This is a genomic window from Cellulosimicrobium composti (genome assembly GCF_009711085.1).
GTDB lineage: Bacteria > Actinomycetota > Actinomycetes > Actinomycetales > Cellulomonadaceae > Cellulosimicrobium > Cellulosimicrobium composti.
The window spans coordinates 56,869-114,149 of the sequence record NZ_WMKA01000001.1; the positions used below are offsets into that span (position 1 = coordinate 56,869).

50 protein-coding genes, 2 tRNA genes and 1 riboswitch (2 of these 53 only partly in view) are annotated in these 57,281 nt (G+C 74.1%); of the genes, 22 read left to right on the forward strand and 30 right to left on the reverse strand.

What is annotated here, in order from left to right:
* Both GJV82_RS00250 and GJV82_RS00255 read right to left on the reverse strand, forming a co-directional pair.
* Positions 1–687, reverse strand: the 5' portion of a protein-coding gene (locus GJV82_RS00250) for a YhgE/Pip domain-containing protein (protein WP_024841236.1). Its footprint begins 1,500 nt before the window's first position; 687 of the gene's 2,187 nt are visible here — the first part of the coding sequence; its start codon is at positions 685–687; its stop codon lies off the left edge, out of view.
* Complete coding sequence (locus GJV82_RS00255; RefSeq protein ID WP_155097836.1) at positions 684–3,272, reverse strand: YhgE/Pip domain-containing protein; 2,589 nt, start codon at positions 3,270–3,272, stop codon at positions 684–686. Before GJV82_RS00255 ends, GJV82_RS00250 begins: the two co-directional genes overlap by 4 nt.
* 854 nt (positions 3,273–4,126) lie before the next feature.
* On the opposite strand from GJV82_RS00255, the gene GJV82_RS00260 reads away from it, so the two are divergent.
* From GJV82_RS00260 to GJV82_RS00270, 3 genes are all read left to right on the forward strand, one after another.
* Complete coding sequence (locus GJV82_RS00260) at positions 4,127–5,974, forward strand: FUSC family protein (RefSeq protein WP_155097837.1); 1,848 nt, start codon at positions 4,127–4,129, stop codon at positions 5,972–5,974.
* A gap of 155 nt (positions 5,975–6,129) precedes the next feature.
* Positions 6,130–6,696 (forward strand): DUF308 domain-containing protein, encoded by a 567-nt coding sequence (locus GJV82_RS00265; RefSeq protein WP_024841239.1) that lies wholly within the window; start codon positions 6,130–6,132, stop codon positions 6,694–6,696.
* Entirely contained in the window at positions 6,693–7,478 is a 786-nt protein-coding gene (locus GJV82_RS00270; RefSeq protein ID WP_196217153.1) for a tyrosine-protein phosphatase, read from the forward strand. Before GJV82_RS00265 ends, GJV82_RS00270 begins: the two co-directional genes overlap by 4 nt.
* 43 nt (positions 7,479–7,521) lie before the next feature.
* Here GJV82_RS00270 and GJV82_RS00275 read toward each other — a convergent pair whose 3' ends face one another.
* From GJV82_RS00275 to GJV82_RS00285, 3 genes are all read right to left on the reverse strand, one after another.
* Entirely contained in the window at positions 7,522–8,247 is a 726-nt protein-coding gene (locus tag GJV82_RS00275; protein WP_155097839.1) for a hypothetical protein, read from the reverse strand.
* A gap of 94 nt (positions 8,248–8,341) precedes the next feature.
* Positions 8,342–9,751: a glutamate decarboxylase gene (locus tag GJV82_RS00280; protein ID WP_024841242.1), complete on the reverse strand. Its 1,410-nt coding sequence runs from the start codon at positions 9,749–9,751 to the stop codon at positions 8,342–8,344.
* A gap of 133 nt (positions 9,752–9,884) precedes the next feature.
* Positions 9,885–11,168, reverse strand: coding sequence for a metal-dependent hydrolase family protein (locus GJV82_RS00285; protein ID WP_225872957.1), 1,284 nt, complete (start codon positions 11,166–11,168; stop codon positions 9,885–9,887).
* 311 nt (positions 11,169–11,479) lie between these two features.
* Here GJV82_RS00285 and GJV82_RS20570 point away from each other — a divergent pair, with 311 nt between their 5' ends.
* Complete coding sequence (locus tag GJV82_RS20570; RefSeq protein ID WP_155097840.1) at positions 11,480–13,039, forward strand: LuxR C-terminal-related transcriptional regulator; 1,560 nt, start codon at positions 11,480–11,482, stop codon at positions 13,037–13,039.
* Positions 13,040–13,151: 112 nt separating this feature from the next.
* Here GJV82_RS20570 and GJV82_RS00295 read toward each other — a convergent pair.
* The 5 genes from GJV82_RS00295 to GJV82_RS00315 all read right to left on the reverse strand — a co-directional run bounded on the left by GJV82_RS00295 (position 13,152) and on the right by GJV82_RS00315 (position 20,191).
* Positions 13,152–13,224 (reverse strand) — tRNA-Ala (locus tag GJV82_RS00295).
* Positions 13,225–13,288: 64 nt separating this feature from the next.
* The gene (locus GJV82_RS00300; RefSeq protein WP_155097841.1) at positions 13,289–14,563 is read right to left on the reverse strand and encodes a hypothetical protein; all 1,275 of its coding nucleotides are present in this window, start codon (positions 14,561–14,563) and stop codon (positions 13,289–13,291) included.
* Between the two features lie 61 nt (positions 14,564–14,624).
* Complete coding sequence (locus tag GJV82_RS00305; RefSeq protein WP_155097842.1) at positions 14,625–15,275, reverse strand: GNAT family N-acetyltransferase; 651 nt, start codon at positions 15,273–15,275, stop codon at positions 14,625–14,627.
* A 133-nt stretch (positions 15,276–15,408) separates the two neighbouring features.
* On the reverse strand, positions 15,409–17,865 hold the full coding sequence (locus tag GJV82_RS00310; protein ID WP_155097843.1) for a GH36-type glycosyl hydrolase domain-containing protein: 2,457 nt from the start codon (positions 17,863–17,865) through the stop codon (positions 15,409–15,411).
* 82 nt (positions 17,866–17,947) lie between these two features.
* Complete coding sequence (locus tag GJV82_RS00315; RefSeq protein ID WP_155097844.1) at positions 17,948–20,191, reverse strand: NTP transferase domain-containing protein; 2,244 nt, start codon at positions 20,189–20,191, stop codon at positions 17,948–17,950.
* Between the two features lie 183 nt (positions 20,192–20,374).
* Here GJV82_RS00315 and GJV82_RS00320 point away from each other — a divergent pair, with 183 nt between their 5' ends.
* Positions 20,375–21,007 (forward strand): 5-formyltetrahydrofolate cyclo-ligase, encoded by a 633-nt coding sequence (locus tag GJV82_RS00320; RefSeq protein ID WP_024841250.1) that lies wholly within the window; start codon positions 20,375–20,377, stop codon positions 21,005–21,007.
* Between the two features lie 18 nt (positions 21,008–21,025).
* On the opposite strand, the gene GJV82_RS00325 is transcribed toward GJV82_RS00320, so the two are convergent.
* The gene (locus tag GJV82_RS00325) at positions 21,026–21,682 is read right to left on the reverse strand and encodes a response regulator transcription factor (RefSeq protein ID WP_318657113.1); all 657 of its coding nucleotides are present in this window, start codon (positions 21,680–21,682) and stop codon (positions 21,026–21,028) included.
* The gene (locus tag GJV82_RS00330) at positions 21,679–22,818 is read right to left on the reverse strand and encodes a sensor histidine kinase (protein WP_318657114.1); all 1,140 of its coding nucleotides are present in this window, start codon (positions 22,816–22,818) and stop codon (positions 21,679–21,681) included. Before GJV82_RS00330 ends, GJV82_RS00325 begins: the two co-directional genes overlap by 4 nt.
* A 163-nt stretch (positions 22,819–22,981) precedes the next feature.
* On the opposite strand from GJV82_RS00330, the gene GJV82_RS00335 reads away from it, so the two are divergent.
* The gene (locus GJV82_RS00335; protein ID WP_155097845.1) at positions 22,982–23,467 is read left to right on the forward strand and encodes a DUF6326 family protein; all 486 of its coding nucleotides are present in this window, start codon (positions 22,982–22,984) and stop codon (positions 23,465–23,467) included.
* A gap of 25 nt (positions 23,468–23,492) precedes the next feature.
* On the opposite strand, the gene GJV82_RS00340 is transcribed toward GJV82_RS00335, so the two are convergent.
* The gene (locus GJV82_RS00340; protein ID WP_318657138.1) at positions 23,493–26,039 is read right to left on the reverse strand and encodes a penicillin acylase family protein; all 2,547 of its coding nucleotides are present in this window, start codon (positions 26,037–26,039) and stop codon (positions 23,493–23,495) included.
* A 281-nt stretch (positions 26,040–26,320) separates the two neighbouring features.
* On the opposite strand from GJV82_RS00340, the gene GJV82_RS00345 reads away from it, so the two are divergent.
* From GJV82_RS00345 to mscL, 3 genes are all read left to right on the forward strand, one after another.
* The gene (locus GJV82_RS00345; protein ID WP_318657115.1) at positions 26,321–26,620 is read left to right on the forward strand and encodes an FmdB family zinc ribbon protein; all 300 of its coding nucleotides are present in this window, start codon (positions 26,321–26,323) and stop codon (positions 26,618–26,620) included.
* A 145-nt stretch (positions 26,621–26,765) separates the two neighbouring features.
* Positions 26,766–27,482 (forward strand): SAF domain-containing protein, encoded by a 717-nt coding sequence (locus tag GJV82_RS00350; protein ID WP_155097846.1) that lies wholly within the window; start codon positions 26,766–26,768, stop codon positions 27,480–27,482.
* A 125-nt stretch (positions 27,483–27,607) separates the two neighbouring features.
* On the forward strand, positions 27,608–28,051 hold the full coding sequence (gene mscL, locus GJV82_RS00355; RefSeq protein WP_155097847.1) for a large conductance mechanosensitive channel protein MscL: 444 nt from the start codon (positions 27,608–27,610) through the stop codon (positions 28,049–28,051).
* Positions 28,052–28,139: 88 nt separating this feature from the next.
* Here the strand turns inward: mscL and GJV82_RS00360 are convergent, their stop codons facing one another.
* Positions 28,140–28,376: a hypothetical protein gene (locus tag GJV82_RS00360; RefSeq protein ID WP_024841258.1), complete on the reverse strand. Its 237-nt coding sequence runs from the start codon at positions 28,374–28,376 to the stop codon at positions 28,140–28,142.
* Positions 28,377–28,428: 52 nt separating this feature from the next.
* Positions 28,429–32,508 carry a hypothetical protein gene (locus tag GJV82_RS00365; RefSeq protein ID WP_318657116.1) on the reverse strand — a complete coding sequence of 1,360 codons (4,080 nt, stop codon included), beginning with the start codon at positions 32,506–32,508 and terminating at the stop codon, positions 28,429–28,431.
* Positions 32,509–33,386: 878 nt separating this feature from the next.
* On the opposite strand from GJV82_RS00365, the gene GJV82_RS00370 reads away from it, so the two are divergent.
* Together GJV82_RS00370 and GJV82_RS00375 are read left to right on the forward strand one after the other, a co-directional pair.
* Positions 33,387–34,436: a hypothetical protein gene (locus GJV82_RS00370; RefSeq protein WP_155097848.1), complete on the forward strand. Its 1,050-nt coding sequence runs from the start codon at positions 33,387–33,389 to the stop codon at positions 34,434–34,436.
* Between the two features lie 46 nt (positions 34,437–34,482).
* The gene (locus GJV82_RS00375) at positions 34,483–34,866 is read left to right on the forward strand and encodes a hypothetical protein (protein ID WP_155097849.1); all 384 of its coding nucleotides are present in this window, start codon (positions 34,483–34,485) and stop codon (positions 34,864–34,866) included.
* A gap of 51 nt (positions 34,867–34,917) precedes the next feature.
* On the opposite strand, the gene GJV82_RS00380 is transcribed toward GJV82_RS00375, so the two are convergent.
* Positions 34,918–35,100, reverse strand: coding sequence for an Rv0909 family putative TA system antitoxin (locus GJV82_RS00380; RefSeq protein ID WP_024841262.1), 183 nt, complete (start codon positions 35,098–35,100; stop codon positions 34,918–34,920).
* Positions 35,101–35,197: 97 nt separating this feature from the next.
* Positions 35,198–35,270 (reverse strand) — tRNA-Arg (locus tag GJV82_RS00385).
* A gap of 99 nt (positions 35,271–35,369) precedes the next feature.
* Here GJV82_RS00385 and uriH point away from each other — a divergent pair.
* Positions 35,370–36,350: a uridine-preferring nucleoside hydrolase UriH gene (gene uriH / locus GJV82_RS00390; RefSeq protein WP_024841263.1), complete on the forward strand. Its 981-nt coding sequence runs from the start codon at positions 35,370–35,372 to the stop codon at positions 36,348–36,350.
* 48 nt (positions 36,351–36,398) lie between these two features.
* On the opposite strand, the gene ehuA is transcribed toward uriH, so the two are convergent.
* The 4 genes from ehuA to GJV82_RS00410 form a co-directional block, all read right to left on the reverse strand.
* The gene (gene ehuA / locus GJV82_RS00395) at positions 36,399–37,166 is read right to left on the reverse strand and encodes an ectoine/hydroxyectoine ABC transporter ATP-binding protein EhuA (RefSeq protein ID WP_318657139.1); all 768 of its coding nucleotides are present in this window, start codon (positions 37,164–37,166) and stop codon (positions 36,399–36,401) included.
* Positions 37,167–37,245: 79 nt separating this feature from the next.
* Positions 37,246–37,887, reverse strand: a complete 642-nt coding sequence (gene ehuD, locus GJV82_RS00400) for an ectoine/hydroxyectoine ABC transporter permease subunit EhuD (RefSeq protein ID WP_024841265.1) — start codon at positions 37,885–37,887, stop codon at positions 37,246–37,248.
* Positions 37,884–38,612, reverse strand: a complete 729-nt coding sequence (gene ehuC / locus GJV82_RS00405; RefSeq protein WP_318657117.1) for an ectoine/hydroxyectoine ABC transporter permease subunit EhuC — start codon at positions 38,610–38,612, stop codon at positions 37,884–37,886. The genes ehuD and ehuC overlap by 4 nt, the downstream gene beginning before the upstream one ends.
* A 9-nt stretch (positions 38,613–38,621) precedes the next feature.
* Positions 38,622–39,575 carry a transporter substrate-binding domain-containing protein gene (locus GJV82_RS00410; RefSeq protein WP_024841267.1) on the reverse strand — a complete coding sequence of 318 codons (954 nt, stop codon included), beginning with the start codon at positions 39,573–39,575 and terminating at the stop codon, positions 38,622–38,624.
* A 239-nt stretch (positions 39,576–39,814) separates the two neighbouring features.
* Here GJV82_RS00410 and GJV82_RS00415 point away from each other — a divergent pair, with 239 nt between their 5' ends.
* Positions 39,815–40,579 carry a GntR family transcriptional regulator gene (locus tag GJV82_RS00415; protein WP_024841268.1) on the forward strand — a complete coding sequence of 255 codons (765 nt, stop codon included), beginning with the start codon at positions 39,815–39,817 and terminating at the stop codon, positions 40,577–40,579.
* Between the two features lie 3 nt (positions 40,580–40,582).
* Here the strand turns inward: GJV82_RS00415 and GJV82_RS00420 are convergent, their stop codons facing one another.
* From GJV82_RS00420 to GJV82_RS00435, 4 genes are all read right to left on the reverse strand, one after another.
* Positions 40,583–41,122: a dihydrofolate reductase gene (locus GJV82_RS00420; RefSeq protein WP_179151496.1), complete on the reverse strand. Its 540-nt coding sequence runs from the start codon at positions 41,120–41,122 to the stop codon at positions 40,583–40,585.
* The gene (locus tag GJV82_RS00425; RefSeq protein ID WP_155097913.1) at positions 41,122–41,961 is read right to left on the reverse strand and encodes a thymidylate synthase; all 840 of its coding nucleotides are present in this window, start codon (positions 41,959–41,961) and stop codon (positions 41,122–41,124) included. The genes GJV82_RS00420 and GJV82_RS00425 overlap by 1 nt, the downstream gene beginning before the upstream one ends.
* A 79-nt stretch (positions 41,962–42,040) precedes the next feature.
* Entirely contained in the window at positions 42,041–43,069 is a 1,029-nt protein-coding gene (locus GJV82_RS00430; protein ID WP_155097852.1) for an aldo/keto reductase, read from the reverse strand.
* On the reverse strand, positions 43,066–43,491 hold the full coding sequence (locus tag GJV82_RS00435) for a MerR family transcriptional regulator (protein ID WP_051471775.1): 426 nt from the start codon (positions 43,489–43,491) through the stop codon (positions 43,066–43,068). The genes GJV82_RS00430 and GJV82_RS00435 overlap by 4 nt, the downstream gene beginning before the upstream one ends.
* Before the next feature lie 145 nt (positions 43,492–43,636).
* Between GJV82_RS00435 and GJV82_RS00440 the strand changes: the two genes are divergently transcribed.
* Entirely contained in the window at positions 43,637–45,091 is a 1,455-nt protein-coding gene (locus GJV82_RS00440; protein WP_155097853.1) for an NAD(P)/FAD-dependent oxidoreductase, read from the forward strand.
* A gap of 49 nt (positions 45,092–45,140) precedes the next feature.
* Here GJV82_RS00440 and GJV82_RS00445 read toward each other — a convergent pair whose 3' ends face one another.
* A complete protein-coding gene (locus GJV82_RS00445) occupies positions 45,141–45,884 on the reverse strand; it encodes an SDR family oxidoreductase (RefSeq protein WP_155097854.1) in 744 nt (247 codons plus the stop codon).
* 122 nt (positions 45,885–46,006) lie between these two features.
* On the opposite strand from GJV82_RS00445, the gene GJV82_RS00450 reads away from it, so the two are divergent.
* The 3 genes from GJV82_RS00450 to GJV82_RS00460 are packed head-to-tail and all read left to right on the forward strand — an operon-like array spanning position 46,007 to position 47,956.
* Positions 46,007–46,501 carry an OsmC family protein gene (locus GJV82_RS00450; protein WP_024841275.1) on the forward strand — a complete coding sequence of 165 codons (495 nt, stop codon included), beginning with the start codon at positions 46,007–46,009 and terminating at the stop codon, positions 46,499–46,501.
* Positions 46,502–46,511: 10 nt separating this feature from the next.
* A complete protein-coding gene (locus tag GJV82_RS00455; protein ID WP_318657118.1) occupies positions 46,512–47,468 on the forward strand; it encodes a hypothetical protein in 957 nt (318 codons plus the stop codon).
* Between the two features lie 11 nt (positions 47,469–47,479).
* Entirely contained in the window at positions 47,480–47,956 is a 477-nt protein-coding gene (locus GJV82_RS00460; protein ID WP_155097855.1) for an SRPBCC family protein, read from the forward strand.
* Positions 47,957–48,064: 108 nt separating this feature from the next.
* Here the strand turns inward: GJV82_RS00460 and GJV82_RS00465 are convergent, their stop codons facing one another.
* Entirely contained in the window at positions 48,065–48,901 is an 837-nt protein-coding gene (locus tag GJV82_RS00465; protein ID WP_155097856.1) for a PadR family transcriptional regulator, read from the reverse strand.
* A 304-nt stretch (positions 48,902–49,205) separates the two neighbouring features.
* On the opposite strand from GJV82_RS00465, the gene ddaH reads away from it, so the two are divergent.
* The 5 genes from ddaH (at position 49,206) to GJV82_RS00490 (ending at position 54,784) form a co-directional block, all read left to right on the forward strand.
* Positions 49,206–50,102, forward strand: coding sequence for a dimethylargininase (ddaH, locus tag GJV82_RS00470; protein WP_155097857.1), 897 nt, complete (start codon positions 49,206–49,208; stop codon positions 50,100–50,102).
* Positions 50,099–51,358 (forward strand): ornithine--oxo-acid transaminase, encoded by a 1,260-nt coding sequence (gene rocD, locus GJV82_RS00475; RefSeq protein WP_318657119.1) that lies wholly within the window; start codon positions 50,099–50,101, stop codon positions 51,356–51,358. Before ddaH ends, rocD begins: the two co-directional genes overlap by 4 nt.
* Before the next feature lie 10 nt (positions 51,359–51,368).
* Positions 51,369–52,652, forward strand: a complete 1,284-nt coding sequence (locus tag GJV82_RS00480; protein ID WP_318657120.1) for an aminotransferase class I/II-fold pyridoxal phosphate-dependent enzyme — start codon at positions 51,369–51,371, stop codon at positions 52,650–52,652.
* Between the two features lie 279 nt (positions 52,653–52,931).
* Positions 52,932–53,933 (forward strand): ATP-binding cassette domain-containing protein, encoded by a 1,002-nt coding sequence (locus GJV82_RS00485; RefSeq protein ID WP_155097858.1) that lies wholly within the window; start codon positions 52,932–52,934, stop codon positions 53,931–53,933.
* Positions 53,933–54,784, forward strand: coding sequence for an ABC transporter permease (locus GJV82_RS00490; RefSeq protein ID WP_155097859.1), 852 nt, complete (start codon positions 53,933–53,935; stop codon positions 54,782–54,784). Before GJV82_RS00485 ends, GJV82_RS00490 begins: the two co-directional genes overlap by 1 nt.
* 74 nt (positions 54,785–54,858) lie before the next feature.
* On the opposite strand, the gene GJV82_RS00495 is transcribed toward GJV82_RS00490, so the two are convergent.
* The 3 genes from GJV82_RS00495 to GJV82_RS00505 form a co-directional block, all read right to left on the reverse strand.
* Positions 54,859–55,806 carry a universal stress protein gene (locus GJV82_RS00495; RefSeq protein WP_024841284.1) on the reverse strand — a complete coding sequence of 316 codons (948 nt, stop codon included), beginning with the start codon at positions 55,804–55,806 and terminating at the stop codon, positions 54,859–54,861.
* A gap of 184 nt (positions 55,807–55,990) precedes the next feature.
* A complete protein-coding gene (locus GJV82_RS00500) occupies positions 55,991–56,797 on the reverse strand; it encodes a C40 family peptidase (RefSeq protein ID WP_318657121.1) in 807 nt (268 codons plus the stop codon).
* A gap of 2 nt (positions 56,798–56,799) precedes the next feature.
* Positions 56,800–56,961: riboswitch (cyclic di-AMP (ydaO/yuaA leader) on the reverse strand.
* A 138-nt stretch (positions 56,962–57,099) separates the two neighbouring features.
* Positions 57,100–57,281 carry the end of a metal-dependent transcriptional regulator gene (locus GJV82_RS00505; RefSeq protein ID WP_115943158.1) on the reverse strand. The gene runs 559 nt beyond the window's last position, so only the last 182 of its 741 coding nucleotides appear in the window; its start codon lies beyond the right edge, outside the window; its stop codon occupies positions 57,100–57,102.

Below are 57,281 nucleotides of genomic sequence, written 5' to 3' on the forward strand. Positions count from 1 at the left end.
CACGAGCGGCTTGCTCGCCGAGACGAGCAGGCCGAGCGCCTGCGCGCTGTCGGCGCCCGCACGGAGCTGGGAGGCGAGCGCCGCGGCGTTCGCCTCCAGCCGGGCGATGGCCGCGCGCGTCTCGGGGTCCTCGAGGTTGTCCGCGAGCGACGCGACGACGCCCAGCCCGACCTCGTTCAACGTCTTCGTGAAGGTCTCGTTGATCTGCACGGAGACGTCGGTCGCCGCCTCGCCCGTGATCTTCGGCGACAGCGCGTTCGTCTTCTCGTTCGTGTAGTAGTCGATCCGGGCCGAGGTGGCGCCCGGCACGAGGAACGTCATCATCTGCCGGCTGAAGTCCGGGGGGAGCACGAGAGCGGCGTAGTACTCCTCCGACTCGGTGCCCCGGACCGCCTGCTCCGGGCTCGTGAACACCCAGTCCAGGTCGGCGTTGGCGCGCAACGCCGACAGGACCTGGTCCCCGATGTTGATCCGCACGGGCAGGAGGCCGCCCTCGTACCCCTCGTCCGCATTGGCCACCGCGACCTTGAGGTCCTTCGTGTTGCCGAACGGGTCCCAGCTCGCGAGCACGTTGAACCACGCGAAGAACGAGGGGATGACGACGACCCCGAAGAGCACGACGAGCGCGATCGTGCTCCGCGTCGCCTGCCGCAGGTCGTGGCGGAAGAGCCGGGAGACGTTGTTCACGACCGCTTCCCGTGGTCCTGGAGCTCTGCCAGAGGCGTGTCCGACCGGGTCGCCCGCTCCTCCCGTGCCAGCGCCTGCCGCAGCGAGCTCTCGGGCATGTCCTCCACCTTCCCCGCGAAGACGATGTTCTGCCGGACGTACTCGATCGTCACGACGGTCCCGATCACGAGGAGGCACACGACGCCCCACAGGCCGAGGACGGTCGCCTTGGCGTCCGGCACGAACCAGGCGACGCCCAGGAGCACCACGCTCACCCCGACACCGATCAGGACCGCCAGGCGGATCACGGTCAGATGGCGCTTCATGAACCACTCGGCCCGGCGCGCCGTCTTCTCACGGAACCGCTGTCGGTCGCTCAGCGCCTGGACGATCTGGCTGAGCCGGCGCCGCGAGCCGAAGATCTGCACGTCCTCGCTGACGAAGAGTCCCGTCTCGGCCAGCTTGACGTTGAACAGCCGAGAGAAGTTGCCGAGCCGCAGCCGCAGGAACACGCCGAGGACGAAGGCCAGCACCGCGTACAGGCCGAGCACCGCGACGTAGCGCCAGTAGTAGCCGTCGTAGAACCCGCCGATGGTCTCGCGCATCGCGTCGATGCCGTACGTGAAGGGGAAGAACGGGAAGAGGGACCGGAAGAAGCCCGGCATCATCTCGATCGGGTAGATGCCGGACGCCCCGGGGATCTGCATGATCACCAGCAGGATCGCCACGCCCTTGCCCACGTAGCCGAGCGACATCGCGAGCGCGTAGATGATCGACACGTACACGAGCCCGGTGAAGACGCTCGTCGCGACGAACGCCGCGGCGCTGGCCGTCTGCACGCCGATCACGACGTCGCCGATGCTCACCAGGAGCGCCTGGAGCACGTTGAGCGACGCGAGGAGCATCCACCTCCCGAGGTAGGCCTGACGCACGGTGAGGCCCGGGACCCCCTCGGTGTCGGCCTCCTGTTTGAGGAGCACGACGAGCATGAACGCGCCGATCCACAGCGCGAGGTTGGTGAACAGCGGCGCCATCGCGGAGCCGTAGGTCGCGACGGGGAACAGGTTGTGCTGCTTCACCTCGACCGGCGACGACATGAACCGCGCGACCTGCTGCGGGTCGAGCTCCGTCACCGCGCTCAGCGTGCGCCAGATCTCCGCACTGCTGAGCGCGCTGAGGTCGGTCCGCAGCGTCTCGAGGTCCTGCTCGACGCCCAGCAGGTTGCCGTCGAGCAGCGTGACCGCGGAACGCGCCTGCTCCATCTGGGCCTCGAGCCCGTCGAGCAGCGTGACCGCCTCCCGCACGAGCTCTCGCTGGGCGTCGAGCGCGGTCGAGAACGCCCCGGCGCTCGCCGACAGCTCGGCCATGGTCCGGTTGATCTCCGGGACGGTGCCCGTCAGCGCGGTCTGGATCGACCCCGCCGAGGTCGCCGAGTCCTGCACGGCGCCGTTGAGCGCGCTCGCCGTCGCCTGGAGCGCGGTGGTCACGTCCGCGACGTCCTGGTTGAGCGTCGCCAGGTCGCCGAGGAGGTGCTGGTCCGACGCGTTGCGCTCCCTCAGCAGGTCCACCGCCTCGCTCAGCTCGCTGTACCCGGGGTCGGCGGGGTCCATGGTCGCGAGCTGCGCCTCCAGCTCGGCGAGCACCTCGGCGCTGGCGTCCGCGATCGCGTCCGCGTCGTCGATCGCGGTGCCGATCGCGAGGTTCGCGTTCTGCACGCCCGCCGACAGCGTGGTGACGGCGACGTTGAGCCGTGCCGACGCCCCGGACAGGAGCGTGGCGCCCGACACGTAGGCGGTCGTCACCGAGTCGGTGAACGAGACGAGGTCCTGCTGGGCGTCGTCCACGAGCGCCTGGGCCTGGGCGATCGACGCCTGGACGTCGCCGATGGTCTCGTCGACCTCGGTGAGCGCGCTCGTGGCCTCGGTGAGCGCGACCCCGGCGTCGGTGAGCGTGACCTGGAGGTCCGCCAGGCCGCCGCGCGCGGCCTCCAGCTCCGCCACGGTGTCGTCGAGCGCGTCGAGCGTCGTCGTCCTCGCGTCGAGCAGGCGTGCCCCCGTGTCGACGCCGGCCTTCTCGAGGTCCTCCGCGACGGTCTCCGCGACGGTCGAGACGAACGTCGCGTTCACCTGGGAGTCGAGGGTCGACGCCCCGACGCCGGTGATCTTCGGGGCGATCGCGTTCGCCTTCTCGTTGACGTAGTAGTCGAGCTCCGGGCGGACGAACCTCCCCGTCGTGATGCTCAGCAGGTCCGCGCTGAAGGTGGGCGGGATGACGATGGCGGCGTAGTAGTCGCCGGACCTCACCCCGCGCAGCGCCGCGTCCTCCCCGACGAACCTCCAGCCCAGCTGGTCGTTCGCCTTGAGCTGGTCGACGATCTTGGCGCCGACGTCGACCTCGCCCGTCATCTCCGTCGACGCACCCTCGTCGAGGTTGACGACCGCGACCTTGACGTGCTCCGTGTCCGAGTACGGGTCCCAGAACGCGAGGATGTTCACCCACGCGTACATGGACGGCATGATGACGAGCCCGATGACGATGGCCCAGACCTTCGGCGCGTGGAGGATCCTCCCGACGTCGCGGCGGAACACCTTCAGGGCGTTGCGCATCGTTCCTCCTCGTCGCCCGCGGTCCGCGGCGCGCATTCGGACGTCGCCTGGTCGCCTCCCGGACATTGGTGTTCCCTGACAACGGACACTGCGTTTCCGTGGTGCACGGGTTCCTTCCTCGGGGCATCAGTGTGTCTCGGTCCTCCCGAAAACTCTCGGCCGACCCGTGACGGCGCACAAAGATCACCCGGCACATCACCCTGGCATCCCCCGCCCGCGCCCGCGTCGTGCCTCAGACAAGGGACGGGTGGTCCGGCTCGGGCGCGCGCGGGTGAACTTCACGCGGTGCACCACGCCCGACAAAGACCGGTGCTACCGTCGCAAGGCGCGGGACATTTTCGACGGCGCGCACCGTCAATACCGACGGTGCTGCGCACCGCACGAGGCGACGACTCGTCAGGTCTTTTGTCCGGGCGACGGAAATGCACCGCGCAATGTGATCCGAGAGCGGAGAATTATTCAGGAGGACGTCATGCGCCCACGGGCCGACCGGCTCGACGCCGACGTGTCCCTGGACGCCGACGCGTCCCGGGCCGAGGCGACGGCGCCGTAGGCCCCCGTGGTCGTCCCGCGGCGTCCGGGCGGATCGCGCCGCCTCGCCCGCACCCCGGCCGCGCGCGATCCCGGACGGACGCGCCTGACCACTGCCGCGGTCGTGTCGGCAGGCGTCCTGTGCAGCGCCGTCCTGGCGCTGGAGGTCGTGCGCCGTCTGCACGCCCACCCCGGCCTCCTGGCCATGGCGGTGTTCCTGTCGGTCCAGGCGAGCACCGTCGTCCAGGACCGCACGCCTCGCGCGCGCCGGCACGGCCCTGCTCCTGGTCCCGACGGTCACCGCGTCGATCGCCGTCGCCGCGGTGCTGTCCCCGCACCGGCCCGCGGTGCTCGCGGGCTTCGTCCTGCTGACCGGCGCCGCGACCTGGGTCCGCCGGTACGGGCCCCGCGCCGCCGCGATCGGCACGCTCGCGTTCATGGGCTACCTCTTCACGCTGTTCGTCCGACCCACCGCGCACGAGCTGCCGGCGTTCTGCCTGATCGCCGTCGGCGCGGTCGCGACCCAGGCCGTCGCGCGCGCCGCCCTGCGGTTCGAGCACCCTCGCCGCACGCTGCTCGCCCTCCTCGCCGACCTGCGCAGCGCCTCCGCGGCCGCGCTCCGCAGCGCCGCCCGTCCGGCCCGCGCGGGCGTGCTGCGCACCCGGCTCGCCCGGATCGACGCGGTCGGCCGCGCCCTCACGGCGTGGCAGCGGGACTACCCCACCGCCGACCACGTCGGCTGCAGCGAGCGGTCGCTCGCCCTGCTCGTGCTCGACGCCCGCGTCTGCACCGAGGAGACCTGCGACGAGCTCGTCCGCGCCGCCGGAGCGGCGAGCACGGGACGCGACGCCCCGGCCGCGCTCGCCCACCTGGAGACCGTGCTCGCCCCGCGCGCGTCGAGCGCCCGCGTCGAGGCCGCGACGGCGTGGGCCACCCGGGCGCTGTCGTCGCAGGGGCGACCCGTCAGGGACGACGTCCTGGAGTACCTCGTCGCGCGGAGCACGCTCGCGCACGCCAAGCTGCGCCGGGCCGAGCAGACGCCCGGCACCAGGACGCTCCCCCACGACGCTCCCGCGTCGTCGACGGCCCGCCCGCGGTCCGACGTCGGCGCACCGCCACGACCCGCGCGCGCGGCGCCCCGCTGGACGCCGTGGCGGCAGTGGGCACCGACCAGTCGGCTCGCGGTGCAGGCGATGGTCGCGGCGACGGCGGCGGTCGCGGTCGGCGAGGCCATCTCCGCGAGCCGGTGGTACTGGGCGGTGACGAGCGCGTTCGTCGTCTTCGCCGGGACGACCACGCGGGGCGGGGTCCTCACGCGCGCGTACCGGCGGGTCGCGGGGACGGCGGGCGGGATCGTCGTCGGCGTCGGGGCCGTCCTCCTGTCCGGCCAGCACACGAGCGTCCTCGTCGGGATCAGCGTCGTCGCCGTGTTCGGCATGCTCTACCTCGGCCCCGTCCGCTACGTCTACACCCCGTTCTTCATGACGGTCGTCGTGGTCGCGGTCTACGCCATGCTCGGCGACCTCCGCCACGACGTCCTCGAGCTCCGCCTCGAGGAGACCCTGGCGGGAGCGGTCATCGGCGTCCTGTGCGCCTACGCGATCCTCTCGGCGAGCTCGCACCCCGACCTCGTGGGGAGGGTGCGCGCCTGCTTCCGCGCGCTCGACGCGCTCCTCCAGGTCGGGGACCGCACGTTCGGCGGGCGCGGCGACGGCCACGAGGCCCTCGCCGCCCTCCACGAGCTCGAGGCGGCGAGGGACGACGTCGAGGCGACCGTCGAGGCGATGTCGGCCGCACTGCTGGGCCGGCACGAGTCGGCGCTGGAGGCGGTCCGCCTCCTGGACGTCGTGACCCGCGCCTGCGGCGTGCTCGCGCAGGCCGTGATGCGGCGCGGGGCGCACGGGGACGGGAGCCCCGCCGACGGCGACCGCGTCGTGCAGGACGCGATCGCCGCCGTCCGGCGCGCCGCGGACGACGCCCGCGACCGGTTCGACCGCGTGGGGGACGGCGGGTCCGCGCGGTCCGCGCCGCTCGTCTCCCGGGTCCACCGGCTGCCGTCGGACGCGACCGGGTCCCAGACGGCGGCGCTCTTCGCCCTGGCACGGGTCGAGTGGGCCCTGCGACGCCTGACGCAGCCCCGGCCCACCCGCGCGCCCGGGCGGAGCGGGTGATCGCCGGGGTGACCGCCGGGGTGATCTTCCCCTGGTTCGCGGGCAGGAGCTCCGCACGTTGGCCATCATCGGTGGCACAGGCGCGCCGACGACCGACGCCGCCGGCACGGTCGCCGGAGCGCGGCCGCGCGTCCGACACCACGAGAGGGACCTTCGTGAGCACCAGTTCCGGAACGATCCGCACGGTCAACGGCATCCGCACCGCCCTCGGGGTGAGCGGGCTCGTCAGCGCGATCCTCGGCGTCCTCATCCTCGTGTGGCCGGGGCGGACCGCCATGGTCGTCACCGCCATCGTCGCGGCCTACGCGGTCATCGCGGGCCTCATCCACCTCGGGATCGGGATCTTCAGCGGCGGCAGGGGCGGGTGGGCGCGCGTCGGCCGGACCCTCCTCGGTGTCGTGTTCGTCGTCGGGGGGATCCTGGCGTTCCTCAACCTCGGCCAGACCACCACCTACCTCGCGGAGTTCCTCGGGATCCTCGTCGGGGTCCTGTGGATCGTCGAGGGCGTCGTGGACCTGACCTCGCTGCGCGACGCCGCCTCGAAGCCGGTCTCGATCCTGTTCGCGGTCCTGTCGATCGTCGCGGGCGTCGTCCTGCTCCTCACGCCGCTCTGGGGCGCCACCATGCTGTGGTGGCTCCTGGGCCTGTCGCTCGTCGTCCTCGGTCTCGTCAACATCGTGCGCGGCTTCCGCTACGGGACCGGGGTCGGGGTCGCCCGGTGAGCACGCTCGACGGCCTCTACAACTTCCGCGACACGGGCGGGCTCCCGCTCCAGGACGGCGGCTACAGCCGCCCGGGCGTGCTGTACCGGTCGGACGCGCTGCGGAACCTCACCGACGAAGGGGTCGCCCAGCTCGCCACCACCGAGATCGGCGTGGTCGCCGACCTCCGCACCCCCGCCGAGCGCGCGGCCGCACCCGACCGGCTCCCGAGCACGCGGACGATCGACACGGTCCGGCCGGCGATCACCCAGGGTGCCCTCGCCGAACAGCTCGGCGCCCTGGTCGACCCGGCCCGTGCGCCGTCGCCCGACGCCGTCCGTGCGGGCCTCGAGGCGCTGCCCGCGCTGGGCGACCTGTACGTCGGGATGCTGCAGGGGTCGGCCGCGGCCTTCGCCGAGGTCGCCCGCGTCGTCGCGGCCTCGCACGACGGCGCCCCGACGGCCGTCGTCGTCCACTGCACCGCGGGCAAGGACCGGACCGGCGTCGCCGTCGCGCTCCTCCTCGACGCCGTGGGGGTCGAGCGCACGGCGATCGTCGACGACTACGCCGTCTCCCAGCGCAACCTCGCGGGCCCGTGGGCGGACGGCATGCTCCACATGATCGAGTCGCTCGGCATCCCCGTGACGCCGCAGCTGCGGACGCTCGCGACGGAGACGCCCCCGTCCGCGATCACGCAGGCGCTCGCGTGGCTCGACGCTGCCGGCGGGAGCGCCCGGTACCTCATGTCGGGCGGCCTCACGCCCCGTGAGCTGAGCACCGTCCGGCGCCGCCTCGCCGGGTAAGGCCTCCTCGTCCGCGCCGCCGGGCTCGGCCGCCGGCCGCGCCTCAGTCGCGGCCCGAGGGCCCCGCGCCCTCGTCCCGCGCCCCGTCGGCAGCGCCCGCGGCGCGGTCGCGGGTCCACCACGGCAGGACGACGAGCGACGCGACGAAGAAGCAGAGCGCGCCCACGAACGTCCCGCCGTTCGCCAGGGAGCTGCTGATCGCCGACCCGTCCGGCAGGATGAACGCCCCGACCGCGGAGGCCCCGAACGCGACGCACCCGAGGTAGTTGACGACGACCGACCACCACCCGATCCGCCCCGGGTCCCACCACGTCGAGGTGGCGCGCGCGTAGGCCACGAACGCGAGGTTGGCGCTCACGAGGAACGCCACGGACCCTGCGGCGTCCGGGTTCCACACGTACTCGGTCTCGGCGGTGCGCGACCGGGCGTACAGCGCGGCCGTCGTGCTCACGTTGAACATGATCGTGCCGAAGGACTGGGTGGCCGCGGTGAGCCACTCGGCCCGCACCATCCGCCCGGGCGCGTAGCTCACGGGGACGCTCACCGCCCCGCTGAGGATGAGCTGGGCGAGACCGGCCGCGGTGAAGAAGATCGCCCCGACGAAGTAGAGGAGGTTCGCGACCGAGGCGCCGGCCCACGACCCGAACCCGGGCGCCGAGCCGATCGCGAACAGCGCCGAGCCGATCATGAAACCCCAGCACTGCTTGGTCAGGGTCGGGACCAGGAACGGCCGTGGTCCGACGGACGCGGTCACGATCGCTTCGCTCATGGCGAGGGCTCCCCTCGGTGGGCCGGCAGACGGGTGGGTCGGGACGACCGCGGGGCGAGGGCGGCGAGACCGCCCTCGCCCCGCGGGTGCCGGCTCAGTGGTGGAAGTGCGAGCCGCTCGACGCCTCGCGCGGGAGCGGCGCGTCGAGCGAGTCGAGGAACTGCACCTCGCCCTTGATGTCGGCCAGGAGCGCCGAGGCCAGGTCGCGGCTGAGCCCGACCTTGACGACGATGCGCTGGAGGACCACGTCGGACATGTCGTCCGCCATCGGGTACGCCGGGACGAGCCAGCCCTTCATGCGGAGCCGGTCGGCGAGGTCGTACAGGGACCACTTGTCCGTGTACCCGTCCTTGAGGATCCAGGCGAACACGGGGATCGTGTCGCCCTTGCTCATGAGCTCGAACGGCCCCATCTCGGCGATCCCGCTCGAGAGATAGGTCGCGACGTCGATCGAGTTCTGCTGGACCTCGCGGTAGCCCTCTCGGCCGAGGCGCAGGAACTGGTAGTACTGCAGCAGGACCTGCGCCCCCGGCCGGGAGAAGTTCAGCGCGAGCGTCGGCATGTCCCCGCCGAGGTAGCTGACGTGGAAGATCATGCTCTCGGGGAGCACCGCGGTGTTGCGCCAGACCACCCACCCGACGCCCGGGTACACCAGCCCGTACTTGTGGCCCGAGGTGCTGATCGAGTTCACGCGGTCGATCTGGAAGTCCCAGACGAGGTCCGGCTGGCAGAACGGCGCCACCATCGCGCCGGACGCCCCGTCGACGTGGATCTTGACGTCGAGCCCCGTCTTCGCCTCGATCTCGTCGAGCTTCTTCGCGATCGCCTCGACGGGGTCGTACAGCCCGGTGAAGGTCTGGCCCAGGATCGCGACCACGCCGATCGTGTTCTCGTCGACGTAGTTCTCGAGGTCGTACCCGTCCAGCACCAGGTGCTCGCGCGAGACGGGGACGTACCGGGGCTCGATGTCCCAGTAGTTGCAGAACTTCTCCCAGACGACCTGCACCGCGGCGGACATGATGAGGTTCGGCCGCTCGGTCGACTTCCCCTCGGCCTTGCGCTTCTCCTGCCAGAGGCGCTTCAGCGCGAGCCCGCCGAGCATGCACGCCTCGGACGAGCCGATCGCGGACGTCCCGATCGTGTCCGTGGGGTCGGGCACGTGCCACAGGTCCGCGAGGATTCGCCAGCAGCGGTCCTCGATCGCAGCCGTCGCCGGGTACTCGTCCTTGTCGATCATGTTCTTGTCGGCCGACTCGCTGTAGAGCTTGAGCGCGTGGTCGTCCATCCACGTGGAGACGAACGTCGCCAGGTTCAGGCGCGAGTTCCCGTCGAGGATCGCCTCGTCGTGCACGATCTGGTACGCCGTCTCGGGAAGGCTCGGGCCGGCAGGCATCGTGAACTTGTCGAACTCCGTCGCCTCTCCCGGCCGCACGAAGACGGGGTTGACGCTCAGCGTCGGGTCGATGTTCGTCGTCTGGCGGGCCTTCGTGGTGTTGGCGGTCATGCTGTCCTCCTGGTGCTTCGTGGGGGGCGGTCGTAGGCCACCGGTCCCGTGGTGCGCCTCCCACCGCGTGTGCCGGGACCTCGGCTCCGCTGCTCTCGGTCGCCTCGCCGTCGACGAGGCACCTGGGCCGCGGTCACAGCGTGTTCTTGACGACCTGCCCTCCCTTGACGATGAGCCTGAAGTTCGTGTCGGGGTCGGCGATCACGGAGAGGTCGGCGAGGGGGTCGCCGTCGACCAGGACCATGTCCGCCCACGCACCCTCGGCGATGACGCCCAGCCGTCCGGCGCGGTAGGTGTTCCGCTCGCCCGCGAGCTCGAACAGCTCCGCGTTGCCCGACGTCAGCATCCGCAGCGCCTCGGCGTTGCTGAAGAACTCGCCCATGCGCGCCGCCATCAGGCTCTGCCGGGCCGCCGACTGCGGCTCGAGCAGCAGGTCGGTGCCCCAGGCGGTCTTCACGCCGTACTTCCTCGCCCACTCGTACACCTGCTCCGTCCCCGTGCAGATCTGCGCGTTCTTCGCGGCGCGCGCCGGGTCCGGGTAGTGGTGGTCCGCCTCCGCGAACGGCTGCATCGAGAGCCACGTCCCGGTCTCCCCGACGAGGCGGATCGTGTCCTCGTCCGCCAGGTGACCGTGCTCGATCGACCGGACGCCGGCGTCGATCGCGCGCCGGATGCCGTCCACGGTGTACACGTGCGTGGCGACGTAGGTCCCGTAGTCGGAGGCGGCCTGCACGGCGGCCTGGATCTCCTCGGGGGTGTACTGCAGCGTGCTCAGCGGGTCGTACATCGAGGCCGCCCCGCCGCCGAGCGTGAGCTTGATCTGGCTCGCGCCCTGCCGTAGCTGCTCGCGCACCGCGGCGAGGACGTGGGGCACGCCGTTGGCGACGCGCGTGAAGTGGAGGTCGTCGGTACGGCTCGGTCGCCCGCCGAACTCCTGGGGCACGTCGTAGACGAACGCGAAGTCCGCGTGCCCGGACGTCTGCGAGATCATCGCCTGGCTCGGGAAGATGCGCGGCCCCTCGAACACGCCACGGTCGACGAGCGCCTTGACGGGCGCCGTGTCGCCGCCCATGTCACGCACCGTCGTGAACCCGCGCAGGAGCATTCGCCGCGCCTCCGCGATGGTGTTGCCGTACAAGGCCCCCGTCGGCCCCTGGAGGAAATCCATCATCGTGTTGGCGTTGCCCATCAAATGCGCGTGGGCGTCGCTCAGGCCCGGCATGAGAAACTTTCCCGCCCCGTCGATCTCGACGACGCCGTCGGACTCGTGACCCCCGACGGGCGACTCCGACACCGCGACGACGTGCTGCCCCTCGACCAGAACGTCCGCATTGTCTAAAGTCTTTTCGCGCACGCCGTCGAAGACTCGGACATTCCGAATGATCATTCGCTGGGACGCCGCCGTTGGAGGGCTCATGCGGCGATGCTAACCAGCACCTCGGGCGCACCGGACGGTGAACCCGCGATTTCCCCCGCTCCCTCACACGGGGCGCCACCCGGCCTTTCACCCGCTCTTTCACCCGGCATTCCCTTTCCTGGACATGCTGACCGGCATTTCCCGTGGTACGACTGAGTTCCGATGACCGACGTGCGGCCGGGAGGGCCGACCTGGAGGTTGTGACGGACGATGTCGAACGACGTTCGTGACGGCGGGCGGCGCTGTCCGCACCGTCGTGCGGGGGCCGGGCCAGCGGGCTCGCCGGCCGCTGGCAGGGGGCGAGGGACGCCGTGAACCTCAACGACCCCGTCGCGGCGCGCGCGGCGCTCGAGCAGGCGATGGCCTCCGGCTCGCCCGAGGCGATCGCGGCGGCCGCGATGACGAACCTCTGGCCGCTCTACAGCTCGCACCACGACCTGCTCATGCGGGCGGTCGAACGACTCCCGTCACCGGTGCTCGACCGGTACCTCGCGCTCCGCATCGTGCATCCGATGACGCCGCTCCTCGCCCTGACCCACCGCCCCTTCAAACCCCTCATCGACCCCGACGAGGCGCGCACCCTGAGCGCGGAGGAGTTCGACTTCCTCGCCGTCGCCCAGATGGTCGCGTTCCGCCTCAGCGGGGACGTGGCGGCAGCAGCGGTCTGCGCCCAACGTCTCCTGGAGCGACTCGCGAGCGTCGACGCCGAGTGGCACCAGCGGACCGACGGGCCGCTGTGGTTCGCGCACCTCCAGGTCGGCTCGACGTACCTGCTCTCCGGCGACTCGCGCCGCGCGCTCCTGGAGTTCGCGAGGGCCCGAGAGCTCGGTCGGCACTCGATCCAGCCGGACGCGGAGCGGTTCGCGCTGAGCCGTCTCGCTCTCGCCCACGCGCTGCGCGGGTCGCTGGACGACGCGCGGGCCGCGCTCGACGAGGCGGCGCGCGAGCCCGACCCGTCCCCGGCGCACGAGCGGTCCGTGCAGGCGACCGAGGCCACCACCGAGGCTCTCATCGCCGTCGACCGGATGAGCGATGACCTGGAGCTGCGGCTCGCACGGCTCGAGCCGTACCACAGCGTGGAGATGACGTGGCCGTTCACGCTCCTCGCCCGGGCGCGCGCCCTCGTCTCCCAGCACCGGCCGAGCGAGGCGATCGAGGTGACCGAGCTCGCTCAGGAGTCGCACCCGCGCCAGCACGGCTCGGTCGCGAACGACATCGTCGCGGCGGTGTCCGTCGAGGCGCTGCTCGCGATGGGCGACGAGGTCACCGCACGCCGCCTGGCGGACGACCGCGCCCGCTGCGGGCCGATGACCCGTCTCGCCTCCGTCCGGGTCGACCTGCACCTGGGCCGTCTCGACGCCGCGACGAGGGACCTGCGGCGACTCGCCGGCGAGTCCCCGCTCGGGCCCCGACTGCACGCCGAGCACGTCATGCTCTCGGCGTGGCTCGAGCTCGCGCGCAACGGGAGGGTCAGCCACCACACGGCGCTGGCCGTCGCTCGCGCGGCGAGCACGGGCCACGTCCGCCGGCTGATCGCGTCGATGCCCCGGCAGCTCCTCGACGCGGTCCGCGAACGCCTCGACGACCAGACCGGGCCCCAGCTCGACCGGTCGGTCGACGGCCTCGAGCTGCGCGACCTGCCGAACCGCTCGACCCTGACGGAGAGCGAGCGGCGCGTGCTCTACGCGCTGCCGCTCCACAGCACCGTTGCCGACCTGGCGAGCCAGTTCCACGTCTCGCCGAACACGATCAAGTCGCAGCTCAAGTCCATCTACCGCAAGCTCGGGTGCTCCACGAGGAACGAGGCGATCGAGCTCAGCGCGCTCTTCCTCACGAACGTGACCGACGACCGCGCCGTCCGGACGTCCTGACGATCCCGTCGGCCCGTGCCGCCCGCGGCCGAGGCACGACGTCTGCGACACGACACAGGCGCCCCAGGAACGACGAAGGCCCCGGACCGTGAGGTCCGGGGCCTTCACCCGGTGGAGCTAGGGGGATTCGAACCCCCGACCTTCTCATTGCGAACGAGACGCGCTACCAACTGCGCCATAGCCCCTCGAGCGGTGTACAGATTAGCACCCCGAGGGCGGGGTCGTGCAAACCGGCCGCCCTCGGGGGGTCTACTGCCCGGCCGCCCGGCGGCGGGCGAGGATCTCGTTGAGGTCGAGGCCCAGCGTCTCGGTCGAGGGCTTGCGCTCGTCGCCCTCGGCAGGGGTCGGCGCGCCGGACGACGCGTCGCCGACGGGCACCGTCGCGACCACGGGGTCGGCGGCGGGACGCGCGGACGAGACGACGTCGTCGTCCGTGAGCGGGGCGGGCTCGCGGCGAGGTGCCGTGGGCTTCATCGTGTACGTCGGCGGCGGCACGGGCACCGGGTCCCAGGCACGGCCCGAGGGCACGTGGTCCTCGGCCGCGGTCCCGGCCTCGGCGGCGTCGACGACGTCGGCGCGGGCGACGGTCGGCGACGGCTCGTGCGCGGCGTCGCGCGCCGGGGCAGCCTCGCCCGCCGGAGCAGGCTCCTCGGAGCCGGAGCCCTCGGCCTCCGGCGCGCTCGGCGCGGTCACCGCCTCGCGCGGCGCGGACGCGGGCCCTGCGGAGCGCGCGGCGTCGGCGGTCGCGGCCGCGTTCGCGCGCGCCAGGTCCTTCGGCGTGACGCGCGGGATCATCTGCGTGCTGACCTGCGAGCCGTGCACGGCGCGACCGGTGACGCGCGGACGCGCACCCCGGGGCGCGGGCGGCGCACCCAGGACGGTCCCGCGCGCGGCCCGCGCGGCCGCACGACGCTCGGCCAGCCACGCGGCGTCGGAACGCTGCGCCGCGAGCACCGCACGACGGCCCAGCACGAGCACGAGCCCGAGGAGCGCCGTCGGGACGGCACCTGCCCACCACGGCACGTACCCGAGCGCGGCGACGACCCACACGGCGACGCTCGCGAGCAGGAGCACGACCGTGAGCGCGAGACGGCGGCGCGCCGCGGCGGCACGCCGCTCGAGGAGGGCGAGGCGGGACTGCTCCGGAGCCGGCTGGCGGCGCGGCGGTGCCCCGCGCGAGGGTGACGCGCTGACGGTGCTCCCCATGGCGTGCGTTCCCTCCTCGTCGTGCGCCCGGCCCGTGGGCCGGTCCTTCGTGCCCGCGCCCTCGAGCAGGGCACGACCCCCGTCGCCCGGCCCGGAGGCGATCGACGCGACGGCGGTCACCCCGTCGAGCCGCGCGTCCCACGGGTCGATCCCCCCGCCGCCCGGGCCGGCGACGGCCAGGACCCGCAGGGAGCCGGAGAAGCGGTCGTCCGTGCGCGCCTCCAGCAGCTGCTGCCGGTGACGCACCCGGTGCGGGACGTAGAAGCCGACCCACAGCAGGACCACCGCGAGCGCGACGATCCCCGAGGCCGATTCCACATCACGACCGTAGGCGAGGCGTGCGGCCGCGGTCCGCACGCTCTCCGGCGTGTCGGGCGGCTCAGATGGTCTCGCGCCGCGACGCCTGCCAGCGCGCGAGGAGCCCGTCGGGCACCTCCTCGCTCGTGATGGCGAAGGTCCGGTGGTCGCGCCAGGCGCCCTGGATGTGCAGGTACCGCTCGCGCACGCCCTCGTCGCGCAGGCCGAGCTTCTCCACGACGCGCAGGCTCGGGCCGTTCTCGGGGCGGATGTTGATCTCGATCCGGTGCAGGCCGAGGACCGCGAAGCAGTAGTCGGTCGCCATGGCGACGGCCGTCGGGATCACCCCGCGGCCCGCGACGTGCTCGCTCACCCAGTAACCGATGCTCGCGCCGCACAGCGAGCCGTAGGTGATGGACGAGACGGTGAGCTGGCCGACGAGCTCGCCGTCCAGCTCGACCGCGAACGGCAGGGACGACCCGGCGCGCGCCTGGGCGGACAGCACGCGGACGTACTCCGCGAACGTCGGCGGCCCGCCCCCGGAGCCCGGGCGGGGCGACGTCCCCTCCCAGCGCTCGAGCCACTCGGCGTTCTGCGCGCGCAGGCGCATCCACGCGGTCGCGTCCCGGCGGCGCAGCGGCCGCAGGACGACGGAGCCGCCCAGCGTGTCGTCCCGCAGCGTCACGGGCCACGGCTTGGCGACGGTCCAGCCGCGCGTGATCTTGTGCGTCATCCGGCGGTGAACCGTCCTCGGGCTGTCGGTCGGCACGGGCGGGCGCCCGTCCCTCGGTGCACAGGGTGACACCACCGGGTGCCCGCGCGCCACCGACCGGTGACGCAGGCACCCGGTGGTGCCGGCCGTGCTGTCAGCCGAGCGTGACGACGACCTTCGCCTCGGTGCCCGCGGGCAGCGCGGGGATCGGCGTCGCCGGGTCGTGCTCGACGCCGTCGACCGTCACGGACCGCACGCCCTTCGACACGTGGTCGGGGTTGCGGACCTCGATGTCGTAGACGGCGCCGCGCCACTCGCGGCGCACCTCGAACCCGTCCCAGTCCCTCGGGATGGACGGGTCGACGACGAGGCCGTCGAGCGCGAGCCGCACACCGAGCACGTACTTGGTCACGGCCGTGTACATCCAGCCGGCCGTGCCGGTGAGCCACGGGTTCTGCGCCTTGCCGAACCACTCGTGGTCGCGGCCGTAGAGGAACTGGACGTACGCGTACGGCTCGGCGCCGCGGACCTCGATGTTGTCGTTCTGGTGGTACGGGAGGATCGCGTCGTAGAACTGGACCGCCTCGTCGCCGCGCCCGAGCAGCGCCTCGGCGATGATCGGCCACGCGTTGGGGTGGGAGAAGATCGCGGCGTTCTCCTTGATGCCCGGGTACACGCGCGTGACGAACCCGACCGTGTCGTCGACCTTCGTGAACGCCGGCCAGTTGAGGTGGTTGCCGTACTCCGAGCCGAGGAGCTCGCGGACCGCGTCCATCGACGCCTCGCCGCGCTCCTGGGTCGTGATGCCCGCGATGACGGGCCACGCCTGGTGCTCGAGGAAGATCTTGCCCTCGTCGTTCTCGGCGGAGCCGATCTTCACGCCGTCGCGCGTGTACCCGCGGATCCACCAGCGACCGTCCCAGAGCTGCGCGTCCGCGACCTTCGCGATGCGCTCGCGCTCCGCTGTGAACCGCACGACGTCCGCCTCGGCGCGCTCGTCGCCCGCCGCGGCGAGCGGCTCGGCCACCTCGAGGAAGGCGCCGATCGCCCACGCGTGGAGGAACGTCACGAGCGACGTCTCGCCGCCGCCCAGGTTGAGGCAGTCGTTCCAGTCGGCGCGCAGTCCCAGCGCCACGCCGTTCTGGCCCACCTGCTGCGCGGAGAACTCGAGCGCGCGCACGAGGTGGTCGTAGACCGTCGCGGGCGTGCCCTCGGCGAACGGGATCTCCAGGTCGAGGAACGCGCGGTCGCCCGTCTCCTTGACGTACTCCACGACCGACGGCACGAGCCACAGGTGGTCGTCCGAGCACGTGTCCTCGAGACCGTGGATGAGGTCCTTCGGGTCGACGGTCGGCACGATCGTCGGCGACGGGACGTCGGGCAGCTTCTCCGCGTCGGGGTCGAAGGCCTTGGGGTCGAACAGGTGCAGGCCGTAGCCGGCCTCCGTCTGGGCCCGCAGGAGCTCGACGATGCGCTGGCGCGTCTTCGTCGGGTTCGAGTGGATGACGCTCATGACGTCCTGCGCCGTGTCGCGGTAGCCGAGCCCCGCACGACCGCCCACCTCGACGAACGACGCGAACCGCGACCACACGACGCACGTCTCCGCCTGGAGCAGCGTCCACGCGTTGATCATCGTGTTCATGCCCTCGTGGGGCGTGCGGATGCGCAGCTTGTCCTGCTTGGCGCGCCAGTAGTCGCGCAGGCGCGCGCGCTCGCGGTCGACGGCCGCGACGTCCGAGTACTTCGCCCGGACCGCGCGCCCGGCCGCGTCGCGCGAGCCGTAGCCGAGCATGAAGACGAGGCGCTTGGTCTCGCCCGGCGCGAGCGTCACCTTGTGCAGCAGCGCGCCGCAGTGGTTCTGCGTCGTCGCGCTCGCGTTCGAGCCCTCGCCCCGCTCGATCGCGACCGGGTTGCTCTCGGTGCGGTACGGGCCGACGAAGCTGTCGCGCAGCGAGTCGTACGACGACGGCGTCTCGCTCGACGCGAAGTAGTGGTACGTCCAGGGCTCGTAGTAGAAGTCGTACTCGATGATCCCGTCCTCGTACGAGGAGCCGGACGCGTAGAGCGACATCTGCAGGTTCTGGTTGTCGATCGTGATCGTGTGGAACGAGAACTCCACGTACGACCCGACGGTGAGCTCGCGCACCTCGTCCGTCGTGTTGGTGACGCGCACGTCCCACAGCTCGACGTCGTCGTCGAGCGGGATGAAGACCGTCTGCTCGGCGTCGATGCCCTTGTACTCGGCGCGGAAGGTCGTGTAGCTCAGGCCGTGGCGCGTGGTCCAGCGCCCCGCGCCGCCGGCCGGGTCGAGCTCCTCGCCCGGCCCGACGAACGGCTTGCCCACGGGCTGCCAGGACACCGACCAGTAGTCGCCGTCCGCGTCGTCGCGCAGGTAGACGTAGTGGCCGGGGCGGTCGAGCGGCACCCCGTTCTGGCGGAAGCGCGTGATCCGCCCGTACTGCGAGCTCTTGTGGTACGAGTACCCGCCGCCGTGGTGGGACAGGACCGTGCACATGTCCCGCGTGCCGAGGTAGTTCGTCCACGAGACGGGGACGTCGGGGCGCTCGACGACGTACTCGTCGTGCGCGGTGTCGAAGTGGCCGTAGCGCATCGTTGCTCTGGTTCCTGTCCTGGGGTGGTCTGGGGGCTGGGTGCAGGAGGGTGCCGGGTGGGTGCCGGGCGGGGCGCCGGCGTCAGACGCCGGCGGTGACGAACCCCTGGAGCCACTCCAGGAGCTCGGCGGCCTTCTCGGGGGTGTCCGCCTCGACGAACATGCGCAGGACGGGCTCGGTGCCGGAGAACCGCAGGAGCGCCCAGTTGTCGTTCTCGAGGAGGATCTTGGTGCCGTCGAGGTGCGAGACGGACACGACGGGGTACGGCCCGACGTGCGTGAGCGGCTGCGCCTCGAGCCGGCGCGGCACCTCGACGCGCATCTCCGGGGTGGCCGGCACGCCCGCCTCGAGCGTGTACAGGCGGCCGGTGATCTCGTAGAGCATCGCGCGCAGCTCGGAGATCCGCTTGCCGGTGCGGGCGAGCATCTCCGCCACGAGGGCGCACGCGAAGATGCCGTCCTTGCCGAGGATCCAGCCGCGGATCGTCAGGCCGCCGGACGACTCGCCGCCGAGCACCGCCCCGATCTCCGCCATGCCCGCCGTGACGTGCTTGAACCCGACCTTGACCTCGCGCGACTCCTCGCCGAAGTGGGCCGCGAGCCGGTCGAGGAGGTGCGTCGTCGCGAGGTTGCGCACGACGCCGCCCTTCTCGCCGCGGACCTCGTGCAGGTACCAGTACAGGAGGAGGAGCAGGTCGTTCGTCGAGATGTACTCGCCCGTCTCGTCGACGATGCCGATGCGGTCGGAGTCGCCGTCGGTCGCCATGCCGAGGTCGTAGCGCCCCCCGCCCTGCCGGATCATCGTCACGAGCGTGCTCAGGCGCTGGAGGTCCGGCGCGGGCGCGACGCCGCCGAAGAGCGGGTTGTGCGTCGCGTGGATGAACTCCGACCGCACGCGCATGTCCGACAGGATCGTGCCGAGCGTGAGCTGGCTCGTGCCGTACATCGGGTCGACGACGACCTGGAGGTCCGAGCCGCGCACCGCCTCGACGTCGATGATCTCCTCGATCGCGTCGACGTACGGGTCGGTGAGGGACCGGTCCACGACCACGCCCGCGCGGCGCGCCACGTCGATGTCGAGCGTGATGACGTCGTCCACGGACAGGGCGTTGGCCTCGTCCTGGTAGCGGTCGGTCTCGTCGTCGAGCGGGAGCGAGCCGTCCTGGCGGAAGACCTTCATGCCGTTCCACTCGGGCGGGTTGTGGCTCGACGTGACGATGATCCCGTAGGCCGCGCCGAGGTAGGGGGCGGCGAACGTGACGAGCGGCGTGGGGACGTCGTCGGGCAGGAGCGTCACCGCGATGTTGTTGCCCGCGAACACCTCGGCCGCGGCCACGGCGGACTCGCGCGAGAGGAAGCGCCGGTCGCCGCCGATCACGACGCCCTTGCCGTCGAGCCCGCGGCGGATCGTCTCGTTCGCGATGGCCTGGCACAGGCGCCGCACGTTGGCGAGCGTGTAGCCCTCGCCGATGACGGCACGCCAGCCGCCCGTGCCGAACACGATCTTGGTGTCCGTGTTCTTCGTCGGCACGAACAGGCGCTTGAGCACGATGTCCGCCGCCTGGGCGAGCTCGTCCGGGGTGTTGATGCCGCGCACCTCGTCGACGTCGACGATCCGGTACGACGCGATGCGCTTGCCCGCGCCGATGACGCGGCGCGCGAGCTCGGTGAGCCGGTGCTCTCCCCCGGTCACCATGCGCTCGAGCTCGCCGAACAGCAGGCTCGGCGCCGCGACGTACGCCCCGACGTTGATCTCGGTGAGCGGCTCCGCGGCGGTGCCGTCGACCTCGGACGACTCGAGGATCGCGGTGATCTCGCCCTCGGCGCGCACGACGCGCCCGTAGCCGTCCGGGTCGTCGACGACGGCGGACAGGAGCGACAGGTCGGCGCGCGTGAGGGTGTGGCGCGTGAGGAGCCCGAGCAGCGACTCCGAGCGCAGCAGCGGGGTGTCCGCGTAGGCGACGAGCACCGGGTCGTCGGCCCCGGGCCCGAGCACCGAGGCGATCGCCTCGCGCGCGGCGAGCACGGCGTCCCCCGTGCCGAGCGGCTCCGCCTGCTCCACGAACACGACGTCCTCGCCGAGGAGCTCACGCACCGTCGGGTCGTCCGGCGACACGACGACGACGATCCGGCTCGCGTCGACCACGCGCCGCACGTTCGCGACGGCGAGCTCGACGACGGTCGCGTCGCCGAGGGGCCGCGTGAGGAGCTCGCGCGACGCGGCGTCGTGCCCGGCGGCCAGCACGACGGCGGCCCGTCCGGTCCGGGGGCGGACGCCCCCGCGCGGGGTGGTGGCGGTGGGCTGGGCAGGCGTCGTCGCGGTCATGGCGTCCTCACTGGTCGGCACTCCGACGGCCTCGCGACGCATTTGTCAGGAGTCCGTACTACTGGCTCGACCCCGATCATAGGCACCGCCGACCCGTCCGCGGAACCCGTCCGGCGCACGACGGGCACAAGGTCACCCCGCGTCGCGTCCACGGGGACCGCCGCTCCGGGTGACAATAGGGACATGAGTGGCCCGGTCCAGCCGTACCCCCTGCACGGAAGCATCGAAGCCGAGGACGCGAAGGAGATCCTCCGCAAGGCCATCCGCACCAACCGCCAGTCGCGGTCCGAGCGGCTCCGCAAGGAAGCGGCCGCCGCCATCGCCGACGTCATCGAGACCATCCCCGAGGTCGCCTCCGCCTCGTGCGTCGCGACCTACGCCGCCCGGCCGACCGAGCCCGGTACGTCGGAGACGCTCGAACGCCTCGCCGCGCGCGGCGTCCGGCTCCTGCTGCCCGTGCTCGGCGCGGGCCTGCAGCGCGACTGGGCGCTCTACGACGGCCCCGCCGACCTCCAGGTCCGCGCGCCGGGCCGACCGCCCGAACCCGGGACCCCGGCGCTCGGCGCGGACGCGATCGCCGAGGCCGACGTCGTCGTCGCACCCGCGCTCGCCGTCGACTCGCGCGGCGTCCGGCTCGGGCAGGGCGGCGGCTGGTACGACCGCGCGCTCGAGCACGTGCGTCCCGGGACCAAGGTCGTGGCCGTCGTGTTCCCCGAGGAGGTCTACGACGCGTCCGACCGCCCGCTGCCGCTCGAGCCGCACGACAAGCTCGTCGACGCCGTCGCGACCCCGCTCGGGTGGCGCTGGCTCCCGTAGCCGGCTCCGCGGTCCGCGCTAGTCGGCCCGCACGCGCCGGGTGTCGTACGCCCACAGCGCGACCTCGACGCGGTTGCGGGCACCGAGCTTGGTCATCAGCGACGCCACGTGGGACTTGACCGTGCTCAGGCCGACGAACAGCTCGGCCGCGATCTCGGCGTTCGTGCGGCCGCGTGCCACCAGCGCGAGCACCTCCTCCTCCCGCTCGGTGAGCGGGCTGACGGGCTGGACCGGGACCACCGGCGCCCGGTCGGCGAAGGTCGCGAGCAGCCGGCGCGTGACGTTCGGGGCGATCAGCGCGTCCCCGGCGGCCGCCGCGTGGACGGCCTGCACGAGGAGCTGCGGCCCGGCGTCCTTGAGCAGGAAGCCGCGCGCGCCCGCGCGGAGCGCGCCGAGGACGTACTCGTCGAGGTCGAAGGTCGTGATCACGACGACCGCCGTCGTGCCCGGGGCGCCCGGCCCGGCCAGGCGCCGCGTCACCTCGATGCCGTCGAGCCCGGGCATCCGGATGTCGACGAGCAGGACGTCGGGACGCAGCCGCGTCGCCAGGTCGAGCGCGGCGAGCCCGTCCGCCGCCTCCCCCACGACGTCCACGTCCGGCTGCGCGCCGAGGATCATCACGAGGCCGGTCCGGACGAGGTCCTGGTCGTCGGCGACGACGACGCGGACGCTCACGCCGGGGCCTCCGTGGGCAGCACGGCCTCGACCACCCAGCCGCCCGCTGCGCCCGGCCCCGCGGTGAACGACCCGCCGAGGAGGTGGGCGCGCTCGGCCATGCCCAGCAGGCCGAACCCCGGCTGCGGCGTCGGCCCCGGGTCGGCCCGCCCGTCGTCGCGCACCCGCAGCCGGACGGCGTCCGGCTCCCGGCGGACGTCGATCTCGACGCGGGTCACGCCCCGGGCGTGCCGCACGGCGTTGGTCAGCGACTCCTGCGCGAGCCGGTAGAGGGCGGCGTCCACCGGTCGTGCGAGCCCGGAGAACGACCCGTGGAGGGACACCGCGACGACGGGCGTCGCACCCGTGCGCGCCAGGGCGGGCAGGTCGGCGACGCCCCGCGGCGGTGCGTAGGCGACGGCGTCCTCCGCGCGCAGGACCTCCACCACGGACCTCATCTCCGCCAGGGTCCGCGACGCCTCGGTCTCGATCGCGGCCAGGACCTCCGCGGCCTTCTCGGGCTGGGCACCGGCGACCACGCCGCCCGCCTGCGCCTGCACCGCGATGGCCGAGACGTGGTGGGCCACGGTGTCGTGCAGCTCGCGCGCGAGAGCGACCCGCTCCTCGTTGCGGATCTCGCGCTGCCGGCGGTGCCAGAGGTCGGCGCGGTAGCGGAACACCGCGGCGAGGGCGACGAACAGCAGCACGAAGGCGGTCCCGCCCACGACGTCGGCCCACCCCGCGGAGGACGCGTACATGCCCAGCGCGACCACGACGGCCACGAACGCCGTCCCCAGGACCGTCTCGCGGCCCGACCCCCACCGCACCAGGGAGTAGAGCAGGATCAGGACCGCCGTCGTGGAGTAGAGGCCGAGGTCCGCGGTGTGCGCCGCGAGCTGGAGGACCGAGAGCAGCGCGACGGCGCCCCAACCGACCAGGACTGTTGGCAGGGGGTGGGCCCGCCGCCAGAGCAGCGCGGGCACGAGCACGAGGGCGAGCGCCGCGACCAGGGGCCGCCACGCGAGACCCGGCCGGGCGACCGCCTCGACGACGACGACGGCCGCGAACGCGCCGGCGAGCAGCACGTCGGGGCGACCGACGGGTGGGGCGTCGGCGGGCCGCGGCTCGTGCCAGAGGGAGCGCCGGACGGTGGTCACGGGCCCAGCCTAGGGATCGCGGCGCCCGCGCGTACCCGCCGAAAGGACGAGAGACGGACCGTGCCTTCGGCCGGGAGGCACCGGCCTCCGGGCCGATGTGCGCGGCCGTCGACCCCCGCGACCGTGGACCTGTCCGATCCGCACCCTGACGACGGAGGCCACGATGAGCACCACCCCTGCGCCCACCACCACGCTGGACGACCGACCGGTCCCGGTGCGAGCCAAGCTCGCCGCCGTGTGGACCAGCTTCATGTTCCTGTACGCCTACGTCGACATCCTCGGGTTCTACACGCCCGGCGTCGTCGCGGACATCCTGGACGGGAAGGTCTTCACGTTCGACCTCTCCCAGACCTTCTCGATCTCGGCGCTGACCCTCATGGCCGTCCCGATCCTCATGGTCACGCTGTCGCTGACGCTGCCCGCCCGCGCGAGCCGCACCGCGAACCTCGTCGTGGCCGCGCTCTACGTCCCCGTCACGGTCTTCAACGTCGCGGGCGGGTTCTACCTGTACTACTACGGCCTCGGTGTCGTGCTGGAGCTCGTCCTGCTCGCCCTCGTCGTGCGGTACGCCTGGACCTGGCCGCGCATCGCGCCGTCCGCGACGAGCCCGGACCCGCGCCGCGAGGCCGTCCCCTCGCGCCCGGCGTGACGCCGGACGCCGGACGCCGGCCCGGCTACGGGACGAGCGTGAGCTCGTCCGTGCCGGCGTCGGCGACGGCCTGGGTCGTGAACGGCCACTCGAACGTCTCGCCGCGCGCCCAGGTCTTGAGCTGGTCGGCGTAGTGCTTCGACGCCGGGTGGCCGGACGTGCCGGTCACGGTGACCCACGTGGAGCGGTCGAGGTCGCCGAGGTCGACGACCATCCGCATCGACGGTCCGGCCGTCACGTCGAACGAGCCGGACGCCGCGTCCCAGGCCGTCGCGTTGACGATCGACGAGCCTCCGGGCATGCGGACCGGGTCGGGGTTGACCCAGTTGCGGACCGGTCCGGGGATCGACTCGCCGCCGAGGATCGGGTGCTCCAGCGCGAGCACGTGGAGCGTGCCCCAGGCCCAGTCGGACGGCTGCTTGCTCTGCTCGACGGTCAGGTCGAGGCGCGCGGAGACGAGCGCCTGCGTGAGCACCTCGTCGCGCGTCTCGACGACGCTCACGGTCTGCCGGTCGTCCCAGAACGGGTTCGTCGGGTCGTCGAGGAGCCTCGTCACGACGGCGAGCCAGCGGCTCCCGCCGTTCGGCCGCGCCGACTCGGGCAGGTCGTCCCAGAAGGTGAGCTCCAGCAGGTTGCGCCAGACGGCCGCGAAGTACGCGGCGGCCGCCGAGTCCGTGTCCGTCCGGTAGTCCCAGTCGGCCAGGAGCTCCTGCCCCTCGGCGGCGAAGCCGTCCTCGATCTCCTGGTCGAGCAGCAGCGGCACGAGGACCTCGGCGTAGGGGCTGCGGTCGTCGACCTGGATCTCGTTCATCGTGTCGACGTCGACGGTCCGGCCCGCGGAGATCTCGGCTTCGAGGAGCTGACGGATGCGCTGCGAGCGGTAGCCGTAGTCCCAGTCGGTCGTGAGGAACGGCGCGACGCCGGCGGGCAGCACGGCCTGGTTCGCCGCCACGACGAAGCCCTCCGCCGGGTCGACCACGCGCGGCATCTCCTCGCTCGGCACGTAGCCCTGCCAGTCGTACCGCTCGTCGGAGCCGTCGCGCGGCCACGTGCCGTCGGACGGGACGGGGGCGTCGGGCACCGACGCGCGCACCGGGATCTTGCCCGGCGCCTGGTAGCCGATGTGACCGTCCGTCGTCGCGAAGACGATGTTCTGCGCGGGCACCTCGAAGAGGGCTGCCGCCTCCTGCATGTCGTCGGCGTCCTGCGCGAGGTTGAACGCGAAGACCGCGTCGGCGGTGCGGCCCGGCTCGAGCGCGGTCCACTGGAGGGAGACGGCGTACTCGCCCAGGCGCGTGTCGAGCGCCGGGGTGCCGACCGCGGACTCGGTCGCGGGGATCGCCTCGGACACGATCGGCCCGTGCACGGTCGAGCGGATCTCGAGCTCCACGTCGTCGCCCCCGGCGACGCGCAGCGTCTCCGTCCGGCTCTCGAGCGGCACCCACTCGTCGCCGCGGAGATACGTGTCGTCGCGCACCCGCTCGACGAAGAAGTCGGTGACGTCGGCGCCCATGTTCGTCAGGCCCCACGCGAGCTGTGCGTTGTGCCCGATGATCACGCCGGGGAACCCGGCGAACGAGAAGCCCGCGACGTCGAACGCACAGTCGGGTCCGACCTCGTTGCAGTGCAGCCCCACCTGCGCCCAGATGCCGGGAGCCCCGAGGCTCAGGTGCGGGTCGTTCGCGAGGATCGGCATGCCGCTCGCGGTGTGCTCGCCCGAGACGACCCACGAGTTCGAGCCGGTGCCCTCGCCACGACCCACGAGCACGGGGACGGCGTCGAGCGCGCGGTCGGCGGCCTCGAGCGCGCTCTGCAGGTGGTCCGAGCCGTACGCGGCACGCGCCTCGGGGCCGAGCTCGAGCGCGACCTGCTGCGGGTTCTCGAGCTCGCCCGGGTCGAGGATCGGCGCGTTGACGTCGGACGGGTACGCCGGGAAGAGCTCGGCGACGCGCCCTGCGTCCTGGAGCGCGCCGAACGCGAGCGCGCGGTCGAGCTCGTCGTCGTAGTTGCCGCGCAGGTCCCACGCCATGGCCTTGAGCCACGCGAGCGAGTCGACGGGGTCCCACGGCTCGGGCTCGGCGACGTCGACCTGGAGCCCGAGCACGGTGTACTCGATCGCGATCTCGGAGGGACTGCGGTTCTCCAGGTAGGCGTTGACGCCCTCGGCGTACGCCTGGAGGTACGACTTCGTCTCGTCCGAGACGACGTCCCACTCCTCCTCGGCCACCTGCCTCCAGCCGAACGTGCGCGTCACCGCGTCCGCGGCGATGGCGTCCGGGTTGTCACCCACGAGCTCGGCGAGCCGGCCCGCCGTCACATGGCGGCGGTAGTCCATCTCGAAGAACCGGTCCTGCGCCTGGACGAAGCCCTGGGCGCGGAAGAGGTCCTCCGGGGTGTCGGCGTAGATCTGCGGCACGCCCCGGGCGTCGCGCAGCACGGTGACCTGTCCCTCGAGGCCGGGGACCTCGATCTCCCCCGAGGCCTGCGGGAGCGGCCGGCGCACCGTGACGACGACGAACGCCGCGCCCGCCACGAGCGCGACGACGAGCAGCGCCGCGACGACGAGCAGCACGTTCCGCCGCGTCGACCGGCGGCGCCGGGGAGGGACCGCGGTGTCCCCGGGGGTCACGGGGTCGGCACCGGGTGCGGTGTCACCGGCGGGGGCCTCGGCGGGTTCGTGCGCAGACACGGATGCGAGACTACCCCGGCGCCGGGCGCGCGCCGGTCCGCGTATGATTAGCACTCGGAAGTTTCGAGTGCCAGACGGTGTTGACACCGACGACCCGGCCGAGACCGTCCCGATCCCGACCGCCGGCGGCCGCACCGCGGCCGTCTCGTGAACGAGGAGAACCCGTGCCCACCTACGCGTACACGTGCACCGCCTGCGGTCACGCCTTCGACATCCACCAGTCGTTCACCGACGACGCCCTCACGGTGTGCCCGGAGTGCTCCGGCCGCCTGCGCAAGGTGTTCTCCTCGGTCGGCGTGACGTTCAAGGGCTCGGGCTTCTACCGCACCGACTCGCGCTCGGGCGGATCGTCCTCCTCGGCCGCGGCCGCGAAGTCCGGCGCGTCGAGCACGTCGACCCCGGCCGCGACGAGCTCGACGTCGTCGTCGAGCGGCTCGTCCGGCAGCGCGGCCGCGTCCTCCTGACCTGACGCCGGTGGCCGGGCTCCGGCCGCCACGCTCGACCACAGGGCACGGGGCCGCACGGCCTCCTGCGCGCACCGCCCCGGTCGTCCACAGGCCGTCGGGCGTCCCCGGCCCCGGCCTGACCGCCGCGGCTACGGTCGCGCCCATGCCTCTGCGCCCCGGCTCCCGGGAGCCCCTCCCCTCGTCCGCCCGTCGCCGCGCCCTGCGCGGGCTGTGCTGGCGGGCCCGGTTCGTCGTGGCCGCGGTGTGCTGCGGCGCCGCCGCCGCGGTGCTCGTCGGTGCGCTGCGCCCCCCACCGCCGCCGACCGCGCCCGTCGTCGTGACCACGCGCGACGTCCCGGCGGGCGCGGTCCTCGCCGGTGCGGACCTCCGCGTGGACGACGTCCCGGCCGCGCTCGTGCCCGCCGGTGCCGCGGGCGCGCCGGCCGGCGTCGTAGGTCGCCGCGCGACGGTCGCCCTCGCCGCGGGCACCCTCGTCCAGGACGCGCTCGTCGCGGGCGGCGAGCTCGTGGCGGCCGCACCGGCGGGCACGGTCGTCGCCCCGGTCCGCCTCGACCCGGGCGTCGCCGCGCTCCTCGGCCCCGGCGACCGCGTGGACCTGCTCGCGGCCGGGGACCTCGCCGCCGCGGCCGTACCGGTCGACGCGGCCGATCCCGACGGGACGTCCCAGGCCGACGACCCCTACCTCGCGCGCGCGGCGGTCGTCGTGCCCACGCCCGAGCCCGACGCCGGGGGCGGCCTCCTCGGCGCCGGCGTCACGAGCAGCGACGTCGTCACGCTCGTCGCCGTCCTGCCCGCCGAGGCGGAGCGCCTGGCCGCCGTGAGCGGCCACGCCCCGGTGACCGCCGTGCTCGTGCCCTGACGTCGCGGGCGAGAAACCCGACTCTCCGGACGAGACCGTTGCCGGAGCCGACCGCCGTTGGGAGGATCCTCCTGCTCGAGTCGTGGCGCCGCAGCCACGCGGACCACACGGAAGGGACCCATTCCATGAAGGGCGTGCTCAACGGTTTCAAGGAGTTCGTGCTCCGGGGCAACGCGATCGACCTCGCGGTCGGCGTCGTCATCGGCACCGCGTTCTCGGCCATCATCACGTCGGTCGTCGACGGCCTCATCAACCCGCTGATCGCGGCGATCTTCGGCGAGCCCGACCTCACGGGGGTCGGCAACTTCACGATCAACGGGGCGCTCTTCAGCCTCGGCCTCATCCTCGACGCGGTCTTCAAGTTCCTGTGCGTCGCGATCGCGCTCTACTTCTTCATCGTCCTGCCGATGAACCACCTCGCGGCGATGCGCAAGCAGAACGTCGAGCCGGAGCCGGAGGCCCCGGCCGAGGACGTGCTCGTCCTCCAGGAGATCCGCGACCTCCTCGCGGCGCAGGCCGGCGGTCCCGGCGCGGCCCCGGGGCGCCCGACGCCGCCGCCCACCGTCTGAGCAGCACCGCCCGAGCACGCAGGTGGCCGCGGCCCGTCCCCGCGGGGAAGGGCCGCGGCCACCAGTGCGTCGTGGGGATCGTCCGCGCTCAGTGCCGCCCGTAGTGGGGCGGGACGTCGCCGAGCAGCCGGTCGTCGTTCTCCCCCGTGCCGCCGCGCTCCGGCCGGGCCGCGTCGCCCCAGCCCTCGGCGCGCTCGTCCGCGCTCGCCCCGGGCACGACGACGCTCTCGGTCCCCCGCCGCACGGCCCGGCGCGGTCGCCTGCGCCGCCCCTCTCCCTCGGTCGGGGACGGGCGCTCGGACGACGGCACGGACTCGCTGCTCACGCCCCTATCGTCCCACCGCGCCCGGACCCGGCCCCGCGGTCGCGAGGACGGGCTACAGGTCGTCGTCGCCGTGCTGCTCGTCGTCGTCGATGACCGGGACGACGACGATGCGGTCGCCGCCGCCCGTCTGCGCGACGCCGCCGGTCTCCGGGAGGCGCGCGTCGCGCACCTCCTGCACGACCCGCCGGATGCGCTCGGCCTCCTTCGCGGGGTCGAGGAACGCGGCGGCGGACCACACCTGCGCGACGGTCCAGCCGATGCGCTCGAGCCGCTCGGCGACCTGCCGGTCGCGGACGCGGACGCTGCGCTCGGCGACGTACGCGGCGTCGTCCGTGAGGACGGCGACGAGCAACTCGCCGGGCAGGTCCGGGTGGCCGACGACGAGCGGGATGCGGTCGCCGTCGCCGATGCCGTAGTCGGTCTCCACGACGAGCCCGGCGCGCCACAGGCGCTCGGCGAGGTCGAGCACGAGACGGTCGGGGCTGCCGCCGAGGTCGACACCGTTGCCGAGCGTGACCTGGTCGGCGGCGCCGCTGCGCTGCTCGGCGAGGTCGAGCACCTCGGCGAGGAGCCGGGCGCCGGCGCCGCGCAGCCGCTCGGGGTCGAGGTCGCCCGCGGTGAAGCAGGACACGACGTGCAGGCGACGGCGGCTCGCGCCGACGGCGTCGAGCAGCATGGCCTCGGCACCGGGTGTGTTGAGGACGCCGAACCGGTGCAGGACGCGCCCGTGCGGCGTCCGGCCGAACCCGACGGACAGGACGAGGGTGTCGCGCACGAGGCCGGCGACGCCGGACACGTCGGCGACGATGACGGGCTCCTCGCGCGACCCGGAGAAGTACCCGGCGAGCGCGGGGTTCTGCCGGACCTCGACGAGGAGGGCGTCGCGGATGCGGTCGGCGTGCAGGGGCGTGACGGTGACGATCGCGAGGGACTCGTCGGGGCGCGTGAGCGCGTGCTCGATCGCGACCTCGACGACCCGGTCGACCTCGGCCTGCGTGCTCTCGACCGCGCCGGACGTCGGGTCCGGCATGCCCGCGCCGTCGACGACGTCGAGCTGCACGAGGACCTCGGCGCGCGGGAGCGGCGAGGGCCGCAGGACGCCGGCGTAGCCGTGCTCGGCGAGGAAGGTCGTCACGTACGGGTCGCGGCGCGAGCCGTCGGCGAGGAGCCGCACGGACGGGAGCAGCTCGGACAGCTCGCGGACGGTGTCGGTGGACGCGGCGCGCGGGTCGCCCACGGCGACGACCTGGCGGCCGCGCGCGAGCGCGGACAGCACGAGCTCGACGGGCGTGTGCTCGATCGCGTCGAGGACGACGAGGTCGACGGTGCGGGTCGCGGGGACGAGGTGCGGCACGAGCGTCGGGGTGGCGACGAGCACGGGGCGCAGGCGCCGCAGGACGGCGGGGTGCTTCTCCGTGGTCTCGCGCAGGCTCACGAGCCGCCCCTCGAGCAGCTCGGTGAAGAGGTCCTCGGCCTCGTCGCGGTGCTCGCGCATCGCCACGCCGAGGTGCTCGCGCACGGCGGCGCGCACGGGCGCGGCGAGCGACGCGACGTGCGCACGGTCGAGGTCGCGGAACCGCCGCGCGAGCGCGTCGAGCCCCGCGCCGTCCTGACCGGCGAGCGCCTGGTCCTGGGCAAGGATCTGCTCGAACACGGAGCTCCACCACGCGAGCTCGAGCTCGGGGCCGACCTGGTCGGCCTCGACGCGGCGCGCGACGAGGTCGGCGAGCAGCTCGCCGAGGCCGAGGTCGGTGAGCCGGCGCAGGATCGCGGTGCGCGGCGGCAGGGTGTCGAGCGACTCGGCGTCCTCGGCGAGCGCGTCGAGGCGGGCCGCGAGGTCGTCGAGCGGGAGGTCGAGCAGGTCGGCGCCGCCGGGCGTGCCGGCGAGCGCCGGCTGGAGCTCCTCGGTGTCGATCCGGACGGCCTCGTGCGTGTCCTCGATCGCCGACAGCCCCTCGGGGAGGACGGGCCAGCCCCCGCGCGGGCACTGCTCCTGCCAGACGGCGCGCTGCGCCTGCACCTCGACGAGCGCGGCGTGCAGGTCGGGCACGCGCACGCCGGGGCGCACCATGTCGCGGGCCTGGCGGCGCAGGCGACGGCGGGCGAACCAGCCCATGTCGACGCCGTGCTGCTCGCGCCACTGCTTGGTCGCGGTCGCCTCGACCATGTCCTGCGCGGTGCGCTCGAAGATCATGGGCTGGAAGACGTCGAGCGTCCCGCGCATGCCGCCGAGCATCGCGAGCTGGTCTCCCCACTGGCGCAGCGTCGTCGCGGGCGTGAGCCCGGTGCGCTGCGCGACCTGCTCGACCTGGGCGCGCAGCTGGGGCAGCGTGTGGGCGCGCAGGCGCTCGACGCGCACGAGGGCGTCGTGCGCCTCCTGCGGCGTGGTGAGCGCGGCGCCGTACCAGGGGGTGGACGCGGCGCGGGCGGTGAACGCGCCGAGCAGGGCCGCCTCGCGCAGCTCGGCGGCGACGCGCTCGCGCTGGGGCCCGATGCCGAGCACGACCTCGGTGGACAGGCGCACCCGGGTGTCGGGCGCGGGGCGCTCGGCGGTGAGGCGCGCGAGCGCCTGGAGCGCGTCGTAGGCGGAGACGCCCCACGGGTCGCGGACGAGGTGCAGCGCCTCGATGTACCCGGCGAGGCGCGCCCGCGCCCCGAGCAGCGCGTCGCGCGTGCGGGCGACGTCCTCGTCGTCGACCGGCTCGGGCTCGGACGCCATGGCGGACAGCAGCCGGTGCGAGGCGGTCTCGCGCCACGTCGGCTCCGGGACGACGTCCAGCGCGAGGCCGTCGAGACCGAGCTCGGCGAGCCGGGCGAGGAGCGCGTCGGCGGCGCGGCGGTGCCCGGGCACGTACAGGACGTGGCGCCCGGAGGCCGCGGCCTCGGCGACGACGGCGGCGAGGGTCCCGGCGACGTCGGACCCGGCGGGGGCGTCGACGAACAGGTGGGAGCCGCCCGCGAGGACGTCGACGACGTGGCGCTGGGAGGGGTCGAGGTCGCCGACGCCGCGCTCGTGCACCGGGTCGGCGTCGCCGACGCGCGGCGCGGGGAGCGCGACGTGCAGCCCGGCCGCGGCGCGCTCGTCCCCGGCGAGCGCCGCCACGACCTCGTGCCGCTCGAGCGCGGGCGCGATCTCGTCGAGGTCGTCGACGAGCACCTGGCCCGGGTGCACGAACGTGCCGACGAGCACCCGGTGGGTGAGCTCGAAGTCGTCGAGCACGGCCTGGCCGAGCGCGGCGATGCGGCGGGTCGCGTCGGCGGGGTCGAAGCCCGCACCGGTGAACGTCGAGCGCGCGAGCGTCACGGGGTCGAGCAGCGCGCCGTGCGCGCGCAGGGTCCGCGCGAGGAGCGGGTTGATCTCGGCCGTGGGCTCGAGCGTGAGCTCGTAGTCGGTCTCGCCGTCGCCCCGCGGGGTCACCGTGAGGGGGCGTAGGAGGACGGGGGCCCGCACGGTGCGCGACGCGGGCTCGTGCTCGGCGTCGCCCCCGCCGTCACCGGGGTCCGGGACGGCGTCGTTGCCGGTCCGCGCGGGGGCGCCCGCGTCGGCACCGGTCCCCGCGTGCGGGTCGTGCTCGCCGTCGGACGGCGCGGTGTCGGACGGCGCGGTGCCGTTCGGGACCGTGACGGGCGGGCGACCCGCGACGCGGGCGAGCGCGGCGACGTCGTCCTCGGCCTCGTGGGTCGCGGCGCCCTGGGTCCAGGTCGCGACGCCGATCGCCAGGTAGGTCGGGGCGACGCCGTAGCGCTGCGCGTGCTCGGCCGCGCGCACCACGACCGCACGGGCGCGGCGCCGGGCGGCGGGCAGCGAGCCGCCCTCGCGGAAGAGGTTCGACAGCCGGGTCGGGCGCCCGGCGAAGAGCTGGGCCACGCCGGAGGGGTGCGCGGCGGTGAGGTCCACGACGGCGTCGCCGAGCAGCGCGACGTCCGCGAGCGAGGAGCCGCCGGCGAGCTCGACGAGTCCGGCGCGCCAGCGCACGACGGCCTCGTCGACGAGGTCGGCCGTCGTGGGCTCGGGGACGAGCACGGGGCGCGACGGCGGCGCGTCGCCGTCGGTGGTGTCGGTGCGGTGCTGGTCGGCGGGCTGGCCGGTCCCCCCGGGAGCGGTCGCGGGCAGCCGAGCAGGATCGGCCACGCTCCGGGCGGCTGAGCTGGTGCGGGCTGCGGCATTCACGCTCCGACGCTAACCGCCCGCCTCGCGACGCCCGTCGCGGCGCGCCGGAGGGCGGCCGACCCGGTGCCGCGGGCGGCGTCGGGCGAGGGCACCGTCTCGCGCGCGGGCGCGCCGCGCGCCTGCGGCAGGGGGCACCGTCTCGCGCGCGGGCGCGCCGCGCGCCTGCGGCAGGGAACGACGAACGGCCCCGGATCGCGTCAATCGCGTTCCGAGGCCGTCGTTCCGAGCAATTCCGGAGGTGTTCTCCGGAGAAGATNAACGACGAACGGCCCCGGATCGCGTCAATCGCGTTCCGAGGCCGTCGTTCCGAGCAATTCCGGAGGTGTTCTCCGGAGAAGATTGAAACAGCGCGCACCGCGCAGGGGGCAGGCGATGCGCGCTGTCGAGGACTATCTTGCACGGCGCGATCCCAGGCGTCAACACGGGACGGAGCACCTGGACGGGTGAACCGGGCGGCGAGCCCAGCGGCGCCTGGGAATGACCTGGACGGGCGTCCACCACACGCGCGGGATTCCGCCATTCCCTGCCGGGTGGGGCGTTGCCCCCCGTGGCCGGACCACGGGTCGAACCGCCGGGCCGCGCCTGCCCCGGGCGGCGGGCGCCTCCGGCAGGATACGTCGCGCCGTCTCCCGCCCCGCGCCCCGCCCGGCCCGACCGGCGGCGTCACAGGATCTTCTCCGTTCCTCTGAGGTGCGGCCACGGCGCCCCTGAGCGAGGTCCACACCGGCGTCCTATGGTGGTGGGGACGCCCGTGGCCCGACGCCGGACCCGGCGCGGCCGCGACCCGGCCTGTGGCGACGGGCGGACCAGCCCACCACGCTACGGAGACCCCGCACCACGTGACGACGACCCACCACCTCCGCCCCGAGCGCGACGTGTCGGCGCGCCCGGAGCCCGGCCCCGACGCCGCGGACGACACCCGGCGTCCTGCCGCCCCCGGGACGAAGCCCACGGCCCCAGCGACGAAGGACGACGCCCCCGCGAAGCTGTCGCTCACGCAGGTCCTCGCGAGCGCGCTCGCCGCGGTGAGCACCACCGTGCTCCTGTCGTACTTCGGGACGGCCGGGACGATCATCGGCGCCGGCATCGCGAGCGCGCTGACCGTCGTCGCGAACTACGTGTACACGCGCTCGATCCAGAAGACGCGCGAGCAGCTCGTCCCCGTCGTCGGCAAGGTCGTCCAGGTCACGACCGGGACCGGCGCCGCGCGGGACCGCACCACGACGACGACGGTCACGACCGCCGTCGCGAACGTCCCCCGCGGCTCGGCCACCGTCGACGACGACGCGGACGGCGCGGAAGGCGCGGGCGACGCGGACGGGACGGACGCGGAGGAGGCGCAGCCCGACGCGCCCGCGACGGACACCCCGACGAACCGGTGGTTGCGCCTGGTCGACCGCTACGGCCGCGGCCCGGTGCTCACGGTCACGGCGCTCGCGCTGTTCGTCGTCGTCATGGGCGCCGTGCTCGTCGTCGAGCTGACGATCGGCAAGCCGATCGCCGACGCCGTGCGGGGCGTCGAGGGGTCGGGCACGACGATCAGCCGCGACCGCTCCGTCGGCACGGAGACGCCCGTGACCCCGGCCCCCACGGTCCCGGCCCCGGACCCGTCGGGCGTGCCGACGCAGGACCCGGTGCCCGCGCCGTCGACCACGCCCACCGAGGAGCCGACCACGGCGCCGACCGAGGAGCCCGGCGTGGAGCCGACGCCGGACCCGACCACGGACCCGACGATGCCCGAGCCCGACCCCTCGACCACGCCCGAGCCGGGCACGGGCACGGGCACGGGCGAGGAGACCGGCGAAGGGGCGCCCGTCCCCGGGACCGGCCCGGGCGAGGGTGCGACGGCCGAGCAGACGCCCGCGCCCGTGCCGCCCGCGACGAGCTGAGTCCCGGTCGGTGCGGACCGGTGCCGACCGGTGGCAGGATCACGCCATGCCGCCGACGCCGCTCGCCCCCTCTCACCGTCCGGGTCCCGTCGTGCTCGCGCTCGTCACGGTCCTGGTCTTCCTCGCGGCGTGCAGCCCGGGTGACGGCGGTCCGGCGGATGCGCAGCCGAGCGCGCCGCCCGCACGCGCCGCCGACGTCGAGGGGACCGTCGCCGGGACCGGTGACGCCGCGCGCCTCGTCGACGCCTCGGACGCCTACTACGAGGGGATGGGGCTGCTCTCCGCCGGCACCGTCGTCGTCGGGGACGACGGCACCGCGCTCACGCCCGGCGACCTGACCGACGGCGACGCCGTCGAGGTCTGGACGGACGCGTGCGCGGAGTCGTACCCCGTGCAGTGCGAGGTCGTCGCGGTCCGCGTCGCGGGCTGACCCGGCGACGCCGACCGCGACCCCACCGGGCGGTCCGGCGGGCGTGCCGCGCTACTCGCGGCCGAGCTTCGAGTCGGCCTGCTGCGTGCCCTTGTCGATCGCGTCGTCGTGCTTGCCGCCGGTCGCCTTCGACGCCGCGTCGCCGCCCTTGTCCAGGGCCGCGTCCGACGCCTTCTCGCCCTTGTCGCTGTCCAGCGCGTCGGACGCCTTGCCCTTCAGGTCGTCGATCCCCACGGTGCACCTCCTTCGTCGGCCCGGGCGGGCCGTCACGCTCATCGTGGGCACCGGTGGAGTTCGGTCGCACCCCGGCAGGGGAGGTGGCCGTGATCGGTGCGCCTGACTGGATTCGAACCAGCGACACCCGCTTTAGGAGAGCGGTGCTCTATCCCCTGAGCTACAGGCGCGTGGCCCCGGGTCAGGGCCGGAGCACAGCCTATCCGCCGCGCGTCGTGACGCGAAGCGGCGGCGCTGCGCCGCGCGCGGTCGCGCGCGAGGATGGGGCGGTGCCCGCACCTGCCGCTCCCCCGCCCGCCGACCGTCCGCGCCGGGTCGTGCTCGACTGCGACCCCGGCCACGACGACGCGGTCGCGATGCTCCTCGCGCACGGCAGCCCGGGCGTCGAGCTGGTCGCGGTGACGACGGTCGCGGGGAACCAGACGCTCGAGAAGGTCACGCGCAACGCGCTCGCGGTCGCGGAGGTCGCGGGGATCGACGCACCGGTCGCGGCCGGGTGCGACCGGCCGCTCGTGCGGCCGCGGATCGTCGCGCCGGACATCCACGGCGAGTCCGGGATGGACGGGCCGGTCCTGCCCGCGCCGCGGCGCGCCGTCGACCGGCGTCATGCGGTGGACCTCATCGTCGAGACGGTGCTCGCGGCCGAGCCGGGCGAGATCACGCTCGTGCCGACCGGCCCGCTGACGAACGTCGCGATGGCCGCGCGCAAGGAGCCGCGGATCGTGCCGCGCGTGCGCGAGGTCGTGATGATGGGCGGCGGGTACCACGTGGGCAACCGCACGCCGGTCGCGGAGTTCAACGTGCTCGCGGACCCGGAGGCGGCGCACGTGGTGCTCACGGAGCCGTGGCCCGTGACGATGGTCGGGCTCGACCTCACGCACCAGGCCGTCGCGACGCCGGACGTGCGCGACCGGGTGGCCGCGCTCGGCACGGCGCCGGCCCGGCTCGTCGGCGACCTGCTCGACTTCTACGGGACGACGTACCGGTCCGCGCAGGGGTTCCCCCACCCGCCGGTCCACGACCCGTGCGCGGTCGCGTACGTCGTCGACCCGGACGTCATGACGACGCGGCGCGCGCCCCTGGACGTCGAGCTGCACGGGTCGCTGACGACCGGCATGACCGTGGCCGACCTGCGCGGGGAGGAGCCCGGCTCGGACGCGTGCCGCACGCAGGTCGCGGTCACGCTCGACCACGCGCGGTTCTGGGACCTCGTCGTGGACGCGCTGGCGCGGCTGGGCGACCCCGCCTGAGGGGCGAGGTCCTGCCGGCCCGGACCGACGGTCGGCAGGACCTCGGTCTCAGTCCCCGAGGACCGCCCGCAGGAACTCCTGCGTGCGCTCGTGGGTGGGCGAGGTGAACATCGTCTCGGGGTCGGCCTCCTCGACGATGCGGCCGTGGTCGAACATGAGCACGCGGTTGGACACGTCGCGGGCGAACTGCATCTCGTGCGTGACGATGAGCATGGTGATGTCGGTGGTCTCGGCGACCTCGCGCAGCACGCCGAGCACGTCGGCGACGATCTCCGGGTCGAGCGCGGACGTCACCTCGTCGAGCAGGAGGATCTCCGGGTCCATCGCGAGGGCGCGCGCGATCGCGACGCGCTGCTGCTGGCCGCCGGAGAGCTGCGTGCACCGCGCGTCGCGCTTGTCCGCGAGCCCGACCTGGTCGAGCAGTTCCTCCGCGCGGACCGTGGCCTGCGCCCGGGCCAGCCCGAGCACGTGCATCGGCGCCTCGATGATGTTCTCCAGCACGGACATGTTGGGGAACAGGTTGAACTGCTGGAACACCATCCCCACGCGCCGTCGCACGGCGCGGCGCCGCTTCTCCGGCACCTCGACCCGCTTCCCGCCGCGGATCTCGTGGGTGTACGGGTCGCCGTCGACGAGGATGATCCCGCCGTCCGCCTCCTCGAGCGTCATGAGGAGGCGCAGGATCGTCGTCTTCCCCGACCCGGACGGGCCGATGAGGGTGACGCGGTCGCCCTTCGCGACGCTGAAGTCGAGCCCGTCGAGCACGGTGTTGTCGCCGAAGCGCTTGACGACGCCCTGGAACTCGATGGCGGGCACGGCGCCCTGGACGGTGGTGGTCGCCCGCGCGGGCGCGGGCGCGGTGCCCGACGGCACGGCGTCGCGGGGTGCGGTGGTCTCAGGCAAGGCGGTTCTCCAATCGGCGGACGAGGAGCGACGTCGGGTAGCTCGCCAGGAGGAAGAGCAGCCCGACCATCGTCAGCGCCTCGGTGTAGACGAACGTGCGGCCCCCGAACTGCTGCGCGGCCGTGAACATCTCCACGACGCTGATCGCGAAGAGGTAGGGCGTCTCCTTGAACATGGAGATCGCGTAGTTGCCCAGGCCGGGCAGCGTCTTGCGGATCGCCTGCGGCAGGACGACCGCGCGCCACACGCGCGTGCGCGGCAGGTCGAGCGCCTTGGCGGCCTCCCACTGGCCGCGCGGGACGGCGTCGATCCCCGCCCGGTACACCTCGGACATGTACGTCGCGTAGTGCACGCCCAGCACGACGCACCCGACCACGAGGGCCGGGACGCTCGGCAGCATGAGGTAGACGAACACGAGCTGCACGAGCAGCGGGGTCGACCGGACGAACTCGACCGCGAGGCCCACGGGCGCGGTGACCCACCGGCTGCGCGAGCGCCGCACGAGCGCGACGAGCAGGCCGAGGACGGCGGCGATCGCCGTGCCGACGACCGTCGCGAGCAGGGTGATGCGGAATCCCTCGAGGATCGGGGGCAGCGCCTCGGCGGCGCGCTGCCAGCTCCAGACGTCGTTCACGCGGCGCCTCCCCTCGTCGTGGCCGGGACGGGCGCGACGCGCAGCACCTCGCGCAGCGAGGGCCCGCTGCCGAGCCGGTTCTTCGCGCGCACCTCGAGCGCGTTCATGCCGAGCGTCAGCACGTACGCGAGCGCGAAGTACACGAGCAGGCCCACGGTGTAGGAGAAGAAGGTGTCCTGCGTGCTGCGCCGCAGCTGCTCGATGAAGTAGTTGACGTCGTGCAGCAGGATGTAGGTCGCCAGCGCGGAGCCCTTGAGGAGCTGGATGAGCAGGTTCGTGAGCATGGGGATCATGAGGGCCCACGCCTGCGGCAGGATCACGCGGCGCAGGCGGTGCACGGGGCCGAGGTCGAGCGCGGTCGCGGCCTCCCACTGGCCCTGCGGCACGGCGTTGATCGACCCGCGCACCACCTCGGCGCCGTACGCGCCGTAGTTGAGGCCGAGCGCGAGGATGCCGCACGCGAGCGACTCCATGCGGAAGCCGAAGACGGGCAGGACGTAGAAGAGCCAGAAGAGCTGGACGACGAGCGACGTCCCGCGGAAGAACTCGACGACGAACCGCGACGGTCCGCGCACCCACAGGCTCCCGGCCCGCGAGCCGAGGCCCAGGAGCAGGGCGAGGACGAGGGCGAGCGCCGCACCCCCCAGCGTGAGCTGGAGGGTGACGACGACGCCCTCGCCGAGCCGTGGCAGCGCGTCACGGAGCGTGCTGAGGTTGTCGGACACGCGGGGACCTCAGGAGTCCGAGCCGAGCTCCGGCGCGAGCTCGGTGGCGAGCGCGTCGAGGTCTCCCTCGCACAGCTTCTCCGTGGTCAGGCCCTCGACGGGGCGCTCGGCCGCGGTGAACCCGAACTCCCCGACGATGTCGAGGTAGCGGTCCTCGTCGGCGACGATCTCGGCGAGCTTCTCGTTGTACGCCTCGAGCAGGTCGGTGTCGCTCGTGCGGAAGACGGTGCCGCCCGCGCCGATCTGCGGGACGCCGTCGATCTCGGCCACGAAGGACTCCGTGACCTCGACGGGCGCGTCGGTGCTGTCGGCGAGGTGGTTGAGCGAGATGCCGGTGAGCGCGAACGCGTCGGCGCGGCCGGCGACGACGGCGTCGAGGCCGTCCTGGGGCGTGCCGACCTCGAGGTTGTCGATGCCGAGCTGGCGCGCGTAGTCGCCCTCGATCGCGCCGGTCATGGTGGCGAGCGTGATGCCCGCGTCGGCGGCGGACTGCATGTCCGTGAGCCCGTCGGGGTTGCCCTCGGGCGTCATGAACGCCGTGGTGTACATGAACTCGGGCTCGCTGAACGCGGCCTGCGCGCAGCGGTCGGGCAGGATCGACATGCCCGCGCTGACGGCGTCGAAGCGGTTGGCCGTGAGGCCGGGGATGAGCGAGCCGAACTCCGTGTTCACGCCCTCGACCGTGTCGATGCCGAGCTCGGCGAAGATCTCGCGGTGCAGGGCGACCGTCGCGCCCGTGAGCTCGCCGCCGTCCTCGTAGCTGTAGGGGGCCTCGCCGGCGAAGCCGACGGTGATGGTCCCGCGGTCCTGCAGCGTCTCGAGCGCGCTCCCGCCGGAGGTCTCGCTCGTGCTCCCGCCCCCGCCGTCGACGCTCGTGCAGGCCGCGGTCGCGGCGAGGAGGAGGACGGCGCCCGAGCCCAGGAGGGCGCGGTGCCGGGTCGCGGTGGTTCGCGTGGAAGTCATGGTTCCCTTCGTGGCCGCCGACGCCGGGGCGCGGGCGGTCATGGCTGGTTGGACGGTCGTCCACGCTAACGCGCTGTCGACCGTTCGACAATCCGATGTTCCTACTGTCAGATTGTCTACAATCGACGTCGCGGGCGTGATCCGGCCGATCGGGCGCCGGGTACGGGCCGCAGACAGGGGATGATGTGATACCGGATCGTGACCTCGATCGACCGTTCGACGACCTCGGAGGAGAGCCGATGAGCCCGGCCTCGCGCGCACCGCTCACCGCACCGTTCCTCTCGCCGGTGACCCGTCCGTCGACGGTGGACCTCATCGCCCGGGAGCTGCGCGACGCGATCTACTCCGGCGCGCTGCGCGTCGGGTCGCCGATCCGCGAGGTGGAGATCGCCGGCCAGCTCGGCGTGAGCCGCGGCCCGTTCCGCGAGGCCGCGCAGCGGCTCGTGCAGGAGGGGCTGCTCACCGCGACGCCGGGGCGCGGCCTGAGCGTCGTGACCATCGGCCGCGAGCGCATCCCCGCCCTGTACGCCGCGCGCACGAGCGTCGAGACGACCGCGGCGCGCCTCGCCGTGGCGACCGCGTCCGCCGCGGACGTCGCCGCCGTCCGCACCGCCTACCGCGCGCTCGTCGAGGCGGGCGACTCGCAGGACGCGCGCCGCATCGGGGACGCCGACCTCAACCTGCACTGGGCGCTCGTCGCCGCGAGCGGCAACCCCTGGCTCCTGCGGTGGATGACGACGCTCATCGTCGAGGTGCGCGTCGCGAGCTTCACGGTGAGCGACGAGTACGCCGTGCGCGCCGACTCGGCCGCGTCGCACGAGGAGATCGTCCTGCGGCTCGAGGAGCGCGACGCCGACGCGCTCGTCGCCGCGCTCACGACGAACCTCACGGAGGCCGTCGCACGGCTCACCGCGCCGCAGGAGGCGGACGTCGAGACGCTCGAGGAGCCGCACCCCGTGCCGCCGCCGCGGCTCGACCCGATCGAGCCGTCGGGACTGATCTGAGGCTCAGCGCCGTACGTCGACGACGCGGAAGCGCAGCCCTGTCGACGACGTGCGCCACTCCCCCGGCTCACGGACCCAGCCGTCCCCGGGCACCGGGGCGAACGTGTCGCCCTCGACGACGGCGTCGATCTCGGTGATCACGCACCGGTCCGCGACGGCGAGCGTCGCCGCGTAGAGCTGCGCCCCGCCGATCACCCACACCTCGTCCGACCCGGCGTCTCGCGCCGCCGCGCGGGCGACCGCGAGCGCCGCGTCGACCGTCCCCGCCACGCGCACGGGGGCGCCGGCCCCGTCGGCCGCGGGACCGCCGTCGGGCGACCACGCCTCCTGACGCGTCACGACGAGGTTCGTGCGCCCCGGCAGCGGCCGGAACCGGGGCGGGAGCGAGTCCCACGTGCGGCGCCCCATGACCACGGGGTGCCCGGACGTGAGCCGGCGGAAGTGCGCGAGGTCCTCGGGCAGGTGCCACGGCATGGTGCCGCCCGCGCCGATGACGGGCCGTCCGGCGCCGTCGCGCGCCTGGGCCCAGACGAGTCCGAGCATCAGACGGCGATCGGGGCCTTGATCGTCGGGTGGTGCTGGTACCCGACGACCTCGATGTCCTCGTACTCGTACGCGTCGATCGAGTCGCGCGGGGCGAGGCGCAGCGTCGGGTAGGGGTACGGCTCGCGCGTGAGCTGCTCGCGCACCTGCTCGACGTGGTTGTCGTAGATGTGCACGTCGCCGCCGGTCCACACGAAGTCGCCGACCTCGAGCCCCGTCTGCGCGGCGACCATGTGCACGAGCAGCGCGTACGACGCGATGTTGAACGGCACGCCGAGGAACAGGTCGGCCGAGCGCTGGTAGAGCTGGCACGAGAGCCTGCCGTCGGCGACGTAGAACTGGAAGAGCGCGTGGCACGGCGGCAGGGCCATGTCCTCGATCTCCGCGACGTTCCACGCGGAGACGATGTGCCGCCGCGAGTCGGGGTTGGCGCGGATCTGCTCGATCACCCGGGCGACCTGGTCCACGTGGCGGCCGTCCGGTGTCGGCCACGAGCGCCACTGGACGCCGTAGACCGGTCCGAGCTCGCCGTCCGCGTCCGCCCACTCGTCCCAGATGGTCACGCCGCGCTCCTGGAGCCAGCGCACGTTCGAGTCGCCGCGCAGGAACCACAGCAGCTCGTACGCGATCGACTTGAGGTGCACGCGCTTGGTCGTGATCAGCGGGAACCCCTGCGAGAGGTCGAAGCGGAGCTGCCGACCAAACACGCTGCGGGTGCCCGTCCCCGTCCGGTCGCCCTTGTGCGTCCCGTGCTCCAGGACGTCGCGCAGGAGGTCCTCGTACGGGGTCGGGACGGCGCCCGCGGGGGTGCCCGACGGCGCGGGCCCGCCGGTGCTCAGCGGTGCGGTCGGGGCGGAGGTCGCGTCGAGTGCCACGCGCGCCAGTCTAGGCACCGCGGTCGGTCGCGGCTCGCGACGCTCAGCGGTCCTGGCCGTCGGGCGTCGGCGCGTAGTCGCGGTGGCCCGCGACCAGGGCCGGGGGCACGGCGTCGGCGAGGCGGCGCAGGTCGTCCGCGGTGAGCTCGAGGCTCGCGGCCGCGGCGTTCTCGTCGAGCCGCTCGCGACGGCGCGTCCCGGGGATGGGCACCGCGCCCTGCGCGACGACCCACGCGAGCGCGACCTGGGCCTCGGTGACGCCCTTCTCCGCGGCGATCCCGCGCACGCGGTCCGCGAGCCGCAGGTTCGCGGCGAACGCGTCAGGCCGGAACCGCGGCAGGCCGCGGCGCGCGTCGTCGGGCGCGAGGTCGTCGAGGCTGCGCACGCTGCTCGTGAGCACGCCGCGCCCGAGCGGGGAGAACGCGACGAGGCCGATGCCGAGCTCGTCCATGACGGCCTTCTCCCCGTTGCGCAGCACGTCCGGGGAGAACAGGGAGAGCTCCGACTGCACGGCCGCGAGCGGGTGCACGGCGTGCGCGCGCCGGATCGTGGCGGCCGACACCTCGGAGAGGCCGAGGTGACGCACCTTGCCGGCCGCGACGAGCTCGGCCATCGCGCCGACGGACTCCTCGATCGGCACGGCCGGGTCGGCGCGGTGCAGGTAGTAGAGGTCGATGACGTCGGTGCCGAGGTGCCGCAGCGACCGGTCGGCGGCTCGGCGGATGTACTCGGGCGTGCCGTTGCGGCCGTGGACCGTGCCGTCGTCGTCGGTCTCGGCCGACGCCTTCGTCGCGAGCACGACCTCGTCGCGACGGTCGCCGAGCGCCCGGCCGAGCAGCTTCTCGTTCTCGAACGGCCCGTACGCCTCGGCGGTGTCGACGAAGGTCACGCCCGCGTCGACGGCGTGCCGGAGCGTCGCGACGGCCTCGGCCTCGTCCGTCGGCCCGTAGAACGCGCTCATGCCCATCGCGCCGAGGCCGACCGCGGACACGCGCAGGCCGTCGCCGAGCGGGACGACCGGGGGTCGCGCGGCGGGGCGGACCCCGGCGGGTCGGGTCGTGGGGGTCGTCATCGGGGGTCCTCCTGGTCCGGTGCGGTGACCGCGCGGTAGGACGCGATCTTGGCGTCGAGCGCCGCGAGGTGGCGCCGCGTGCGCTCCAGCGCCGCGAGCACGCGCTCGCGGTGCCGCTCGAGCACGACGAGGCGCTCGGCCTCGGTGCCCGCGCGGCGGCTCAGGTCCGCCATGACGCGCACGTCGGCGATCGACATGCCCGTCTCGCGCAGCATGACGAGACCGGCGAGCCACGCCAGGTCGTGCGCGCCGTAGCGCCGCCGCCCGCCGCCGTCGCGCGGCGCGGGGTCGAGGAGGAGGCCCTCCTTCTCGTAGTAGCGCAGCGTGTCGACGCTCAGGCCGACGGCACGGGCGGCGTCCCCGATGGCGAGGCCCTCGGGTGGCACGTCGGCGGGCGGTACGGGGATCAGCGGGTCGGGCATGCCTCGAGCATCCGACCTGGAGCGCGCTCCAGGTCAAGGGCGCCCGGGCGTGACGCACGTCATGTCACGGGACGCCGGGGCGGCCGGTCGAGAGGGTGAGGCACCCGCGAGGGCGCCGAGCGGGTGCGACGCACAGGAGGCAGTGATGGAACGCATCGTCGTCGTCGGTGGGGGCTACGCCGGGTTCACGGCGGCCCGGGTGCTCGAGAAGCGCCTGCGGCGCGAGCTGCGCCGCGGCGAGGTCGAGGTCGTCCTCGTGGACCCGCGCCCGTACATGACGTACCAGCCGTTCCTGCCCGAGGTCGTCGCCGGTTCCGTCGAGGCGCGGCACGCCGCCGTCGCGCACCGCAGCCACCTGCGCCGCACGCGCCTGCTCGACGGGACGGTCGAGCGCGTGGACCACGCGCGGCACGTCGTCGTCGTGCGCCCGCGCTCGGGCGAGCCGTACGACCTGACGTACGACACCGTCGTCGTCACGGCCGGCGCGGTGACGCGCGTGTTCCCCGTGCCCGGCGTCGCCGAGCACGCGATCGGCATGAAGCACGTCGAGGAGGCCGTCGCGATCCGCGACCGGCTCCTCACCTCGTTCGACCGGGCGGCGAGCCTCCCGGCCGGGCCGGAGCGCGAGCGGCTGCTCACCGTGACGTTCGTCGGCGGCGGGTTCTCCGGCGTCGAGGGGTTCGCCGAGCTGCTGTCGCTCGCGCACGACCTCACGCGCGTCTACCCCGAGATCGACCCGGCGGAGCTGCGGTTCCACCTCGTCGAGCGCAACCCGCGCATCCTGCCGGAGGTCACCGAGCGACCGGGGCGGTGGGTCGTGCGCGAGCTCGAGCGCCGCGGCGCGCACGTGCACCTGGAGGCCGGCCTCGTGTCGGCCGAGGGCGGCGTCGTCACGCTGTCGACCGGGGAGTCGTTCGCGTCCGGCCTGCTCGTCTGGACCGCGGGGAACGCCGCGAACCCCGTGGTCGCGACGCACACGGACCTGCCCGTGGACGCGCGCGGCTACCTCGTCACGCGGCCGGACCTGCGGGTCGGCACGGTGGACGACACCGTGCCCGACGCGTGGGCCGCCGGCGACGGCGCGGCCGTGCCGGACCTCGCCCTGCCGGCCCCGGGCGCGCTGACCGTCCCGAACGCGCAGCACGCCGTGCGCCAGGGACGCCGCCTCGCCAAGAACCTCGTCGCGGCGCGGCGCGGGCGCCCGACCCGGCCCTACGTGCACGGGAGTCTCGGGGTGGTGGCGACGCTCGGGCTCGGCTCGGGGGTCTTCCAGTACCACCGGGTCGTCGTGCGGGGGCGGCTCGCGTGGTTCATGCACCGCGGCTACCACGTCCTCGCGATCCCGACGTGGGAGCGCACGGTCCGCGTCCTCGCCGTCTGGTCCACCGCCGTGCTGTTCGGGCGCGACGTCGTCTCGCTCGCCGAGGTGCAGCGGCCCCGCGACGCGTTCGTCGCCGGCGCGACGGCGGCGGGTGCGACGGCGGGCGCCCGGCGCGTCACCGGGCCCTCGGGCCCGACCGACCGGTCCGCCACCGGGCCCGCGGCCGCCTCACGGCGCGCGGAGCAGCCTGCCGCGACGGACCCCGTCCGCGCGGCCTGAGACCGCCGTCCGGGCCCGCCGGCCCGCCCCGACCGGCGGGCCCGGGCGGCTACGCGTCCTGGGCGGCGAACGCCGCCCACGTCGTGCGCCCGCGCAGCGCGTCCCCGCGCGGGACGAGGGAGTCCTCCACGAGGCGCGCGCCGAAGTAGCGGGCGAGCGGGTCCGTGACGACGTCGCGCGCGTCGCGCCACGAGGCGAGGACGTCGCGCAGGAACGCGTCGAGGCGCACACGCTCCGGGCCGGCGAGGTCGACGACCTCCCGCCGCGGCTCCCCCGTCGCCGTGCCGGCCACCACCGCCGCGACGTCGGCCGCCGCGACGGGCTGGAAGGCGACCGGCGGGACCCGCACGGCGCCGTCGACCGTGAGGTGGTCCGCGATCGTGCCGACGAACTCGAAGAACTGGGTGGCCCGCACGACCGTCCACGCGACGCCCGCCGCACGGACGAGCTCCTCCTGCGCGCGCTTCGCGCGGAAGAACCCGGCGTCGGTCCGGTCCACGGCGACGATCGAGAGCACCACGTGGTGCCGGACGCCGGCGCGCGCCCCGGCGTCGAGCAGCGTGCGCGTGCCCGTGGTGAAGAAGCGCAGCACCTCCTCGTCCACGTACGTCGACGGCCGCGACACGTCCACGACGACGTCCGCACCGGCGAGCGCCGCGTCGACCCCGGCGCCCGTCCGCAGGTCCGCCCCCGTGGCCCGCGCGAGGGGCACGGCCTCGTGCCCGTCCGCGCGCAGCCCCGCGACGACCCGGCGACCGATGCGGCCCGTGCCGCCCGCGGCGACGATCCTCATGCGTCCGATCCTCCCCCGGCCGCGCACCACGGGGAATCCCCGGGGCGCGGCGCGCGTTGGGGCGGACGACCGACCGGTGGGCGACGAGCGCACCGGCACCGCACGAGTGCGAGGATCGACGCATGACGACCGAGCCGACCACCACGACCCCGCTGACCGGCACCGACGAGATCGCCCCGTCGTCGCCGTCGCCCACGGACCCCCTGTGGGTCGAGCGGACGGGCGTCCGGACGTACACGGGCTACTCCGCCCGCGGCGCGCAGGTGCTCATCGGGCCCGCGAGCGAGGGGGCCGTGTTCACGCCGGGCGAGCTGCTGAAGATCGCGCTCGCCGCGTGCGCCGGCATGAGCTCGGACCGCACGTTCGCGCGCCGGCTCGGCGACGACTACGCGGTGACGATCCACGCCGAGGGCGTCAAGGACCTGCCGGAGGACCGCTACCCGGAGATCACCGAGCGGTTCGAGATCGACCTGTCCTCGCTCGACGACGAGGCGCGCGAACGGCTGCTCACGGTCGCCGAGCGGGCGATCGAGAAGACCTGCACAGTGGGACGGACGATCAAGGCGGGCGCGACCGTGCGGACGGTGTTCCAGCAGCCGGGCGGCAGCGTCGAGTGACGACCGGGCCGTGAGGCCCGACACGGGAGGCGAGATGGCGCACGAGCAGCCGTCCGGCACGCCGGACCACGGGACGCCGGACCGTTCGCGGCCGGGCGCCGTCGAGCGGCGGGGCCGCCGCGGGCTGCGCGCACCGCAGGACGCCCCCGTGGACACGACGGACTGGACCTCCTACCGGCCCACGCCGCTCCTCGACGCGGCGCTCGACAAGGCCGTGACCATCCCGTCGCACGCGATCCGCGCCCACGTCGACTCCGTGCGTCGGCGCAACCCCGAGGCGAGCCCCGCGCAGATCGTCCGGATCCTCGAGCGCGAGTACCTGCTCGTGATCCAGACCGCGGGCGGCGCCGTGGGTGCCGCCGCCGCGATCCCGTCGGTCGGCACCGGTGTGGGGATCGCGCTGACGTCGAGCGACGTCGCCACGTTCTTCGCGTCCTCGGCGGCGTTCGCGCTCGCGGTCGCCGACGTCCACGGCATCGCCGTGGACGACGTCGCGCGGCGCCGGGCGCTGCTCCTCGCGACCGTGCTGGGCGAGAAGGGCGCGCGCGACGTCGAGCGTGCGACGCAGGGCTCGGGCCTCGCGTGGGGCAAGGTGCTGCTCACGAGCATGCCCGCCGGGACGCTCGTCAAGGTCAACAAGGCGCTCGGCAACCGGTTCCTGCGCACGCAGCTCGCGAAGCAGTCCGGCCTCGCGATCGGGCGCCTCGTGCCGTTCGGCGTGGGTGCGGTCGTCGGCGTCGCGGGGGCGCGGGCCCTCGGGCACGGCGTCATCGCGCAGTCCCGGCGCGCGTTCGGCCCGCCGCCGTCCGTGTTCGGGCGGCTGCTCGAGGTCGTGGAGGCGCCCACGCAGGACGCGCCACCGCAGCTCGTGCCCGTGACCGACGACGCGGCCCGGCCCCGCCGGCGGCGTCGTCTCCTGCCCGGGCGCGGTCGGCGGGACCACTCGCCGGCCCGCGACGCCGAGTGACGTCGCGCGGCGTGCGGCGCGTCGCCGTCGCGCGCGAGCTCGGCGTCGACGCGAGCGTCGCGTTCGCCTGGGTCGCCGACCCGCGCACGCACCCGCGCTGGATCCCGCTGACCGTCATGGCCACCCCCGCCGCCCGCGGCCCCGAGGTGGGCGACCGCTTCACCATGGTCAGCGGGCCGCGCGTCGGACGCACCGGCCGCGGGTTCCCCGACCGGATGGTGGTCGAGTCGCTCGACCGCCCGTCCGTCGCGGCGGGGCGCACCGGGAGCACGCGCGTGCGCAAGCTCGGCCCGGCGCTGCTCGGGGAGGCGGGGTTCGACGTCGTGCCGCTCGGCCGCGACCGCTGCCGCGTCGTGTGGTGGGAGGAGGCGTACCTCGCCGGGCCGCTCCCCCGCGGCGTCACCGCGCCCCTGGTGGGGCTCGCCCTGCGCGCGATGATGCACGTCTCGCTGCGCCGCCTCGGAGGGCGGCTGACGGCGCACCGCTGAGCCGTGCGCGAGGTCGGCAGGTTCGGCCGACCTCGGCACTCGCTGGCGAGATCGGCGGTCCGGAGTGCCGATCTGGCCAGGGAGTGCCGATCTCGGGGCCCGGTGGGGTCAGGTGGTCGGCTCGTCCTCGACGGGGGCGTCCGCGACGGTCGGGCCCGCCAGGATGAGGTAGAGCTCGCGGCGCGTGCGCTCCAGGAGCTCGACGGCGGCCTTCGCCTCGGCGTCGGTGCCCGTGCGGGCGACCTGGTGGACCGCCGCGGCGACCGCCTCGACGGCTGCGCGCAGCTCACGCCGCGAGCGCCCGCCGCGACCTGCCGCGTCGGCGAACGGGTCGCCGAGCTCGGCCGCGTGCTCCGCGACGTACGCGGTGCCCGCCTCGGTGAGCGTCGCGAGACGACGCCCGCCGTCGGCCGAGAGCTCGACGAGCCCCTCGTCCTGGAGCAGGTTCAGGGCCGGGTAGACCGCGCCCGGGCTCGGGCGCCACTGGCCCTCGCTGCGCTCGGCGATCTCCTGGATGACCTGGTAGCCGTGCATGGGCTGCTCGGCGAGGAGCAGCAGGACGGCGGCGCGGACGTCGCCGCGGCCGGCGCGACCGGGGCCGCGACCGCGGCCCCCGTGGCGTCGACCGCCGTGACCCGGACCGAAGCCGGGCCCGCCGGGGCCGAAGCCCGGTCCGCCCGGTCCGCCCGGACCGAAGCCGGGCCCGCCGGGGCCGAAGCCCCGACCGCCGTCGGCGGGACCGCCGAACCCGCGGCCTCCGCCGCGGCGTGCGCCGCCCCGACCGCGGGGGCCGTCGCCGCGGAACCAGGCCGCGTCGTCGGGCACGGGCGGGAAGCCGTCGCGACGGCGACGGCCGGGCCGCGGCCCGGGGCGCTCGCCGAACGGCTGGGACGTGTTCTGGGTGATGTCCGGGGTCCTGCCCCGGTGCTGGCGTGCGTAGCTCATGGGATGTGTCTCCTGTGGTTCGTGGGGCTCCGGGTGATCCGCGGAGCGGTGGCGGGCCGTTCCGGCCTCGCGACGGTCGCGAGCAGCTTCTCAGGCTCAGCGATACGCTATCGATATATCGATAGACTATCGCTGTCAACCCCTTGGTGGGAGCGCGTCGTCCCGAGCCGCGCGCGGGCCACGGACGTACGCTGGCATCCAGCAGCCACCCGGCAGCACCTCAGCACCACCGGACGCCACCCCCGTCCGGCCACCACCCGGGTCGCACCACCCCGGCCGGCCCGGCTCCCGCAAGGAGGCGGCGATGCGCCCAGGCCAGCCCCGGCACTACCTCATGTGCCGGCCGACGTACTTCACCGTCAGCTACGAGATCAACCCCTGGATGGACCGGCGGACCCCGGTCGACACCCCGCTCGCCGTCGCCCAGTGGGAACGGCTCCGCGACACCTACCGCGACCTCGGGCACGTCGTCGAGACGGTCGAGCCCGTCGCGGGCCTGCCGGACATGGTCTACGCCGCCAACGGCGCGACCGTCGTCGACGGGCTCGTCTACTCGGCGCGCTTCACGCACCCCGAGCGCGCACCCGAGGGCCCCGCCTACCTCAAGTGGTTCGCCGACCACGGGTACGTGACCCACCTCGCCGAGCACGTCAACGAGGGCGAGGGCGACCTCCTCGTCGCCGGTGACGTCGTCCTCGCCGGCACCGGCTTCCGCACCGACCGCGCCGCGCACGCCGAGGCCGCCGCGCTGTGGGGCCGCGAGGTCGTCACGCTCGAGCTCGTCGACCCGCGCTTCTACCACCTCGACACCGCGCTCACCGTGCTGCGCGGGAACGACGGCGGCGCCCCGCCCGACGGCGCGCACCCCGCCCTCGCCGGGGGCGGCGTCGACGTCGCGTACTTCCCGCCCGCGTTCTCGCCCGCCGCGCAGGAGGTCCTGCGCGAGCGCTTCCCCGATGCGCTCCTCGCGACCGAGGAGGACGCCGTCGTGCTCGGGCTCAACGCCGTGAGCGACGGCACGCACGTGGTCCACGCCCCGCGGGCCGAGCGGTTCGCCGCCGCGCTGCGCGAGCGTGGCTACGAGACCCTCGGCGTCGACACGTCCGAGCTGCTGCGCGGCGGCGGCGGGGCCAAGTGCTGCACGCTCGAGATCCGCGAGCCGGCGGGCGCGCACGCCACGCACCTCGGGAGCGCGTCGTGACCGCGCAGGACGTCCGCCCGGTCGCCGGACCGGCGGACGGGACGCCGCGCGACGCGCTCGCACACAACTACCACCCGCTGCCCGTGACGGTCGCGACCGCCGAGGGGTCGTGGGTCACCGACGTCGAGGGGCGGAGGTACCTCGACCTCCTCGCGGGCTACTCGGCGCTCAACTTCGGGCACCGCCACCCCGCGCTCGTCGAGGCGGCCATGCGCCAGCTCGGGCGCGTCACCCTCACGTCGCGCGCGTTCGACCACGACCTCCTGCACCCGTTCGCCCGCGCGCTCGCCGCGCTCGTCGGGCCGCTGACCACGGGCGGCGACGCCTCGCTCGTGCTGCCCATGAACACGGGTGCCGAGGCCGTCGAGACCGCGATCAAGACCGCGCGCAAGTGGGGCTACGACGTCAAGGGCGTACGACCGGGCGAGGCGACGGTCGTCGTCGGCTCCGGGAACTTCCACGGCCGCACCACGACGATCGTGTCGTTCTCCGACGACCCCGACGCGCGCCGCGGCTTCGACCCGTACACGCCGGGGTTCCGGGTCGTGCCCTATGGCGACGCCGACGCCGTGGCCGCCGCGATCGACGACACGACGGTCGCGGTGCTCCTGGAGCCCGTGCAGGGCGAGTCGGGCGTCGTCGTCCCACCGGCCGACTACTGGCCGCGCGTGCGGGAGGTCACCGCCGCGCGCGACGTGCTGCTCGTCGCCGACGAGATCCAGTCCGGCCTCGGGCGCGCCGGCACGACGCTCGCGACCGAGACGTGGGGCGTCCGGCCCGACCTCGTCACGCTCGGCAAGGCGCTCGGCGGCGGGATCGTGCCCGTCTCCGCGGTCGTCGGGCGGCGCGACGTGCTCGAGGTGCTCACGCCCGGGACGCACGGCAGCACGTTCGGCGGCAACCCGCTCGCGTGCGCGGTCGGGATCGCGGTCGTCGAGCTGCTGCGCACGGGCGAGCCGCAGCGCCGCGCGCGCGAGCTCGGCGTGCTGTTCCACGCGCGTCTGCGCGGCCTCGTGGACGCCGGGCTGCTCGACGCCGTGCGCGGCCTCGGCCTGTGGGCGGGGCTCGACCTCGACCCGGCGCGCGGGACGGGACGCGACCTGTGCGAGGCGCTGCTCGCGCGCGGTGTGCTCGCCAAGGACACGCACGGGTCGACCATCCGGCTCGCTCCCCCGCTGACCGTCTCGGCCGAGGACCTCGAGACCGGCCTGTCCGCCCTGGAGAACGCCCTCACGGACCTCGCGCGGGATCGGTAGAGTCCGGAGGGTGACCACGCCCGAGCCCGCCGCACCCGGTTCCCCCTCCCTCGCGTCGTCCCTCGACGACCTGCGTCGCGCGTACGCCGACCTGCAGTCCCTGGGGCTGCGGCTCGACCTCACGCGCGGCAAGCCGTCCGCCGAGCAGCTCGACCTGTCGGAGGCGCTGCTCGCGCTCCCCGGCGAGGGCGTGCACACCGACGCGGACGGCACCGACGTACGCAACTACGGCGGCCTCGACGGGCTCCCCCAGCTCCGCCGCATCTTCGCGGAGCTGCTGGGCGTGCCCGTCGAGCAGCTCCTCGCGTCGGGCAACGCGAGCCTCACGCTCATGTACGACACGCTCGCGTACGCGACCCTGTTCGGCGTCCCCGGGTCGGACCGCCCGTGGGGCCGCGAGGAGACGGTCCGCTGGATCTGCCCCGTGCCCGGGTACGACCGCCACTTCTCCGTGTGCGAGGCCCTCGGTATCGAGATGGTCACCGTGCCCATGACCCCGGACGGCCCCGACGCGGACGCCGTCGCCGCGCTCGTCGCCGACGACCCCACGATCAAGGGCATGTGGGTCGTGCCGACGTACGCGAACCCCGACGGGTCGGTCGTCACCGAGGAGATCGCGCGCGCCCTCGTCTCGGTGCCCGCCGCCGCGCCCGACTTCCGCATCCTGTGGGACAACGCGTACGCGCTGCACCACCTCACCGACGACGAGGTCACGAGCGCCGACGCGATCTCCCTCGCCGCCGAGGCCGGGCACCCCGACCGCGTGGTCCTCTACGCGTCGACGTCGAAGATCACGTTCGCCGGCGCCGGCGTCGCGTTCCTCGCGTCCTCGCCCGCGAACGTCGCCTGGTACAAGAAGCACCTGTCCGCCCAGTCCATCGGCCCGGACAAGGTCAACCAGCTCCGCCACGCGCTGTTCTTCGGCGACGCGGACGGCGTGCGCGCCCACATGCGCAAGCACCGCGAGATCATCGCGCCCAAGTTCGACGCCGTGACGAGCATCCTCGCCGAGCGCCTCAGCGGCACGGGCGTCGCGTCGTGGACGGAGCCGAAGGGCGGCTACTTCGTGAGCCTCGAGGTCGTGCCCGGCACGGCGTCGCGCGTCGTCGAGCTGGCCAAGGCGGCCGGCATCGCGCTGACGCCCGCGGGAGCGCCGTTCCCCTACGGCAAGGACCCGGAGGACAAGGTCCTGCGCCTCGCGCCGACCCTGCCCCCCATCGAGGAGGTCCGCGTCGCGATGGACGGCGTCGCGACGTGCGTGCTCCTCGCCGCCGCGGAGCACGCCGCGCGCTGACGCACGACCCTCCCGTACCGAGCAGGTGATCGTGGCGCGTCCTGGTTCCCGGACGCGCCAGGACCGCCTGCTCGGCGTGCCGGTGGCGCCTGGTCGTCCCGCCTCGACCGTCACGGGCAGGACCTGACGAATCGCACTGGTCCCCCGCGCCGTGCGCGGCGCAGGATGGAAGACGTGCACGACCGATGAGTTCCGGCGGTCGGCGCGGTCGGTCGGTGGGTGGCCCGGGAAGCCGGGCGGCTCGTCGGCATCGGCGAACGACCATCCCGCGGAGGGGACATGACCGACACTGCACGCGGCGACCTCGCCGTCGAGGCACGCGGCCTCGTCAAGCACTTCACGACCGGGAAGTCCGTCACCAAGGCGGTCGACGGCATCGACCTGCTCATCCCCGAGGGCACGGTGTTCGGGGTGCTCGGGCCGAACGGCGCGGGCAAGACGACCGCGGTGCGCATGCTCGCGACGCTCCTGCGACCCGACGCCGGCACGGCGCGCGTCCTGGGCCACGACGTGGTGCACGACGCCGACAAGGTGCGCTCCGTCGTCGGGCTCACCGGGCAGTACGCGTCCGTGGACGAGGACCTCACGGGCACCGAGAACCTCGTGATGCTCGCCCGGCTCTACGGGTTCCTCGGCGGCACGGCGCGCGGGCGCTCGGCCGAGCTCCTGGAGGCGTTCGGCCTCGGCGACGCGGGCGACCGCCAGGTCAAGACGTACTCGGGCGGCATGCGCCGCCGCATCGACCTCGCGGCGAGCCTCGTCATGAGCCCGCGCGTCATCTTCCTCGACGAGCCCACGACCGGGCTCGACCCGCGCAGCCGCAACCAGGTGTGGGACATCGTGCGCGTGCTCGTCGCGGACGGCGCGACCGTGCTGCTCACGACCCAGTACCTCGAGGAGGCGGACCAGCTCGCGGACCGCATCGCCGTGATCGACCACGGCAAGGTCATCGCGGAGGGCACCGCCACCGAGCTCAAGCGCTCGGTCGGCGAGGGCGCGGTGCACGTGCGCCTCGCGAACTCGGCGGACCGGGCCCGCGCGGCCGAGGCCGTCGGGCGGCTCCTCGGGACGGAGATCACGCTCGCGAACGACCCGTACGCGTTCTCCGCCCGCGTGCCGGACGACGGCGCCGAGCACGTCGCGCGCATCCTCCCGACGCTCGGCGACGAGGGCATCGTCGTCCCCGAGTTCACGCTCGGGCAACCGAGCCTCGACGAGGTGTTCCTCGCGCTCACCGGCCAGCCCATGGAGGACGACGAGACGATCGAGGAGGTGGCCTGATGGCCGTCGACCCCACCGCCACCGCCGCGGACCTGCGCGCGCCCGAGGCGAACGCGCTGCGCGCCGCCGTCGCGCTCGAGCACCGGCCCGACCGGCCGTCGCCCGTGTCCGCGACCCTCACCTACACATGGCGCGCGCTGCTCAAGATCAAGCACGTGCCCGAGCAGCTGTTCGACGTCACGGTGTCCCCGATCATCTTCACGCTGATGTTCACGTACCTGTTCGGCGGCGCGCTCGCCGGCAACGTGCAGGCGTACCTGCAGTTCCTGCTCCCCGGGATCCTCGTGCAGGCGGTCCTCTTCACCACCATCTACACCGGCTACACGATGAACACGGACATCAGCAAGGGCGTCTTCGACCGGTTCCGGTCGCTGCCCGTGTGGCGGCCCGCGCCGATCGTCGGGGCGCTGCTGGGCGACACCGTCCGGTACACGATCGCGTCCGTCGTCACGCTCGCGCTCGGCCTCGTGCTGGGCTTCCGCCCGCCGGGCGGCGTCGTCGGCGTCGTCCTCGGCATCGTGCTCCTGCTCGTCTTCGCGTTCGCGCTGAGCTGGGTGTTCACGGCCCTGGGCCTCGTCCTGCGCTCCCCGAACGCCGTCATGGGCACGTCGATGCTCGTGCTCATGCCGCTGACGTTCGCGTCGAACATCTTCGTCGACCCGTCGACCATGCCCGTGGTGCTGCAGCGCTTCGTCGACATCAACCCCGTCACCCACCTCGTGTCGGCGGTGCGCGGCCTCATGGCCGGCGAGCCCGCTACGGACGGCATCCTGTGGGTGCTCGTCGCGTCCGTCGCGCTCACCGCGGTCCTCGCGCCGATCACGATGCGCCTCTACCGCAACCGCAGCTGAGCGCGGACCGGCCGCGGGCCCCCACCGGGGCACCGCGGCCGGGCACGCAGCGGCTGTTCCGGTGCTCGGCGAGGTCAGTCCGCCTCGGGTGACCCCTCGCCGTCGTCGCACTTCTTGGTGACGACCATGACCGGGCACGCGGAGTGGTGCAGCACCGCCTGGCTCGTGGAGCCGAGCAGGAGGCCGCGGAAGCCGCCGCGCCCGCGCGAGCCGACGACGATGAGGTCGGACGCCGTGGAGAACTCCGTGAGCAGCTCGGCCCCCGTGCCGTCGAGCACGATGCGCTTGATCGTGAGACCGGGGTGCTCGGCCTCGTGGCGGTCGATGATGACGTTGAGACCCTCGGTGATGTCCGCGAGCACCTGCTCGTGGTCGATCGACGCGGGCAGCCACGCCAGGAGCCCGGCCCCGGCCCCCACGGGGACGCCGGCGACCGCGACGAGCTCGGCGTCCCACGCCTTCGCCTGGCGGATCGCGTGCCGCAGCGCGATCTCGGCGGAGGGGGACCCGTCGACGCCGACGACGATGCGGCGCAGCGGCGTGACGGGCGGCAGCTCCTGCGGGTCGCCCTCCTCCTGCTTGGCGCCCGCGCGGAACGGCACGACGACGGTCGGGCAGTGGGCGTGCGCGGGCAGCGCCGACGACACGGTGCCGAGCAGCCGCTCGGTGAAACCGCCTCGGCCGCGCGTGCCGACCACGACGAGCGAGTGCTCGCGCGACATCTCGACGAGCACCCCGGCCGCGTCGCCGGTCGTCACGGTCGCCGTCGTGCGCACGCCGGCGTCCTCCGCGCGCGAGCGGGCCTCCTCGAGGACGGCCCGCGCCCCCTCCTGGATCGCCGAGTCGTCGAGGGCCGCGTAGCCGCCGTCGAGCGACGCGGCGGTGAAGGACGGGAGGGAGTAGGTACACACGACGTGCAGCGGCCACCCGACCTGCAGGGCGTAGGCGGCGGCCCAGTCCAGGGCGTGCAGGCTCGGCGCCGAGCCGTCGACGCCGACGAGGACCGATTCCGTGCGGGTCATGAGCGACTCTCCTCTCGACGGCCCGGTGCCATCGGACGACCAACCTAGCCGAGACCAGCCCGTTCGTCCGTCAGCCTGGAGTCACGAACACGTCAAGAATGCCACGAACCCCGCCCACTCGCGACGATGCGCGAGGTGACGGGGTTCGTGGAGCCAGCGGCCGGTACGGCCCTGGGAGCGTGGATCAGGCCACGCGGATGAACGTGGGGTTCGACTGCCAGATCTGACGGAACTGGATGGTCTTCCCGGGACGCGGGGCGTCGATCATCATGTTGTCGCCCGCGTAGATGGCGATGTGGCCCGGCGTCCAGATGAGGTCGCCCGGCTGCGCCTGGTCGCGCGACACCTTGGTGCCGACCGAGCCCTGGGCGCCCGAGGTGCGCGGCAGGCTGATGCCGACCTGCGCGTAGACGTAGCTGGTGAAGCCCGAGCAGTCGAAGCCGTCGGGGGTGGTGCCGCCGTACACGTAGGGGACGCCCACGTAGCGCGCGGCGATCGACACGATGGTCGAGCCGTAGGCCGAGGCCGGGACGTCGACCGACGCCTCCTGCTGGGCAGGCGCCTCGGACTGGGTGGACTGACGCTCCTGCGAGCGGCTCGTCTGCTGGGTGCGGACCGGCTCGGGGTCCGGCTCCGGCTCCGGCTCGGGAGCCGGGGTCACGGTGACGGGCGCCTGGGCCTGCTCGATGGTGAACGCGGCGTCGGCCGCGACGGTCACGGCGGGAGCGGCCTCGAGGGCCTGGCGGGCCTGCGCCGTCAGGGCGCTGAGGTCGACCGCGTTGAGCTTCCCGGACTCGTTGTCGACGGGAGCGGCGGTCGCCGGGGCGGCGGCGCCGATCATCGAGACGATGAGGCCCGACGAGGCGGCGACGACGGCGGTACGGCGGCCAGCGGTCGACATCTGGGTCGACGCGGCCTGGGCGATGGAGCTGAGCGGCGTCACGGGACGCCGCGCCGCGCGGTGGCGGGCGCGAGTCGTGCTCACGGTCACTTGGTGCCTCTCCTGGACGCCTGCGAGGTCAGCTGTCGGGTTCGGGTGGAAGAGTCACCCGGCCCTCCGGACCGAGGTCCGTCGGGCTTCACCCCAAGGGCGCTGTCTCCAGCACCCAAAAATTGGGTCCCCCGTCCCTGTCATCGGGTCGTCGTTGGCCTCTCGCGGTGACAGGGTTAGGCGTTCCGCTCGAGGACTTCACCAGATGGGTCTTCGGATGAAGCAGCACCGACCGTACAGGACCGCCTGGCAAAAGTCACGTTCCCATTACGACACGGGCCGGACGATTCCGTCGTCGCAGGTCAGGGCGTCGCGGGGGCCTGGAGGGCCGGCTCGCCGCGCGCGACGAACAGGTGTCGCGCGACGTCGTCGGGCAGGTCCAGGACGACCGGCGCGCCCTCCCCCCGGACGGTCACCACACCGTCCCCGGCGGACCGCACCACGAGCGTCCGGCGCGGTAGCACCTCGGCCTGCGCGAGGCGCC

Coding starts and splice junctions, on each gene's coding strand:
- GJV82_RS00280 (WP_024841242.1), bottom strand. CDS start 9,751: ATGACCGCCAACACCACGAAGGCCCGCCAGACGACGAACATCGACCCG.
- GJV82_RS00420 (WP_179151496.1), bottom strand. CDS start 41,122: ATGCTCGGACTCGTCTGGGCCCAGGCGCGCGACGGCGCCGGACGGCCC.
- ddaH (WP_155097857.1), top strand. CDS start 49,206: ATGCGCCCAGGCCAGCCCCGGCACTACCTCATGTGCCGGCCGACGTAC.
- GJV82_RS00410 (WP_024841267.1), bottom strand. CDS start 39,575: ATGACTTCCACGCGAACCACCGCGACCCGGCACCGCGCCCTCCTGGGC.
- GJV82_RS00350 (WP_155097846.1), top strand. CDS start 26,766: ATGCCTCTGCGCCCCGGCTCCCGGGAGCCCCTCCCCTCGTCCGCCCGT.
- GJV82_RS00465 (WP_155097856.1), bottom strand. CDS start 48,901: ATGAGCTACGCACGCCAGCACCGGGGCAGGACCCCGGACATCACCCAG.
- GJV82_RS00285 (WP_225872957.1), bottom strand. CDS start 11,168: ATGAGCCCTCCAACGGCGGCGTCCCAGCGAATGATCATTCGGAATGTC.
- GJV82_RS00275 (WP_155097839.1), bottom strand. CDS start 8,247: ATGAGCGAAGCGATCGTGACCGCGTCCGTCGGACCACGGCCGTTCCTG.
- GJV82_RS00255 (WP_155097836.1), bottom strand. CDS start 3,272: ATGCGCAACGCCCTGAAGGTGTTCCGCCGCGACGTCGGGAGGATCCTC.
- GJV82_RS00435 (WP_051471775.1), bottom strand. CDS start 43,491: ATGCCCGACCCGCTGATCCCCGTACCGCCCGCCGACGTGCCACCCGAG.
- GJV82_RS00430 (WP_155097852.1), bottom strand. CDS start 43,069: ATGACGACCCCCACGACCCGACCCGCCGGGGTCCGCCCCGCCGCGCGA.
- GJV82_RS00440 (WP_155097853.1), top strand. CDS start 43,637: ATGGAACGCATCGTCGTCGTCGGTGGGGGCTACGCCGGGTTCACGGCG.
- GJV82_RS00485 (WP_155097858.1), top strand. CDS start 52,932: ATGACCGACACTGCACGCGGCGACCTCGCCGTCGAGGCACGCGGCCTC.
- GJV82_RS00490 (WP_155097859.1), top strand. CDS start 53,933: ATGGCCGTCGACCCCACCGCCACCGCCGCGGACCTGCGCGCGCCCGAG.
- GJV82_RS00310 (WP_155097843.1), bottom strand. CDS start 17,865: ATGCGCTACGGCCACTTCGACACCGCGCACGACGAGTACGTCGTCGAG.
- GJV82_RS00305 (WP_155097842.1), bottom strand. CDS start 15,275: ATGACGCACAAGATCACGCGCGGCTGGACCGTCGCCAAGCCGTGGCCC.
- GJV82_RS00415 (WP_024841268.1), top strand. CDS start 39,815: ATGAGCCCGGCCTCGCGCGCACCGCTCACCGCACCGTTCCTCTCGCCG.
- GJV82_RS00375 (WP_155097849.1), top strand. CDS start 34,483: ATGCCGCCGACGCCGCTCGCCCCCTCTCACCGTCCGGGTCCCGTCGTG.
- GJV82_RS00495 (WP_024841284.1), bottom strand. CDS start 55,806: ATGACCCGCACGGAATCGGTCCTCGTCGGCGTCGACGGCTCGGCGCCG.
- mscL (WP_155097847.1), top strand. CDS start 27,608: ATGAAGGGCGTGCTCAACGGTTTCAAGGAGTTCGTGCTCCGGGGCAAC.
- GJV82_RS00335 (WP_155097845.1), top strand. CDS start 22,982: ATGAGCACCACCCCTGCGCCCACCACCACGCTGGACGACCGACCGGTC.
- GJV82_RS00450 (WP_024841275.1), top strand. CDS start 46,007: ATGACGACCGAGCCGACCACCACGACCCCGCTGACCGGCACCGACGAG.
- GJV82_RS00315 (WP_155097844.1), bottom strand. CDS start 20,191: ATGACCGCGACGACGCCTGCCCAGCCCACCGCCACCACCCCGCGCGGG.
- GJV82_RS00445 (WP_155097854.1), bottom strand. CDS start 45,884: ATGAGGATCGTCGCCGCGGGCGGCACGGGCCGCATCGGTCGCCGGGTC.
- GJV82_RS00320 (WP_024841250.1), top strand. CDS start 20,375: ATGAGTGGCCCGGTCCAGCCGTACCCCCTGCACGGAAGCATCGAAGCC.